At 72.8% G+C, this 56,146-nt stretch carries 53 protein-coding genes (1 of these 53 cut by a window edge); 16 read left to right on the top strand and 37 right to left on the bottom strand.

Features of this window, described 5'->3' with window-relative positions; all coding sequences use genetic code 11:
* Nucleotides 1-949 carry the final stretch of a transglutaminase TgpA family protein gene (locus QQX09_RS09960; protein ID WP_301134115.1) on the top strand. Its footprint begins 1,205 nt before the window's first position, so the window shows 949 of its 2,154 coding nt (coding positions 1,206-2,154); its start codon lies beyond the left edge, outside the window; its stop codon occupies nucleotides 947-949.
* A 112-nt stretch (nucleotides 950-1,061) separates the two neighbouring features.
* Here QQX09_RS09960 and QQX09_RS09955 read toward each other — a convergent pair whose 3' ends face one another.
* Nucleotides 1,062-1,427, bottom strand: a complete 366-nt coding sequence (locus QQX09_RS09955) for an SCO2097 family morphological protein (protein ID WP_301134113.1) — start codon at nucleotides 1,425-1,427, stop codon at nucleotides 1,062-1,064.
* An 81-nt stretch (nucleotides 1,428-1,508) separates the two neighbouring features.
* Between QQX09_RS09955 and QQX09_RS09950 the strand changes: the two genes are divergently transcribed.
* A complete protein-coding gene (locus tag QQX09_RS09950) occupies nucleotides 1,509-2,288 on the top strand; it encodes a spermidine synthase (RefSeq protein WP_301134111.1) in 780 nt (259 codons plus the stop codon).
* 86 nt (nucleotides 2,289-2,374) lie between these two features.
* On the opposite strand, the gene QQX09_RS09945 is transcribed toward QQX09_RS09950, so the two are convergent.
* A complete protein-coding gene (locus QQX09_RS09945) occupies nucleotides 2,375-2,578 on the bottom strand; it encodes a cold-shock protein (RefSeq protein WP_062294355.1) in 204 nt (67 codons plus the stop codon).
* A 144-nt stretch (nucleotides 2,579-2,722) separates the two neighbouring features.
* On the bottom strand, nucleotides 2,723-3,646 hold the full coding sequence (locus tag QQX09_RS09940; protein ID WP_301134107.1) for a proteasome assembly chaperone family protein: 924 nt from the start codon (nucleotides 3,644-3,646) through the stop codon (nucleotides 2,723-2,725).
* Nucleotides 3,647-3,802: 156 nt separating this feature from the next.
* Between QQX09_RS09940 and QQX09_RS09935 the strand changes: the two genes are divergently transcribed.
* Complete coding sequence (locus QQX09_RS09935) at nucleotides 3,803-5,986, top strand: HelD family protein (RefSeq protein ID WP_301134105.1); 2,184 nt, start codon at nucleotides 3,803-3,805, stop codon at nucleotides 5,984-5,986.
* Between the two features lie 15 nt (nucleotides 5,987-6,001).
* Here QQX09_RS09935 and QQX09_RS09930 read toward each other — a convergent pair whose 3' ends face one another.
* The gene (locus QQX09_RS09930; protein WP_301134389.1) at nucleotides 6,002-6,811 is read right to left on the bottom strand and encodes a zinc metalloprotease; all 810 of its coding nucleotides are present in this window, start codon (nucleotides 6,809-6,811) and stop codon (nucleotides 6,002-6,004) included.
* A gap of 96 nt (nucleotides 6,812-6,907) precedes the next feature.
* On the opposite strand from QQX09_RS09930, the gene serA reads away from it, so the two are divergent.
* The gene (gene serA / locus QQX09_RS09925) at nucleotides 6,908-8,113 is read left to right on the top strand and encodes a phosphoglycerate dehydrogenase (protein ID WP_301134377.1); all 1,206 of its coding nucleotides are present in this window, start codon (nucleotides 6,908-6,910) and stop codon (nucleotides 8,111-8,113) included.
* Entirely contained in the window at nucleotides 8,110-9,822 is a 1,713-nt protein-coding gene (locus tag QQX09_RS09920; protein WP_301134375.1) for a DEAD/DEAH box helicase, read from the top strand. Before serA ends, QQX09_RS09920 begins: the two co-directional genes overlap by 4 nt.
* Here QQX09_RS09920 and nrdR read toward each other — a convergent pair.
* Together nrdR and QQX09_RS09910 are read right to left on the bottom strand one after the other, a co-directional pair.
* Nucleotides 9,785-10,270 carry a transcriptional regulator NrdR gene (gene nrdR / locus QQX09_RS09915; RefSeq protein ID WP_301134103.1) on the bottom strand — a complete coding sequence of 162 codons (486 nt, stop codon included), beginning with the start codon at nucleotides 10,268-10,270 and terminating at the stop codon, nucleotides 9,785-9,787. The genes QQX09_RS09920 and nrdR overlap by 38 nt on opposite strands.
* Before the next feature lie 78 nt (nucleotides 10,271-10,348).
* On the bottom strand, nucleotides 10,349-10,663 hold the full coding sequence (locus QQX09_RS09910; RefSeq protein ID WP_301134101.1) for a LysM peptidoglycan-binding domain-containing protein: 315 nt from the start codon (nucleotides 10,661-10,663) through the stop codon (nucleotides 10,349-10,351).
* Between the two features lie 177 nt (nucleotides 10,664-10,840).
* Between QQX09_RS09910 and lexA the strand changes: the two genes are divergently transcribed.
* Nucleotides 10,841-11,584, top strand: a complete 744-nt coding sequence (lexA, locus tag QQX09_RS09905; protein WP_301134099.1) for a transcriptional repressor LexA — start codon at nucleotides 10,841-10,843, stop codon at nucleotides 11,582-11,584.
* Nucleotides 11,585-11,638: 54 nt separating this feature from the next.
* On the opposite strand, the gene QQX09_RS09900 is transcribed toward lexA, so the two are convergent.
* A complete protein-coding gene (locus QQX09_RS09900) occupies nucleotides 11,639-13,555 on the bottom strand; it encodes an ATP-dependent DNA helicase (RefSeq protein ID WP_301134097.1) in 1,917 nt (638 codons plus the stop codon).
* Complete coding sequence (gene hflX, locus QQX09_RS09895) at nucleotides 13,552-15,054, bottom strand: GTPase HflX (protein WP_301134095.1); 1,503 nt, start codon at nucleotides 15,052-15,054, stop codon at nucleotides 13,552-13,554. The genes QQX09_RS09900 and hflX overlap by 4 nt, the downstream gene beginning before the upstream one ends.
* 142 nt (nucleotides 15,055-15,196) lie before the next feature.
* Here hflX and QQX09_RS09890 point away from each other — a divergent pair, with 142 nt between their 5' ends.
* Nucleotides 15,197-15,784, top strand: coding sequence for a class I SAM-dependent methyltransferase (locus tag QQX09_RS09890; protein WP_301134092.1), 588 nt, complete (start codon nucleotides 15,197-15,199; stop codon nucleotides 15,782-15,784).
* Between the two features lie 66 nt (nucleotides 15,785-15,850).
* Here QQX09_RS09890 and QQX09_RS09885 read toward each other — a convergent pair whose 3' ends face one another.
* The 12 genes from QQX09_RS09885 to pgsA all read right to left on the bottom strand — a co-directional run bounded on the left by QQX09_RS09885 (nucleotide 15,851) and on the right by pgsA (nucleotide 26,318).
* Nucleotides 15,851-17,206, bottom strand: a complete 1,356-nt coding sequence (locus tag QQX09_RS09885; protein WP_301134090.1) for a hypothetical protein — start codon at nucleotides 17,204-17,206, stop codon at nucleotides 15,851-15,853.
* A 167-nt stretch (nucleotides 17,207-17,373) separates the two neighbouring features.
* Complete coding sequence (locus QQX09_RS09880; protein WP_301134088.1) at nucleotides 17,374-17,958, bottom strand: YdeI/OmpD-associated family protein; 585 nt, start codon at nucleotides 17,956-17,958, stop codon at nucleotides 17,374-17,376.
* A gap of 1 nt (nucleotide 17,959) precedes the next feature.
* The gene (gene dapF, locus QQX09_RS09875) at nucleotides 17,960-18,829 is read right to left on the bottom strand and encodes a diaminopimelate epimerase (RefSeq protein WP_301134086.1); all 870 of its coding nucleotides are present in this window, start codon (nucleotides 18,827-18,829) and stop codon (nucleotides 17,960-17,962) included.
* A 14-nt stretch (nucleotides 18,830-18,843) separates the two neighbouring features.
* Nucleotides 18,844-19,815 (bottom strand): tRNA (adenosine(37)-N6)-dimethylallyltransferase MiaA, encoded by a 972-nt coding sequence (miaA, locus tag QQX09_RS09870; RefSeq protein WP_301134084.1) that lies wholly within the window; start codon nucleotides 19,813-19,815, stop codon nucleotides 18,844-18,846.
* A complete protein-coding gene (gene miaB, locus QQX09_RS09865) occupies nucleotides 19,812-21,317 on the bottom strand; it encodes a tRNA (N6-isopentenyl adenosine(37)-C2)-methylthiotransferase MiaB (RefSeq protein WP_301134082.1) in 1,506 nt (501 codons plus the stop codon). Before miaB ends, miaA begins: the two co-directional genes overlap by 4 nt.
* A gap of 3 nt (nucleotides 21,318-21,320) precedes the next feature.
* Complete coding sequence (gene rny / locus QQX09_RS09860; protein ID WP_301134080.1) at nucleotides 21,321-22,781, bottom strand: ribonuclease Y; 1,461 nt, start codon at nucleotides 22,779-22,781, stop codon at nucleotides 21,321-21,323.
* A 27-nt stretch (nucleotides 22,782-22,808) separates the two neighbouring features.
* On the bottom strand, nucleotides 22,809-23,363 hold the full coding sequence (locus tag QQX09_RS09855) for a regulatory protein RecX (protein ID WP_301134078.1): 555 nt from the start codon (nucleotides 23,361-23,363) through the stop codon (nucleotides 22,809-22,811).
* Nucleotides 23,364-23,366: 3 nt separating this feature from the next.
* Complete coding sequence (recA, locus tag QQX09_RS09850) at nucleotides 23,367-24,452, bottom strand: recombinase RecA (protein WP_301134076.1); 1,086 nt, start codon at nucleotides 24,450-24,452, stop codon at nucleotides 23,367-23,369.
* 186 nt (nucleotides 24,453-24,638) lie between these two features.
* The gene (locus tag QQX09_RS09845) at nucleotides 24,639-24,872 is read right to left on the bottom strand and encodes a DUF3046 domain-containing protein (RefSeq protein WP_301134075.1); all 234 of its coding nucleotides are present in this window, start codon (nucleotides 24,870-24,872) and stop codon (nucleotides 24,639-24,641) included.
* A gap of 4 nt (nucleotides 24,873-24,876) precedes the next feature.
* The gene (locus QQX09_RS09840; protein ID WP_301134074.1) at nucleotides 24,877-25,188 is read right to left on the bottom strand and encodes a helix-turn-helix domain-containing protein; all 312 of its coding nucleotides are present in this window, start codon (nucleotides 25,186-25,188) and stop codon (nucleotides 24,877-24,879) included.
* Between the two features lie 91 nt (nucleotides 25,189-25,279).
* Nucleotides 25,280-25,762 carry a CinA family protein gene (locus tag QQX09_RS09835; protein WP_301134072.1) on the bottom strand — a complete coding sequence of 161 codons (483 nt, stop codon included), beginning with the start codon at nucleotides 25,760-25,762 and terminating at the stop codon, nucleotides 25,280-25,282.
* Nucleotides 25,749-26,318 (bottom strand): CDP-diacylglycerol--glycerol-3-phosphate 3-phosphatidyltransferase, encoded by a 570-nt coding sequence (gene pgsA / locus QQX09_RS09830; RefSeq protein WP_301134070.1) that lies wholly within the window; start codon nucleotides 26,316-26,318, stop codon nucleotides 25,749-25,751. The genes QQX09_RS09835 and pgsA overlap by 14 nt, the downstream gene beginning before the upstream one ends.
* Before the next feature lie 83 nt (nucleotides 26,319-26,401).
* Between pgsA and QQX09_RS09825 the strand changes: the two genes are divergently transcribed.
* Nucleotides 26,402-27,751, top strand: a complete 1,350-nt coding sequence (locus QQX09_RS09825) for a CapA family protein (protein WP_301134068.1) — start codon at nucleotides 26,402-26,404, stop codon at nucleotides 27,749-27,751.
* 60 nt (nucleotides 27,752-27,811) lie between these two features.
* Here QQX09_RS09825 and QQX09_RS09820 read toward each other — a convergent pair whose 3' ends face one another.
* The 4 genes from QQX09_RS09820 to dapA all read right to left on the bottom strand — a co-directional run bounded on the left by QQX09_RS09820 (nucleotide 27,812) and on the right by dapA (nucleotide 35,429).
* A complete protein-coding gene (locus QQX09_RS09820; protein WP_301134065.1) occupies nucleotides 27,812-30,070 on the bottom strand; it encodes a putative bifunctional diguanylate cyclase/phosphodiesterase in 2,259 nt (752 codons plus the stop codon).
* Nucleotides 30,055-32,748: an FtsK/SpoIIIE family DNA translocase gene (locus QQX09_RS09815; RefSeq protein ID WP_301134063.1), complete on the bottom strand. Its 2,694-nt coding sequence runs from the start codon at nucleotides 32,746-32,748 to the stop codon at nucleotides 30,055-30,057. The genes QQX09_RS09820 and QQX09_RS09815 overlap by 16 nt, the downstream gene beginning before the upstream one ends.
* 94 nt (nucleotides 32,749-32,842) lie before the next feature.
* Nucleotides 32,843-34,525 (bottom strand): ribonuclease J, encoded by a 1,683-nt coding sequence (locus tag QQX09_RS09810; RefSeq protein ID WP_301134060.1) that lies wholly within the window; start codon nucleotides 34,523-34,525, stop codon nucleotides 32,843-32,845.
* A 10-nt stretch (nucleotides 34,526-34,535) separates the two neighbouring features.
* Entirely contained in the window at nucleotides 34,536-35,429 is an 894-nt protein-coding gene (gene dapA, locus QQX09_RS09805; RefSeq protein ID WP_301134058.1) for a 4-hydroxy-tetrahydrodipicolinate synthase, read from the bottom strand.
* A gap of 144 nt (nucleotides 35,430-35,573) precedes the next feature.
* Here dapA and QQX09_RS09800 point away from each other — a divergent pair, with 144 nt between their 5' ends.
* Genes QQX09_RS09800 through QQX09_RS09775 form a run of 6 tightly spaced genes read left to right on the top strand, consistent with a single transcriptional unit; the run spans nucleotide 35,574 to nucleotide 39,648 of the window.
* The gene (locus QQX09_RS09800; protein WP_301134056.1) at nucleotides 35,574-36,374 is read left to right on the top strand and encodes a thymidylate synthase; all 801 of its coding nucleotides are present in this window, start codon (nucleotides 35,574-35,576) and stop codon (nucleotides 36,372-36,374) included.
* Nucleotides 36,375-36,381: 7 nt separating this feature from the next.
* Nucleotides 36,382-36,906 (top strand): dihydrofolate reductase, encoded by a 525-nt coding sequence (locus QQX09_RS09795; protein WP_301134053.1) that lies wholly within the window; start codon nucleotides 36,382-36,384, stop codon nucleotides 36,904-36,906.
* Nucleotides 36,907-36,927: 21 nt separating this feature from the next.
* Complete coding sequence (locus tag QQX09_RS09790; protein ID WP_301134051.1) at nucleotides 36,928-38,145, top strand: GNAT family N-acetyltransferase; 1,218 nt, start codon at nucleotides 36,928-36,930, stop codon at nucleotides 38,143-38,145.
* The gene (locus QQX09_RS09785) at nucleotides 38,133-38,825 is read left to right on the top strand and encodes an AzlC family ABC transporter permease (RefSeq protein WP_301134049.1); all 693 of its coding nucleotides are present in this window, start codon (nucleotides 38,133-38,135) and stop codon (nucleotides 38,823-38,825) included. The genes QQX09_RS09790 and QQX09_RS09785 overlap by 13 nt, the downstream gene beginning before the upstream one ends.
* The gene (locus QQX09_RS09780) at nucleotides 38,822-39,145 is read left to right on the top strand and encodes an AzlD domain-containing protein (protein ID WP_301134047.1); all 324 of its coding nucleotides are present in this window, start codon (nucleotides 38,822-38,824) and stop codon (nucleotides 39,143-39,145) included. The genes QQX09_RS09785 and QQX09_RS09780 overlap by 4 nt, the downstream gene beginning before the upstream one ends.
* A gap of 20 nt (nucleotides 39,146-39,165) precedes the next feature.
* Nucleotides 39,166-39,648, top strand: coding sequence for a GNAT family N-acetyltransferase (locus QQX09_RS09775; RefSeq protein WP_301134045.1), 483 nt, complete (start codon nucleotides 39,166-39,168; stop codon nucleotides 39,646-39,648).
* Nucleotides 39,649-39,706: 58 nt separating this feature from the next.
* On the opposite strand, the gene QQX09_RS09770 is transcribed toward QQX09_RS09775, so the two are convergent.
* Nucleotides 39,707-40,336: a hypothetical protein gene (locus QQX09_RS09770; RefSeq protein ID WP_301134042.1), complete on the bottom strand. Its 630-nt coding sequence runs from the start codon at nucleotides 40,334-40,336 to the stop codon at nucleotides 39,707-39,709.
* A 181-nt stretch (nucleotides 40,337-40,517) separates the two neighbouring features.
* On the opposite strand from QQX09_RS09770, the gene QQX09_RS09765 reads away from it, so the two are divergent.
* Entirely contained in the window at nucleotides 40,518-41,648 is a 1,131-nt protein-coding gene (locus tag QQX09_RS09765) for a sensor histidine kinase (protein WP_301134040.1), read from the top strand.
* Complete coding sequence (locus QQX09_RS09760) at nucleotides 41,645-42,307, top strand: response regulator (RefSeq protein ID WP_301134037.1); 663 nt, start codon at nucleotides 41,645-41,647, stop codon at nucleotides 42,305-42,307. The genes QQX09_RS09765 and QQX09_RS09760 overlap by 4 nt, the downstream gene beginning before the upstream one ends.
* A 3-nt stretch (nucleotides 42,308-42,310) precedes the next feature.
* Here the strand turns inward: QQX09_RS09760 and QQX09_RS09755 are convergent, their stop codons facing one another.
* The 12 genes from QQX09_RS09755 to QQX09_RS09700 form a co-directional block, all read right to left on the bottom strand.
* Entirely contained in the window at nucleotides 42,311-42,769 is a 459-nt protein-coding gene (locus tag QQX09_RS09755) for a hypothetical protein (protein ID WP_301134034.1), read from the bottom strand.
* A complete protein-coding gene (gene dapB / locus QQX09_RS09750; protein WP_301134031.1) occupies nucleotides 42,766-43,509 on the bottom strand; it encodes a 4-hydroxy-tetrahydrodipicolinate reductase in 744 nt (247 codons plus the stop codon). Before dapB ends, QQX09_RS09755 begins: the two co-directional genes overlap by 4 nt.
* Before the next feature lie 41 nt (nucleotides 43,510-43,550).
* Nucleotides 43,551-45,539: a permuted SH3 domain-containing protein gene (locus tag QQX09_RS09745; protein WP_301134028.1), complete on the bottom strand. Its 1,989-nt coding sequence runs from the start codon at nucleotides 45,537-45,539 to the stop codon at nucleotides 43,551-43,553.
* Entirely contained in the window at nucleotides 45,539-46,468 is a 930-nt protein-coding gene (locus QQX09_RS09740; protein WP_301134026.1) for a hypothetical protein, read from the bottom strand. The genes QQX09_RS09745 and QQX09_RS09740 overlap by 1 nt, the downstream gene beginning before the upstream one ends.
* Before the next feature lie 29 nt (nucleotides 46,469-46,497).
* A complete protein-coding gene (locus tag QQX09_RS09735; RefSeq protein WP_301134023.1) occupies nucleotides 46,498-47,730 on the bottom strand; it encodes an ABC transporter permease in 1,233 nt (410 codons plus the stop codon).
* Nucleotides 47,727-48,422 carry an ABC transporter ATP-binding protein gene (locus QQX09_RS09730; protein ID WP_301134020.1) on the bottom strand — a complete coding sequence of 232 codons (696 nt, stop codon included), beginning with the start codon at nucleotides 48,420-48,422 and terminating at the stop codon, nucleotides 47,727-47,729. The genes QQX09_RS09735 and QQX09_RS09730 overlap by 4 nt, the downstream gene beginning before the upstream one ends.
* A complete protein-coding gene (locus QQX09_RS09725) occupies nucleotides 48,422-49,621 on the bottom strand; it encodes an efflux RND transporter periplasmic adaptor subunit (protein WP_301134017.1) in 1,200 nt (399 codons plus the stop codon). Before QQX09_RS09725 ends, QQX09_RS09730 begins: the two co-directional genes overlap by 1 nt.
* Before the next feature lie 189 nt (nucleotides 49,622-49,810).
* Nucleotides 49,811-51,130, bottom strand: a complete 1,320-nt coding sequence (locus tag QQX09_RS09720) for a M16 family metallopeptidase (RefSeq protein ID WP_301134016.1) — start codon at nucleotides 51,128-51,130, stop codon at nucleotides 49,811-49,813.
* Nucleotides 51,131-51,379: 249 nt separating this feature from the next.
* Nucleotides 51,380-53,605 (bottom strand): polyribonucleotide nucleotidyltransferase, encoded by a 2,226-nt coding sequence (locus tag QQX09_RS09715; RefSeq protein WP_301134014.1) that lies wholly within the window; start codon nucleotides 53,603-53,605, stop codon nucleotides 51,380-51,382.
* Between the two features lie 342 nt (nucleotides 53,606-53,947).
* The gene (rpsO, locus tag QQX09_RS09710; protein ID WP_301134012.1) at nucleotides 53,948-54,217 is read right to left on the bottom strand and encodes a 30S ribosomal protein S15; all 270 of its coding nucleotides are present in this window, start codon (nucleotides 54,215-54,217) and stop codon (nucleotides 53,948-53,950) included.
* 123 nt (nucleotides 54,218-54,340) lie between these two features.
* Nucleotides 54,341-55,408 (bottom strand): amino acid ABC transporter permease, encoded by a 1,068-nt coding sequence (locus tag QQX09_RS09705; RefSeq protein ID WP_301134010.1) that lies wholly within the window; start codon nucleotides 55,406-55,408, stop codon nucleotides 54,341-54,343.
* Nucleotides 55,405-56,058 (bottom strand): amino acid ABC transporter permease, encoded by a 654-nt coding sequence (locus tag QQX09_RS09700; RefSeq protein WP_301133998.1) that lies wholly within the window; start codon nucleotides 56,056-56,058, stop codon nucleotides 55,405-55,407. Before QQX09_RS09700 ends, QQX09_RS09705 begins: the two co-directional genes overlap by 4 nt.
* Between the last annotated feature and the right edge of the window lie 88 nt (nucleotides 56,059-56,146).

Genomic DNA, 56,146 nt, shown 5'->3' with positions numbered 1-56,146 from the left:
CGACTCCGCGGTGCCGGCCCGCTACCTCGACCTCAACGAGCGCATCGACATCGACAAGGTGCGCCAGGTCGCCCAGGCGGTGACCGGCTCGGCCACCGGCCGGTACGAGCAGGCGGTCGCCCTCCAGGACTACTTCCGCGGCCCCAACTTCACCTACAGCACCGACGTCGCGCAGACCACCGGCGACGCGGTGTCGACGTTCCTCGCGGACGGCAACGGCTACTGCGTCCAGTTCGCGACCGCGATGGTGGTGATGGCACGCACCCTCGACATCCCCGCACGCATGGCGATCGGCTACCTCGGCGGCACCGCCGACGGGGACGAGTACGTCGTGCGCGGCCGCGACGCCCACGCGTGGCCCGAGCTCTACTTCCCCGGCCACGGCTGGGTCCGTTTCGAGCCCACGCCCGCGGTCCAGACCGGCGACCGGCCCGCGTACACGCCGCAGGACACCCCGGAGAACGAGCCCGAGCAGCCGTTCGCCACCGAGCGGCCGACGGCGGTGCCGTCGCGCGCCCCCGTCCCGGAGCCGACGGTCGGCGCGGAGGCTCCCACCGAGGACGGCTCCGCCGGCTTCCCCTGGATCACCGTGGTGGTGCTCGCGCTGGCGGCCGCGGGAGGCGGCGCCGCGCTGTGGGCGCGCGGGCGCGCGAGGGCGTCGGCGGTGACGGATGCCGAGTCGGCATGGGCGACGATGCGCCGGCGCCTGGGCGTGCGCGCGGGCGACGAGACGCTCACCCCCGCCGAGACCGAGCGATGGATCGTGAGCGAGGGGCCCGACCTGGGCGACGCGGCGCGCGCGTCGCTCGCGAGCCTGCGGGCCGCGGTGGAGGACGCGCGCTACGCGCCCACGAGCCGCGCCGTCGACGCCGAGGCGCTGTCGCGCTGGGTCGACGACGTCACGCACGCGGCGAAGGAGGCCGAACGGGGCGAGAAGGCCCGCGGCTGAACCGGGACGTCACCGGGAACGGATCACGGCCCCGACCTGACATGCGACTGCAGCACGGCCTCGGCCGTGCTGCAGTCTGCGCTACGCAGTTCCGGCAACGGAACTGCGGAGGCTAGATGTCGCCTTGCTCGCGGCGGCGCTCGAAGCGCTCCTCCATCCGCGTCATGAAGCTCTTGTCGGCCTTGCGGCGACGCGCGGGAGCCGCGCCCGCCGTGCGTCCGGCCGAGGGCCGGGGCGTCAGCAGAGCCCACACCGCGGCGGCGAGCATGACGGCGAAGCCCGCGACGCCCACGACGATGAGCTGGCTCACCGCACCGGTGACCACGATGGCAAGGCCGGCGACCACGCCGACGCCGGCCCAGATGTAGCGACCGCGGGGCCTCGACGCCCTCGCCATCGCCGAGCCGAGCTTCGCGTCCGAGCCGAGATCCCTCTCGAGCTGCTCGAGCACGCGCTGCTCGTATTCCGACAGCGGCATCTCGCCCTCCTTCCCTGCACGGTGTTCTCAAGTCTATCCGTCGCGCGTCCCGCAGACCAGACGAGCGTCTAGGGTGAGGCAATGCCTCGCCACCGGACCGCCCGCGTCGCCCCGGACGTGCCCCGCGGCGTCGAGTTCGCCATCGCGACGGGCGTCGCGGAGCTGCGCGACGAACCCGATGGGACAACGTTCCTGTGGGTCAACGGAGTTCCCAGCTCCCCGCTCGACCTCGACCCCGAGTCGCTGGCCTTCGAGTACATGCGTCACCTGTCCGCCGCGGTCGACGCGTGGGGGCCGCCGCCGCGCATGCTCGCGCTGCACGTCGGCGCGGCCGCGTGCGCCTTCCCGCGCCACCTCGCGCATCGCTTCCCGGACTCGGGCCACATCGCCGTGGACGTCGACGCGACGCTCCCCGAGCTGGTCCGGACCTGGTGGGACCTCCCCCGCGCACCGCGCCTGCGCATCCGCGCCCAGGACGGATTCGAGGCCGTGGCGACGCGGCGGGACGAGAGCCTCGACCTCGTGGTCCGCGACGCGTTCGCGGGCGACTCGACGCCGCCGGCGCTCGCCTCCTCCGAGTGGTGGACGCAGGCGGCGCGGGCGCTCCGGCCGGGCGGCCTCGCGCTCGCCAACGTCGGCACTCGCCCGGGCGACCGTACGGCGGCGGCGGACGTCGCCGCGGCACGTGCGGCGCTCGGCGACGTCGTCGCGATCGGCGAGCATGCGGTCCTCAAGGGCCGGCGTCGCGGCAACGTCGTCATCGCGGCGGTCCGCGGTGGAACGCTCGACGCGGATCCGCTGCGCCGTTACGCCGCATCCGCGCCCCTGCCCACCGGCGTCTCCGCGGACTGGGCGGGCTGACGCGCGGCCTCCCGCGCATCGTCCCCGGGAACGCCGACGGCCGCCGCCCCCCGGAGGGGACGACGGCCGTCCGACGTGTCGACGCCTTAGAGCGGGCGAACCTTCTCCGCCTGCGGGCCCTTGGGGCCGTTGGTGACCTCGAACTCGACGCGCTGCGCCTCCTCGAGGCTGCGGTAGCCGTCGGTCTCGATCGCCGAGTAGTGGACGAAGACGTCGGCGCCGCCGCCGTCCTGCGCGATGAAGCCGTAACCCTTCTCGGCGTTGAACCACTTCACAGAGCCCTGTGCCATGCCTGTCATTCCTTACCTTCTTGCCCGGAGGACGGGAAGGCGGGACCCCGTGCCCCACCTTGTCGCCGCAATGCCACTCCCCGACCCAGGTGAGACAGGTTCCTGCACACTACGTTCTTGCAACCGCGCCAAGTGTGGCAGAAATCAGGGCTGAGTGGGGGGATCCCTGCGCTCTTGCGCGAGGAACTTCTCGAACTCCGCGGCGATCTCGTCCGCGGAGGGCAGCCCGCCCTCGACCTCGAGGCCGCGACCGCGTGCCTCGTGGAACGCGTCGTACTGGTTCTCGAGCGCCTCGACCAGCGCCTGGACCTCCTCGCTCTCGGCGAGCTGGCGGTCGATCTCCTCGGACGCGATCGCGGCCGCGTCGTCGAGGGACGCCGGGTCCAGGTCGAGCCCCGACAGGTCCTCCAGGCCCTCGAGCGCGCGCTGCGCGGCCTGCGGGTACGAGGACTGCGCGAGGTAGTGCGGCACATGCACCGCGACGTTGACGGCAGGCAGCCCCCACTGTCCGAAGCGGTACTCGAGCAGGTTCTGCGCCGAGGCAGGCACCGTGACGGTGCCGAACATCGAGGCAGAGTCCGGCAGCAGGTCGGGGTCCGTGCCGTGGATGGTCACGGTGAGCGGGCGCGTGTGCGGCACCGCCATGGGGATCCCGTGGGAGCCGAGGGTGAGGCCCACGCCGAGCCGGTCCACGGCCTCCCGCACGGTCGAGATGTACCTCTCCCACTGGATGTCGGGCTCGAAGCCGTGCAGCAGCAGGAAGTGCGACCCCTCCTGGTCGTGGACGAGGTCGAGCGCGAGGTGCGGCTCGTCGTACGCCGTCCACTGGTTCACCGAGAACGTCATCTCGGGACGCCGGGAGCGGTAGTCGAGCAGCTGGTCGATGTCGAAGGTCGCGATGCGCTGCGGGTCGCCGATCTCGAGGATGTGGTCCGCGACGAGCGCGCCCGCACGCCCCGCGTCGATGAAGCCCCTCAGGGAGTGGACCAGCACGGAGCCGTGCTCCGGTGCGACGTCGGCCCACGCCTGGACGCCGTCCGGGTCCCAGCTCAGCAGCGGTCGTTCCATGATCATCCATCCTTCCACCGACGCCCGCCCGCGTCTGCCGTTCTCGCCCTCCGCGAAACCCTCATGCGGCGAGGGTGCTTCCAGCAGGCGCCGGGACGCGCGATAATGAGGGACTGCCCTGTTGAAGTCGACCCAGGGTGTGCGGAGGGAATGCCGATGGCGAACGAGCGCGGACTGACGGCCGAGCGGAGCGGCCTCGCGGCCGAGCAGGAGGTCGTGGACGGCCTCTATACACGCCTCGACGAGCTGCGCGGCGAGGCGGACGACCGTCTCGGCGCGATCCGCAAGGAGGGCCCCTCGGGCTCGCCGCAGAACCGCTCGGAGCGCGACGCGTTCGCGACGCTGTACGAGGACCGCATCGCGCAGCTCGACGCGGTCGAGGACCGCCTGTGCTTCGGCCGCCTCGACCTGCGCGACGGCGACCGCTTCTACGTGGGACGCATCGGCCTGTCCGACGCCGAGCACGTGCCGCTGCTCACCGACTGGCGCGCGCCCGCCGCGCGCGCCTTCTACTCGGCCACCGCCGCGAACCCCGGTCCCGTCGTCAACCGCCGCCACCTCACCACTCAGGGCCGCCGCGTCACGGCGGTCGAGGACGACGTGCTCGACGTCGACGCGCTGCGCGAGATGGGCGCCGACGAGGCGCTCGCCGGCGAGGGCGCGCTGCTCGCCGCGCTCGGCGCCCGCCGCACGGGACGCATGGGCGACATCGTCGCGACCATCCAGGCCGAGCAGGACGCCGTCATCCGCGCGCCCATGACCGGCGCGCTCGTCGTGCAGGGCGGACCCGGATCCGGCAAGACCGCGGTCGCGCTCCACCGCGCCGCCTACCTGCTCTACCACCACCGCGAGCAGCTCGAGTCGCGCGGCGTGCTCCTCATCGGCCCGTCCAGGACGTTCCTGCGGTACATCGACCACGTGCTGCCCTCGCTGGGCGAGACCGGCGCCGTGTCGACCACCCTCGCGGGGCTCGTCCCCGGTGTCGACGTCACCGCGGTGGAGCCCGACGGCTCCGCCGAGATCAAGGGCCGCACCCTCATGTCGGACGTGATCAAGGCCGCGGTGCGCGAGCGCCAGCGCGTCCCGCGCGCCGACAAGGAGATCCGCATCGACGGCCGCACGGTCGTGATCAAGCGCTCCGACGTCAAGGACGCCCAGGGCAGGGCGCGCCGCGAGGGCCGCCCCCACAACGAGGCGCGCGCCTCGTTCGCCAAGGACATGATCGGGCGCCTCACCAAGCAGCTCGTCGAGCAGCTCGAGGTGTACTCGGACGAGGACCGCATCGAGCTCGAGCGGGACGTGCGCGACGACCGCAACGTGCGCATCGCCATCAACCTGTGCTGGCTGCCGATCACGCCGCAGCAGCTGCTGCGCGACCTGTTCTCCAAGCCGCACCTGCTCGACCACGCGGCGCGCATGCTCCCCGAGCACGAGCGCGACCTCCTGCTGCGGCCCTCCGCGGCCCCGTTCACCGAGGCGGACGTGCCGCTGCTCGACGAGGCCGCCGAGCTGCTCGGCGAGATGCCCGGCGGGCGCGGGCGTCGGCCCGACGAGCCGTCGGACGAGGAGATCCAGTACGCGAAGGACGTGCTCGACACCTTCGGCGACGGCGGCATGGTCACCGCGGAGGCGCTCGCCGCCCGGATGAAGGGCGGCACGGCCCGCCTGTCCGTGGCGGAGCGGGCGCGCAGCGACCGCACGTGGACGTACGGCCATGTGGTCGTCGACGAGGCCCAGGAGCTCAGCCCCATGGCCTGGCGCATGCTGATGCGCCGCTGCCCCACGCGCTCGTTCACGATCGTGGGCGACGTCGCCCAGACCACCTCCGTCGCGGGCACGCGCTGGTGGCCGGAGACCATGGACCCGCTGTTCCAGACCGGCTGGGAGCTGCGCGAGCTCACCATCTCGTACCGCATCCCCGCCGCGGTGGCCGATGCGGCGCAGACGTACGCGCGCGCGGCGCGCCTGCCGGTGAGCGAGCTGCGCGCGGCGCGCGAGCTCGACGACGCGACGGCGTCGACGCGGCACCGCGACCCGATCGCGACCGCCGCGGGCATCGCGCACCGCCACGCCGACGCTTTCGCCGGCGGCGACGGGGGCCTCGTGGCCGTCATCGCGCCGCCGCGCCTCCACGGTGCCCTGCGGAAGGCGCTCGGCACCCCGGCGATCGACGTCTACACGGCGCGCGAGTCCAAGGGCCTCGAGTTCGACGTGGCCGTCGTGGTCGAGCCCGCGGAGATCGCGGAGCGGCCCGGCGACCTGTACGTCGCGCTCACGCGTCCCACGCGCCGGCTCGAGGTCGTGCACGCGGAGCCGCTGCCGCAGGGGCTCGCCCTGTAGGGCGGCGCATCGTCCCTACCGGGCCTCGCACTCCCCCGCGCCCGCGAGCGCGAGCCCGGCGAGGTCGCCCGGGCCCCAGTCGATGAGGCTGAGGTTCGATTCGTGCATGAGCTCGTCCTTGTCGCCGACGTGCGCGAGCCCGACCACGTGGCCCAGCTCGTGCTCGACGACGGCACGGGAGAGATCGTCGCCCGCGCCGTCCACACGGATCCGTGCGACGTCCTCCCAGTCGATGATGACCACTCCGGAGCGGAGGTAGCGCTCGGGCCCGTACGCACCCGGCACCGCGCTCGAGCCGCCGAGGCCCGTGACGGTGCCCTCGAGGTCGGCGTTGTCCGCCTCGCTCTGGAAGCCGATGACGATGGGCGCGAAGCGATCGCCGTAGCGCTCCTGCACGAGGTCGCGCTCGAAGGACGCCTGCTCGTCCGTGAAGCCCTCGTAGGAGAAGGCGAGACCCGTGGCCTCCGAGACGTCGGCGACGGCCTCGTGGACCACCGTGTCGAAGCCGTCGGGCATGTCGGCCGGCGAGATCACGTACGACAGCACGGTGCAGGGGTCGTAGCGGACGGGGCCGCCGCCCGCGCCGCCGTCGGGGAACAGGAAGTCGTACGAGCCGGTGGTGTCGACGGTGACCTCGGGCAGGACCCGCTGCTCGGTGCCCTGCGTCACGGGGATGCGGACCGTCTCGCCCTCGGCCTCGATGACGTTGCGCGGCGTGCCCCAGTGGCGCACGTCCGACCACGTCACGCCCTGCCACGACGCGCCCGCCACGAACAGCGCGGCGCACGCGAGGGTGACCACCACCGTCCTGCCCGCCGAGCCCATGCAGACACTCTGCCACGGCCAAGCACCCGCGCCGGCACGCCCGCGGGGCCGTGCAGGCCCGTCCCGAGTTGGAGAAGGGGCAGGAAATGCGAGACGATAGCGCCCGTGCGCGCACTCCTTCTAGAGAACCTCTCCGTCAAGGCCACCGAGATCCTCGAGGCCGCCGGCATCGCCGTCGACAACCACGGCGGAGCCATGGACGAGGACGAGCTCATCGACGCCCTCCAGGGCGTCGAGCTCCTCGGCATCCGCTCCAAGACGATGCTCACGGAGCGCGTCATCGACGCGTGTCCGGACCTCATCGCGGTCGGCGCCTTCTCGATCGGCACCAACCAGATCGACCTCGCGCACGCGGCGCGCAAGGGCATCGCGGCCTTCAACGCGCCCTTCTCGAACACCCGCTCGGTGGTCGAGATGGCGGTGTCCGAGATGATCTCGCTCACCCGCCGCCTCCCCGACCACAACCGCAGCCTCCACGCGGGTGTGTGGTCGAAGTCGGCCTCCGGCGCGCACGAGATCCGCGGGCGCACGCTCGGCATCGTCGGCTACGGCAACATCGGCTCGCAGCTGTCCGTCATCGCCGAGGCCCTCGGCATGAACGTCATCTTCTACGACAGCGCGGAGAAGCTCGCGCTCGGCAACGCGACCCGCATGCCCACGCTCGAGGCGCTGCTCAACGAGGCCGACGTCGTCACGCTGCATGTCGACGGCCGCAGCGGCAACCGCGGCTTCTTCGGCCCCGAGCAGTTCGCCGCCATGAAGGACGGCGCGATCTTCCTCAACCTCTCCCGCGGCTTCATCGTGGACCTCGAGTCGCTCAAGGCCGGCCTCGAATCCGGCACGATCGGCGGCGCCGCCGTCGACGTGTTCCCCGACGAGCCCAAGAAGACGGGCGACCCGTTCGAGTCGCCCCTCCAGAACATGCCCAACGTCATCCTCACCCCGCACATCGGCGGGTCGACCGAGGAGGCGCAGCGGGACATCGGCATCTTCGTCGCCACGCGCCTGCGCGACTACGTCAACCACGCGTCCACGTCGCTGAGCGTGAACCTCCCCAACCTCTCGCTCGACCAGGTCCAGGGATCGCACCGCGTGGCCCACCTGCACGAGAACATCCCCGGCGTGCTCGCCGCGGTCAACCAGGTCTTCGCCGCCCACAACGTCAACATCGACGCCCAGCTCCTCGGCACCCGGGGCGAGCTCGGCTACGTGGTGACGGATGTGGCGTCGGGCCTCGACAAGGAAGCGGTGCAGGCGCTGTCGAGCATGCCGGGCACCGTGCGTCTGCGAGTGCTCTCATAAACGCCACCGACCCCACCGCCGCCGCCGTCTCCTTCGCCGAGCTCGGGCTCCCCGAGGCGCTCGTCGAGGCGCTGAACCGGCACGGCATCGAGACCGCGTTCCCGATCCAGGCCGCGACGATCTCCGACGCCCTCGCCGGCATGGACGTGCTGGGCAAGGCCCGCACCGGCTCGGGCAAGACGCTCGGCTTCGGCCTGCCCGCGATCGTGCGCCTGTCCGAGGGTCCGCGCCCCGAGAAGCGGCGCCCGCGGGCGATCGTGCTCGTGCCCACCCGCGAGCTCGGCATGCAGGTGTCCGACGCGCTCGAGCCCTACGCGCACGCCATGCACGTGTCGCTCAAGCTGGTCGCCGGCGGCCTGTCGATGTCGAAGCAGATCCAGGCGCTCGAGCGCGGCGTCCACCTCGTCGTCGCAACGCCGGGCCGCATGGCGGACCTCGTCCGCAACGGCCACGCGGACCTCTCCGAGCTCGAGCTCATCGTCATGGACGAGGCCGACCACATGGCCGACATGGGCTTCATGGACGAGATCACCGAGATCCTCGCCGGCGTCCCCGAGGGGGGCCAGCGCCTGCTGTTCTCGGCGACCCTCGACGGCGACGTCGACCGCCTCGTCACGCAGTACATGCACGATCCCGTGACGCACGACGTCACCGACGGCGACGACCAGCCGGCGACGATGCGCCACGTGGTGCTCAACGTGCCGCCGCACGCGAAGTACCAGATCGCCACCCGCATCGCGGCGCGCGAGGGCCGCACGATCGTGTTCGTGCGCACGAAGCTCGCGACCGAGCGCATCGCGGAGGAGATGCGGGAGGCCGGCGTGCTCGCCCTCGCGATCCACGGCGACCGCTCGCAGGCCGAGCGCAACTTCGCGATCAGCGCGTTCCGCGCCGGCGACGTGCCGGTGCTCGTCGCGACCGACGTCGCGGCGCGCGGCATCCACGTCGACCACGTCGACCTGGTCATGCAGATCGACCCGCCGGCCGACCACAAGGACTACACCCACCGCTCGGGCCGCACCGCGCGCGCGGGCGAGGAGGGCCTCGTCGTCACGCTGGTGCTCCCCCACCAGCGCCGCTCGACCGACCGCATGCTCGAGCGTGCCGGCGTCGATGCGACGTTCCGCAAGGTGCGCGGCGAGGACGCCGAGTCCCTCGCGATGGTCGACGACCTCACCGGCGGTCGGGAGCCGTCGTGGGAGCCCGTGCGCGAGCCGCGTCCGCAGCGTCCCGAGCGTCGTGGTCGCTACGAGCGTCCCGGCCGGGGCGACCGTCCCGCGCGCGGGGGCGACCGTGGTGGTCGTTCCGAGCGGCGGTGGGAGGACCGCCCGCCGCGCAAGTGGGATCGCGACGACCGACCGCGCCGCGACGACCGACCGCGCCGCGACGACTCGCGGGCCGACGACATGATGGCCACGCAGCAGCGCATGGAGGAGCGTCTCGCCCGCATCGAGCGCGACCTCTCCGACCGGGAGGCGGCGCTGTCCGCACGCGAGGGCCGCCTGGCCGAGCGCGAGGCGCAGCTCGACGACCGCGGCCCGCGTCGCTACGACGACCGCCCCGCCAAGGGCGGCTACGACAAGGGCGCGCGCGGCAAGGGCGGCGACAAGTCCTACAAGAAGGGCGACAAGCCGTACGGCAAGAAGCCCGCCAAGGGCGGCTACGACAGCTCTAGTCGGAAGCCCCGGAAGCCTCGGAACGGGCGCTAGCGGCGTCCTCCTCGCGGAGGCGCGCGATGGCGGCCTCGAAGTCGTCGAGCGTGTCGAAGGCCTGGTAGACGCTGGCGAAACGCAGGTAGGCGATCTCGTCGAGGTCCCTCAGGTGCGGCAGGATCGCGAGACCGACGTCGAGCGCGTTGATCTCCGCCTGGCCGCTCGCGCGGACGGTCTCCTCGACCTTCTGCGCGAGCAGGGCGAGGTCGTCGTCGCTGACGGGCCGGCCCTGGCATGCCTTCTTGACGCCCGACACGATCTTGTCGCGGCTGAACGGCTCGGTCACGCCGTTGCGCTTCGCCACCGACAGGCTGGCGGTCTCGACCGTGGTGAAGCGCTTGCCGCACGCGGGGCATTCGCGGCGGCGGCGGATCGACGAGCCGTCGTCCGCGGTGCGCGAGTCCACCACACGGGAGTCCGGGTTCCTGCAGAACGGGCAGTGCATGCGATCACTTTGCCACGAAGCACCGCGCCCGCCCAACACGCGCGCCACGTGCGCCGCCGTGCGGCGACGCCCCGGGCCTCAGGCGACCGGGAGGTAGATCTGCTCGCCTGCCATCAGCGCCGTGTCGGTCATCGCGTTGAGGTGCTGGATGTCGACCATCGTGTCGCGCACGTCGTCGCCCGCGGGCGTCATCGACGAGGCGATGTCCCACAGCGTCTCCCCCGTGCCGACCGTGTACACGTCGACCGCGACCGGCTCGCCCGCGCCGTCGGACGCGAAGGCCTGTGGCCCGATCACCGCGGCCCCGACGAGCAGCAGCAGCACGGCCAGGATGCGGCCGGTGCGCGTGCGCCGGGCCCGTGCCTCGGGGGTCTGCGGTGCGTAGATGCTCATCTCTGCCTCCTCGATTCGAACAGGTGTTCTATCGAACGTGTGTTCTAGTTGTAGCACCGTGCTCCGACACTGACAAGACACGCTCGAACATATGTTTGATTTCCACCAGGGATTGCCCTAGCGTCGTGAGACAAGAGGACCACCGGGGTCTGACATCCACCTGACGGGAGGCCAGGGATGACGCAGGAAGGCGCGGGACGCGGCGAGGGTCGAGGGGCGCAGCCCGCCGATGCGACCGTGCACGAGCTGCGCGACCCCGCGACCGGCCTCACGGCCCGTCAGCGGGCGGTCGTCGACTTCATCCGTGCCACCGTCCTCGAGCGCGGCTACCCGCCGTCGATGCGCGAGATCGGCGACGCCGTCGGCCTCACCTCGCCCTCGTCGGTCAAGCACCAGCTCACCGCGCTCGAGGCGAAGGGCGTGCTGCGGCGCGACCCGCACCGCCCCCGCGCGATCGAGGTCGTCCTCCCCGGCGAGCAGCCCGCCGAGCCCGCGGCCGTCGAGGCCCCGGCGCCGGCGGTACCCGCATCACCCGGGGACGAGGGCGTCGTGCAGATGGTGCCGCTCGTCGGCCGCATCGCGGCCGGTGGCCCGATCCTCGCGGAGCAGGAGGTCGAGGACACCTTCGCCCTCCCCCGCCAGCTCACCGGCGACGGCGAGCTCTTCATGCTCCAGGTCTCGGGCGACTCCATGATCGACGCCGCGATCTGCGACGGCGACTGGGTGGTGGTGCGCCGCCAGAACAGCGCCGACAACGGCGACATCGTCGCCGCGCTCCTCGACGACGAGGCCACCGTCAAGACCTTCCGCCGCAAGGACGGCCAGGTGTGGCTCATGCCGCACAACCCCGCGTACACGCCTATCGACGGCACGCACGCACGCGTGATGGGCAAGGTCGTCTCGGTCCTGCGCCGCGTCTGACGGGACGATGCGCGGGCGGCTGCGCCCGCATCGTCCCGCCCGGCGGCACCGGCGCTACGACGCCGCGAGCCTCCGGAGCGCGCCGAGGGCGACCTCGCGGTCGGTCGTGGGCCACAGGTCCGGCATCGACCGCGTGAGGAAGCCGCCGTACCGCGCGGTCGCGAGCCGGGGGTCCAGCACCGCGACGACCCCGCGGTCCGAGCTCGCGCGGATGAGCCGGCCGGCCCCCTGCGCGAGCAGCAGCGCCGCATGCGTCGCCGACACGGCCATGAAGCCGTTGCCGCCTCCGGCCGCGACCGCCTCGGTGCGCGCCTGGGCGACGGGCTCGTCGGGGCGCGGGAACGGGATGCGGTCGATCACCACGAGGCTCGCGGTGCGCCCGGGCACGTCGATGCCCTGCCACAGCGACGTCGAGCCGAACAGGCAGGCCGACTCGTCCTCCTTGAACCGGGACACGAGAGTGGGCAGCTGGTCGTCGAGCTGGTACAGCACCGGCACGTCGAGCCGCTCCCGCATCGCCTCCGTGGCCATCTGGGCGGCCTTGTGCGAGGAGAACAGGCCGAGCGTGCGGCCGCCCGCGGCCTGGATGAGCGCGGCGAGCTCGTCGAGCGCCTCGTCGGAGATGCCGCCCATGCCGGGCTTCGGGAGGTGCTTGGCGACGTAGAGGATGCCTTGGCGCGGGTAGTCGAACGGGCTGCCGGCGTCGAGCGTGGTGGCGTGATCGACGCCGAGGTGGCGCGAGATCGCGCCGAAGTCGCCGCCGAGCGCGAGCGTCGCGGAGGTCATGACGGAGGCCTTCTCGTCGAGGAGCTTCTCGCGGATGAGGCCCGCGACGTCGAGGGGCGCGGCGACGATGCGCTCCGGTACCGGGGCGTCGTAGTCGCCGTCGCGCGGGGCGAGCCAGATGACGTAGCGGCCGTGCTCCCCCTGGAGCTCCTCGCACACGTCGACGATCGTGCCGAGCGAGGCGGCGGCGACCTTGCCGCCCGCGCCGAGCTCCTCGGAGCGCTTGGTGATCTCGGAGACGAGCGCGCGGGAGGCGGCGCGCACCTCCTCGACGGCCATGGCTAGCGCGTCGGGGAGGCCGAGCCGGAGGCGACCGGGCGAGCAGTCGCCGAGGGCTCCATCGAGGTGGCGGGCGGCGCGGTCGAGGTCCTCAGAGACGACTCCGCAGCGGCGGGCGTCGCGCGCGGCGCGGTCGACCGCGACCACGGTGAGCTCGTGGGTGGCGGAGGACGTGATCCGGGAGACCAGCTCGTGCGCCTCGTCGACGATGAGCACGGAGTGGTCGCCGAGCATGTCGTGCCCGGTGGCCTGGACGCCGAGCACCGCGTGGTTGGTCACGACGACGTGGGCCTTGGCGGCCGTCTCGCGGGCCCGCTGCGAGAAGCACTCCGCGAGCAGCGGGCACTTCTGGTCGAGGCACTCGCGGCCGCTCACGGACACCTGTGCCCACGCGCGCCCGCTCACGCCCGGCACCAGGTCGTCCCGGTCTCCCGTGCCGGTCTCGTCGGCCCATTCGTTGAGGCGGACCACCTCGCGGCCCAGCTCGCTCGTCGGCCCGATCGGCAGCATGTCGTCGTCGCCCTCGTCGGGGTAGCCGCCGCCCATCTTGTGCAGGCACAGGTAGTTGCCGCGACCCTTGAGCAGGGCGATGCGGGCGCGCTGCCCGAGCGCGGGCTCGAGCGCCTCGGCGACGAGGGGCAGGTCCTTGGTGAAGATCTGGCGCTGGAGCGCGAGGGTGGCCGTCGAGACCACCACGCGGCTGCCCGTGCGGACCGCGTGCGCGACCGCGGGGACGAGGTAGCCGAGCGACTTGCCCGTGCCCGTGCCCGCCTGGACGAGCGCGTGCTCGTCGCCGTCGAGCGCATCGGCCACCGCCCGCGCCATCTCGCGCTGGCCGTCGCGCGGCTCGCCGCCGAGCGCGCCGACGGCGCTCTCGAGCAGCGCGTCGGCGTCGTGCCCGCTCACACGGAGGCCGAGGGGACGCCGGCCTCCTCGAGACGCGCGGCCAGGCCCGCGTCGACGAGCGCGCTGAGGTGCGTGCCCTCGGGCACATGGGACTGCGCGAGCACCTCGCCGTGGCGGTGCACCTCGCTCACGAGGTCGCCGCGGGTGTAGGGCACGACCACGTCCACCGGGATCTCGGGGCGCGGCAGCTCCCGGCCGATGAGCTCCATGAGCTCCTCGATGCCCTCGCCGGTGAGCGCGGAGACCTCGATGGTGATCTCGCGACGACCGCGCAGGCGCAGCAGGGTCTCGGGGTCGGCGATGTCGGCCTTGTTGAGGACGAGCACCTCCTTGACCTGGTCCGCGCCCGGCACGTCGGCGAGCACCTCGCGCACCGCGCGGATCTGGCTCTCGGGGTCCGGGTGCGAGGCGTCGACCACATGGAGCATGAGGTCCGCGTGAGCCACCTCCTCGAGCGTCGAGGCGAAGGCGGCGACCAGCTGGTGCGGCAGGTCGCGCACGAAGCCGACCGTGTCCGACACCGTGAACTCGCGCCCGTCCGGGGTCTGCGAGCGGCGCACCGTCGGGTCGAGGGTCGCGAACAGGGCGTTCTCGACGAGCACGCCGGCGCCCGTCACGCGGTTGAGGATCGACGACTTGCCGGCGTTGGTGTAGCCGACGATCGCGACGTTCGGCAGGCCGAGCCGCCGCTCGCGCCGCACCGCGCGCGCGGGCTCCATCGCCTTGATGTCGCGGCGCAGCTGCGCCATGCGGGTGTGGATGCGCCGGCGGTCGAGCTCGATCTTGGTCTCACCGGGACCGCGGGAACCCATGCCGGCGCCCGCGCCGCCCACCTGGCCGCCGGCCTGGCGGGACATCGACTCGCCCCAGCCGCGCAGGCGCGGGAGAAGGTACTCGAGCTGCGCGAGCTCGACCTGCGCCTTGCCCTCCTTGGACTTCGCGTGCTGCGCGAAGATGTCGAGGATGAGCGCGGTGCGGTCGATGACCTTCACCTTCACCACGTCCTCGAGCGCGCGGCGCTGGCTGGGCGCGAGGTCGTCGTTGACGATGACGGTGTCCGCGCCCACGGCCGCGACGATGTCGCGCACCTCGTGCGCCTTGCCCTTGCCGATGTAGGTGGCCGGGTCCGGGTGCGGGCGTCGCTGCAGGACGCCGTCGAGGACCTCGGAGCCCGCGGTCTCGGCGAGGGCCGCGAGCTCGCGCAGCGAGATCTCGGCGTCCTCCGACGTGCCGTGCGACCACTGCCCCACCAGCACCACCTTCTCGAGGCGCAGCTGGCGGTACTCGACCTCGGTGATGTCCTCGAGCTCGGTCGACAGGTTCGCGACGCGACGCAGCGCGGCGCGCTCCTCGCGGTCGTACTGGTCGCCGTCGTAGTCGGTCGCGGCGGTGCCGCCCTCCGCGACGGCCGTGCCCGCGCGCGACAGCACCCGGTCGATCACCGCATCGGCGCGGCTGGTCTCGGGCGTGTCCTGGTCGTCTGCTGCTGTCTCGCTCATACCCGTCCATTGTCTCACCCCCGTCCGACGTCCTCGGCCGTGCCTGGGGACGAACGGTGGACGATGCGCGGCGGGCGATGCGCCGGGGCCACCGATGCGCTGGAGGCCGCGGGCGTCCGTCGCGCGGCGATACGCTCGGGGCGTGAGCGAGGACCACTACTTCACCGCGCGCCCGGCGTCGGCCGACGAGCGCCGCACCATCCGCGTGACCCTCGCGGGCCGCGACGTCGAGGTCGAGACCGCGCCCGGGATCTTCTCCCCCGGCCACGTCGACCTCGGCACCCAGGTGCTGCTGCGCCAGGTGCCCGAGCCCCGCGGGCGCGTCCTCGACATCGGTTGCGGCTGGGGTCCGATCGCGCTCGAGGCGGCCCTGCGCGGCGCATCCGCCGTCACCGCGGTGGACGTCAACGAGAGGGCCCTCGACCTGCTCCGCCGCAACGCCGCGCGTCTGGGCGTCGCGGTCGACGCGGCGCTGCCGGAGGAGGTTCCGGCGGACGCCGTCTTCGACACCATCTGGTCGAACCCGCCGATCCGGATCGGCAAGGAGGCGCTGCACGCGCTGCTCACCACGTGGCTGCCGCGCCTCGCACCCGGCGGCGAGGGCTACCTCGTCGTCCAGAAGAACCTGGGCGCGGACTCGCTCGCGAAGTGGATCGCGGCTCAGGGCTGGGGCGCGTTCGAGAAGGTCGGCAGCTCGAAGGGCTTCCGGGTGCTGCGCATCTCCGCCTGACGCGCCCACACGCGAGGAGGGGCCTCCCGGCGATGCCGGGAGGCCCCTCCTGCGTTCCGGGTGCCGTCAGGCGCGGCGACGGGCCCGCGCGACGGAGACGGCGCCGAGAGCGATCAGCGTCCCGGCGAGCGCGACCAGCGGCGCGCCGTCGAAGCCGGTGTCGGCCAGGACGGCCTCCTCCGTCGTGTCCTCGGCGGTCGTGGTCTCCTCGGCGACCTCCTCGAGGTCCGTCTCGTCGGCCTCCGGGGCCGCGGCGACGGCCTCCGTGGCCGTGAGCGCGAACGACACGAAGTAGGGGTACCCGGACTCGTAGCCGTCGCTCAGGTACACGGCGACGAGCACGTCGTACGTGCCGGGCGCCGCGACGACGCCGGCGACTGCGAGATACAGGTCGCCCGTGCCCTCGTCCTCGACCAGCGCGACGTCGACGCCCTCCGGCGCCTCGACGACCGAGGCATCGACGAAGACGGTCTCGGGCGCCTCGAGGAAGTCCCAGCCCTCGACGGCGACATCCTCGAGGGTGAGCGCGAGGTACTGCTCGAAGTCGACCGTCGCCTCGACCGGCGCGGGCGCCTCGACCGAGGCGCAGTCCTCCTGGACGGGCGGGTAGATGTCCTCGCCGAACGAGGCGTCCAGCGTCGGCGCGAGCGCGATGTGCGCGGCGATTGCCTCGTCCCGCGCGCAGGGCGCGTAGTCGCGAAGCGCGACGATGAGGCTGGCGTCGCCCGCGGACGTGAGTCCGAGGTTCACCCACGGCTCGTCGTCGCCGTCGACCACGTCGAAGACGACGGAGTCGGCGACAGCGTGATACGCCACGATCGGGTCGTACCCGCCCTCGTCGTGCGAGATCATCGAGCTCGCGTCGACGGGCTCGTAGACGGTGCCGCGGTCGGAGCCGAGGTTGCCCAGGAGCCCGACGGTCATCGCGTCGATCACGCGTGCGGTGTCGGCGGAGGGCGCATCGGCGGCGACGGCCACGTCCCACTGCGCATAGCTGCCCTCGATGGTGAGCGTCACCGTCGCCGTGTAGTCGAAGGTCGCGCCTGCGACGTCGTCGTACAGCCTGAAGCCCGCCGCGGAGACGAAGGTGCTGACCCCGCCGTCGACGCGCGTGCTCGACACCGCGTCGAAGTCCGAGGCGTCGAGGTAGTCGTCGTCGTCATCGGTCACGAACTCGTACTCGAAGACGAACTCGTCGAAGGCGTCCGAGGTCCAACCCCAGATGGCACCGCCACCGGGGCCCAGGCCCGGGTAGCGGGCCTCGGCATCGTCGATCCGCCCGCCCTCGTCGTAGACCCACTCCCACGTCGTGGAGGCGTTGACGATGTCTCCGGCGTCCGCGGACGCCGGCGCGGCGATGCATGCGGCTCCGACGACGAGCCCGAGAACGGCCGCGGCGCGGCCGAGATGACGATTCTGCACAGTCCCTCTCCCTGTTGCTGAGCGCGCCGGCGTGCCTGGGGACCCGGGCACCGCTCGGAGCGCGCTGCGGGAAAGTTACCAGCGAATTCACCGTCCGTGGATCATCCGGCTCCAGATCCGGACAATGCTGTCCGCTATGCCCGGGATGTCGCCTCCCCGGGTCCGTCTCAGAGCCGCTCGCCGCGGGCTGCGGCCTCCGCGACGGCCACGATCCGGGCCGCGCGGGTCGCCGGCCGCTTGGCCAGCGCGACGTGCGCGAGCATCTGCTTGCGCGCCGACGGAGGGAAGCCGTCCCACGCGTCGCGCGCACCGGGCCGGTCGTCGAAGGCCTCTGCGAGGTCCGCGGGCACGACGAGGTCCTCGACGTCGTCGAGCAGCGTCCACGAGCCGTCGGCCTTCGCCGCCGCGATCACCGCGACCCCGGCGGGGGCGATGAGCCCGGCCTCCTCGAGCTCGCGGATGCGGGTCTTGTTGGTGCGCGCCCACCCGGAGCCGCGTTTGCGCGGCGCGCAGTACTGCAGGGTGCGCTCGTCGTCGAGCTTCCGCGTGACCGCGTCGATCCACCCGAAGCACAGCGCCTGGCGCACCAGCGCGTCGTACGTGAGCCCCACGTTCCCCGATGCCTTGCGCCACGTCGCGACCCACACCCCCGTGGTCTCGGTGTGGTGGGCCGCGAGCCAGGCACGCCATTCGTCCGCGTCCTCGGGGTGGATCCTCCGGGCGCCGTCCTCGCCGTGCTCGATCGGGTGCATGTCAGGCGGGGGCGTCGACCTCGCCAGTCGCGACGAGCACCGCCGGCCCCTCGAGCACGGTGGTCCCGCCCTCGATCCGCACGGTCACCTCGCCCCCGGGCACCTCGATGTCCCACACGTCGGGCGCGCCCGGGCCCGCCCACGTGCGCATGGCGAGGGCGACCGCGCACGCGCCGGTGCCGCACGACCGGGTCTCGCCCGAGCCGCGCTCGTGCACCCGCATCCGCACGCGTCCGTGCGCCTCGCCGCCGACCTCCGCATGGCCGAGCGCCACCGCGAACTCGACGTTGGTGCCGTGCGGCGGGACGGGGTGCACCTGCGGCGCCTCGGTGAGGTCGAGGCCGCGCAGCTCGTCGACGTCGGGCAGGGCGACCACATGGTGCGGGTTGCCCATGTCGACGGACAGCGCGGGGCGCACGGGGTCGAGGCCGCGAGCCGCGACCTCGGAGTCGAAGCCCTCGGTCGCGTCGCCCACGACGTAGCGGCCCATGCCGATCGCGTACCGGCCGCCGCCGAGCGCCGTCACCGTCCGCGGCCCGCCGCGCGTGCCGAACTCGAGGCCGCGCGCAAGGTCCTCCCCCGCCTCGGCCTCGAGGAACGCGCCGAACACCCGCGCGCCGTTGCCGCACATCTCCGAGGTGGTCCCGTCGGAGTTCCAGTAGTCCATGAACCACGTCGCGGGATCGAGCCCGGCGCCGGCGTCGAGCGCCCCGGCCCGGATCGCGCGGATCACGCCGTCACCGCCGATCCCGGCCCGCCGGTCGCACAGGAAGCGCACGAGCGCAGGCGTGAGGTCCAGGTCCCCGTGGGGGTCGAACAGCAGCACGAAGTCGTTCTCCGTGCCGTGTCCCTTGGTGAAGGTGAGCGTCATGCCCACCAGCGTAGTCAGCGCGCGGCGCGCTCCCGATCCGCCGCCGCGACCAGGGACGATGCGTCGGCGGCCGCGCGTGCCACGTCACCGTGGTCGCGCGGCGCGTCGATCCAGCGCACCCGCGGGTCGGGCCGGAACCACTGCGCCTGCTTCCGGGCGAGGCGTCGCGTGTGCTGCGCGATGAGCGCACGGGTCTCGGCGGCGTCGAGCTCGCCGTCGAGGTGGCGCAGCGTCTCGGCGTAACCGACGGCGCGGCGCGCGGTGACGCCCTCGCGCAGGCCGCGGGTCTCGAGCGCGCGCACCTCGTCGACCAGCCCGTGCTCCCACATCGCGTCGACGCGGGCGTCGATGCGCGGGTCGAGCAGCTCGTACGGCAGGTCGAGCGCGATCGTCAGGGCGGGCGCCTGGTACTCGTGGCGCGGCAGCGAGCTCTGGGTCGAGCCGGTCAGCGCGATGATCTCGAGCGCGCGCACGAGCCGCTTGACGTTCTGGGAGGGGATCTTCGCGGCGGCCTCGGGGTCGAGCGCGGCGAGCTCGCGGTGGAGGACGCCTGGGCCCTCCTCCTCCGCCCTGGCCTCGAGCGCGGCGCGCAGCTCCGGGTCGGTGCCGGGGAACTCGAAGCGGTCCAGCAGCGCGCGCAGGTACAGGCCGGAGCCGCCGACCACGATCGCGCGGCGGCCCCGCGCATGGATCGCGGCGATGTCGGCGCGGGCCTCCTCCTGGAAGCGTGCGACCGACGCGTCCTCGTGCACGTCGAGCATGTCGAGCTGGCGGTGCGGGATCCCCCGGCGCTCGGCCACCGGCAGCTTCGCGGTGCCGATGTCCATGCCGCGGTAGAACTGCATGGAGTCCGCGTTGACGACCTCGCCGCCGAGCGACTCGGCGAGGTCGAGGCTGATCGCCGACTTGCCGGTCGCGGTGGCGCCGACGACGGCGACGATCACCGGCGCATCGTCCCGCGCGGCGCCGGGCCCCGCGGTGGTCACGCGCCGCGCAGCGTCGGGATGCCGAGGCCGACGGGGCCCGCCGGGGCACCGCCGCCGGTGCCGCACGAACCGCCGTGGTCGTGGTCGCCGCCCTGGGCCGCGTCCCACGCGTCGCCGGCACGGGTGCGCCGGACCGCGTAGGGGCCGCCCTCGAGACCCGAGTCCGCGAGGAGGTGGTGCGGGGCGCCGTGGGTGACACGCACGCCCACCATGTCGCCCGGACGCGGCACCTCGGCGCCCTCGGGCACCGCGAAGTGCACGAGGCGGTTGCCGGGCTCGCGACCCGACAGGCGCGCGGACTCGCCGTCCTTGCGACCGCCGGAGTCGAGCACGAGCAGCTCGAGGTCGCGGCCGACGAGCGCCTGCGAGTCCTCGAGGGTGAGGCGCTCCTGGAGCGCGACGAGCCGCTCGAAGCGCTCCTGCACGACGGCCTTGGGCAGCGGCTCGAGGTCGTAGGCGGGGGTGCCGGGACGCGGCGAGTACTGGAACGTGAACGCCGAGGTGAAGCGCGAGGCCTCGACGACCCGCAGCGTCTCCTGGAAGTCCTCCTCGGTCTCGCCGGGGAAGCCCACGATGATGTCGGTGGTGATCGCGGCGTGCGGCATCGCGGCACGGACCCGGTCAATGATGCCGAGGAAGCGCTCCGACCGGTAGGAGCGGCGCATCGCGCGCAGCACCTTGTCCGAGCCCGACTGCAGCGGCATGTGGAGGCTGGGCATGACGGTGGGGGTCTCGGCCATGGCGTGGATGACGTCGTCCGTGAACGCGGCGGGGTGAGGCGACGTGAACCGCACGCGCTCGAGCCCGTCGATCTCCCCGCAGGCCCGCAGCAGCTTGGCGAAGGCGCCGCGGTCGCCGAACTCGACGCCGTACGAGTTGACGTTCTGCCCCAGCAGGGTGACCTCGACGGCGCCCTGCGACACGAGCGCCTCGACCTCGGCGAGGATCTCGCCGGGGCGACGGTCGCGCTCCTTGCCGCGCAGCGACGGCACGATGCAGAACGTGCACGTGTTGTTGCAGCCGACCGAGATGGACACCCAGCCGGAAGCGATCGCGTCGCGGCGCGAGGGCAGCGTCGACGGGAAGACCTTGAGCGACTCCTCGATCTCGACCTGCGCCTCGGCGTTGTGGCGCGCGCGCTCGAGGAGCGCGGGCAGCACGTCGATGTTGTGGGTGCCGAACACGACGTCGACCCACGGGGCGCGGTTGACGATCTCGCCGCGGTCCTTCTGGGCGAGGCAGCCGCCGACGGCGATCTGCATGCCAGGGCGCTGCGCCTTGACCGCCGCGAGCTGGCCGAGGTTGCCGTACAGGCGGGTCGCGGCGTTCTCGCGCACCGCGCACGTGTTGATGACGACGACGTCGGCGACGTCGGCGCCCGCGGGTGCGGCAGAGTACCCGGCGCCCTCGAGGAGGCCGGCCATGTGCTCCGAGTCGTGCACGTTCATCTGGCACCCGAGCGTCCTGACGAGGTACGTGGGTGCGAGGGAAGTCTGGGTCATGCTCTAACCTGCGACGGCATCCGCCCGTAGTTCGCGGATCACCGTCACCTTGATCTCTCCGGGGAAGGTGAAGTCCTTGCTGATGTGCTCAGCAATTGTACGCGCCAGCGCCTGGGTCCCCTCGTCGTCGATCTCCTCGGGCTCGACGATGACGCGCACCTCGCGCCCCGCCGCCATCGCGAGCACGCGCGTGACGCCGTGGTGCTCGAGCACCAGCTTCTCGAGGTTCTCCATACGGTTGATGTAGGAGTCGAGGTCCTCGCGCCGCGCGCCCGGCCGGGCAGCGGACAGGGCGTCCGCGACCTGCACGATGACGGCCTCGAGCGACTCCTGCGGGACCTCGTCGTGGTGCGCGGACACCGCGTTGACGACGAGCGCGTCCTCGCCGTGCTCGGCCAGGAACCGCGCGCCCAGGGCCGCGTGGGTGCCGGGCTGCTCGTGGGTGAACGCCTTGCCGAGGTCGTGGAACAGCGCACCGCGGCGGGCGAGGTCGACGTCCGCGCCGAGCGCGGCGGCGATGTCGGCGGCCATCTGCGAGGTCTCCACGAGGTGCGCGAGCACGTTCTGCCCGTAGGAGGTGCGCAGGCGGAGCTTGCCGAGCACGTCGACGATCTCCGACGGGACCCCCGAGACGCCGGCCTCCGTGAGCGCGTCGAGACCGGCGGCGCGGTGGCGCTGGAAGGCCCCGGCCACGGCGCGGGCGTACGCTGCCTCGACCCGCTGGGGCTGGATGCGGCCGTCCTCGACGAGCGCGTTGAGGGTGACCTCGGCGATCTCGCGACGCTCGGGGTCGAAGCTCGACAACTGGACGGCGTCGACGCCCTCCTCCACGAGCACGGTGACGCCGGTGAGCGCCTCGAAGGCGCGGATGTTGCGCCCCTCGCGGCCGATGATGCGGCCCTTCATCTCGTCGCTCGGCAGGTCGATCCACGTGGTGGCGTGCTCGGCGGACGATGCGGCGGCTTGGCGCTGCATCGCCTCGACGAGGATCTCCCGGGCCCGCTTGTCCGCGGCGGCCTGGGTACGGCGCTCGAGACGGCGGAGCTTGACCTCGGCGTCGTGGCGGGCGGCGTCGACGATCTCCGCGACGAGCTCGGCCCGCGCCTCCTCGGGCGTGGTCTGCGCGACCTCGGCGAGCGCCTTGGCACGGTCCTGGGCGATGCGGGCGCGGTCCGCCGCGAGCCGCTTCTCGTCGCGCACGACGACCGCGGCACGCTCCTCGAGCAGGCGCGCGTACTGCTGCGCGTGACGGTGGTCGCTCGCGACCTCCTTCTCGCGCTCATGGGCGAGATCCTCGCGCCGCTTCGCGTCCGCGAGGCGCGCCTGCGCGTCCTGGCGCAGCTGCTCGACCTCGCGGCGGCCCGCCTCACGCTCGGCGGTCGCCTCGCGCCGGGCGAACACGACCAGCAGCAGCGCGACGAGGCTGGCGCCGAGGAGCACCAGGATCGTCAGGGTCTGCCCCACCGGCCGCTCCTTCCGTGTCGCGCGAGACTAGTCATCCTCGCTATCGGCATCCCGCAAGTGTTTCACGAGGGCGAAAGCGAGAGAACTCGAGTATCCCTTGCGGCCGAGCATCGCCACGACGCGGCGCTCCCGCACGTCGACGGGGTGCGCGGCGAGCTGGTCCCAGCGGCGCCGGGCGAGCGCGGCGGCGCGCTCGCGCTCGTCGTCGTCGTCGATCTGGTCGAGCGCGGACCCGATGGCGTCCTCGTCGAAGCCCTTGCGCGCGAGCTCGACGCGGATGGCGCGCCGGGACTGGCCGCGCTCCGCGTGGCGGGTGCGGACGATGGTGGCGGCGAGGCCCGCATCGTCCACGAGCCCCACCTCGACGTAGCGTTCGACGATCGCGTCCGCGAGGTCGGGGACCACGTGCTTGGCGACGAGCCCGTCCCGCAGCTGGGCGGTGGACCGGGACGCGCGGGTGAGGATCCCGAGCGCGATCTCCCGCGCCTTCTCCGGGTCGGTGATGGGCTCGGGGGCCTGGTCCCGCGCGTGCGCGCGTCGGTTGCGACGCCGCCCGCGCGGGGTCTCGGACAGCTCCGTCATGGCCTAGAAGTCGGCGCCACGGTCCTTCTTGCCGCGGGCGGGCGCGGCGGCCGCCTCGGGCTCGGGGACCTCCTGGCTCTCCTCGCCGGCCGGGACGCCGACACCGAGCTTGGTCTTGACCTTGCGCTCGATCTCGTCCGCGAGCTGCGGGTTGTCCTTGAGGAACTTGCGGGCGTTCTCCTTGCCCTGGCCCAGCTGGTCGCCCTCGTACGTGTACCAGGCGCCCGACTTCTTGACGAAGCCGTGCTCGACGCCGAGGTCGATGATGCCGCCCTCGCGCGAGATGCCCTGGCCGTAGAGGATGTCGAACTCGGCCTGCTTGAACGGCGGGGCCATCTTGTTCTTGACCACCTTGACGCGGGTGCGGTTGCCGACGGGCTCGGTGCCCTCCTTGAGCGTCTCGATGCGACGCACGTCGAGGCGGACCGAGGCGTAGAACTTCAGCGCCTTTCCACCCGTGGTGGTCTCGGGGCTGCCGAAGAACACGCCGATCTTCTCGCGGAGCTGGTTGATGAAGATCGCGGTGGTGCCGGTCGTGTTGAGCGCACCCGTGATCTTGCGCAGCGCCTGCGACATGAGGCGGGCCTGGAGGCCGACGTGGCTGTCGCCCATCTCGCCCTCGATCTCGGCCTTGGGCACGAGCGCCGCGACGGAGTCGATGACGAGGATGTCGATGCCGCCCGAGCGGACCAGGATGTCCGCGATCTCGAGGGCCTGCTCGCCCGTGTCCGGCTGCGACACGATGAGGTTGTCGGTGTCGACGCCGAGCTTCTTGGCGTACTCCGGGTCGAGCGCGTGCTCGGCGTCGATGAACGCCGCGGTGCCGCCGGCCTTCTGCATGTTCGCGACGGCGTGGAGCGCGACGGTGGTCTTACCGGAGGACTCGGGGCCGTAGACCTCGACGATGCGACCCCGCGGGAGACCGCCGATGCCGAGCGCGATGTCGAGCGCGAGGGCGCTCGTGGGGATGGCCTCCACCGCGACGCGCTGCTGCTCGCCGAGGCGCATGGCCGAGCCCTTGCCAAACTGGCGGTCGATCTGTCCGAGCGCCGCCTCGAGGGCCTTGCTGCGGTCCGCTGCTGCTGCCATGTCGCTTCCTCACATCCATCCGTGGCTGGTCTGCCGTGTGTCGAGGACGACGCTACGCCGACCCTCCGACATCGCGACGGCGCCGGCCCTCCCTGGGGAGGCGCCGCCGTCGCGCGGCGTCCTGGGGATCACGGTATATCGAACAACTGTTCGAAGGGAAACGACACGCCGCCCGGGCGTGTCGGCTCAGCGGGGCGGGGGGACCATCCGCTCGCGGTCGCCCCCGTCGCGGCGGTCGACGGGCACGTCCATCTGCTCGCACCAGGCGTGCCACACGTCGCGCGGGGCGACCCCGGCCTCGATCGCCGCGACCGGCGTGAGCGAGTCGACGCCGTCGAGCGCGAGCTCGCGCGCGAGCGTGCGGGAGTACGCGGGTCCGAAGACCGCGTCGGCCAGGGACCAGAACTCGCTGAGCCGCACGTCCCTAGCGGGAGCGCATCGAGCTGAGCAGCTCGGGCACCGTGTCGGGGATCGACGGCATGACGGGCACGTCGGTGAGGGACTCGGCGTGCGCGAACCGGTCGGAGACCTCGCGCAGGATGGTCGACATGGGCAGGTCCAGCGCATCGCAGATCGAGGCGAGGAGCTCGGAGGAGGCCTCCTTCTGCCCGCGCTCGACCTCGGAGAGGTAGCCCAGGGACACGCGCGCTCCGGAGGAGACGTCGCGCAGGGTCTTGCCCTGCGTCAGGCGCGCGTCGCGCAGAACCTCGCCGATCTCGTTGCGAAGCACAGGCATGCGCCCTCCCCTCATCGTCGTCATGCGTCCCTTGTCCATGCTGACACAACGCACCATACCCCACCCTTGTTCCGCCCCGGTCGCGGAGGGGTTACAGCAATGTGACATCTGCCGCAAGGGACGAGAGGACCAGCGCGAGGGCGGCGTCCACGGTTCCGGAGCGCACCGCGGCACGGTCGCCGGGAAGGTCGAGGCGTGTGGTGGACTCCCCCGCCGGACCCGCGACGGCCACGTGCACGCGGCCCACGGGAGCGCCGTCGTGCGGCTCGGGACCCGCCACCCCGGTGGTCGCCACGCCCAGCGTCGCGCCGGTCGCCTCGCGCACGCCGCGGGCCATCGCCCCGGCGACCGCGTCGGACACGACCCCGGCCTCGCGGATGAGGTCCGGGTCGACGCCGAGCAGCCGTGCCTTCATCGCCGGGGTGTACGCGACGATGCCGCCGCGCACCACGGTCGAGGCGCCCGGCACCGCGATGAGCGCCGAGCACACCGCCCCGCCCGTGAGCGACTCGGCGGTCGCGATCGACGCGCCGCGCTCGCGCAGCCTGGCGATCACCTCGTCAGGCAGCGGCATGGCCCCCGGCGCGCTGGGCGCGCGCCGCCCGCACGATCTTCACGGTGTAGTCGACGCCGGTGACGAGCGCGAGCGCCGTCGCGACGAGCAGCACCCACCAGGCCGCGGAGTCCACCCACGAGGGCATCCCGGGGATGAGGTACAGCCAGATCGCGAGGAGCTGCGCCATCGTCTTGGCCTTGCCGCCGGGCGAGGCGGGGATGACGGTGCCGGCCGCGACGAGCAGCCTGCCGACGGTCACCCACAGCTCGCGCACCGCGATGATGGCGACCGGCCACCACGGGATCCCGTCGACCACGACGAGCACCGCCAGCACGCCGAGCACGAGCGCCTTGTCGGCGATGGGGTCGGCGAGCTTGCCGAACGGGCTCACCACGCCCCAGCGGCGCGCGAGGTAGCCGTCGAAGAAGTCCGTGGCGGCCGCGATCATGAACAGCACGAGGGCCCACCACCGGAGCGGCCCCTCCTCGCCCGCGTCGAGCGCGAGCAGGACGAGCACCACCGGCACCATGATGAGGCGCGCGACGGTCAGCACGTTGGGAACTGCGGAGGTCACGCACACACCTTAATGCGCGCGAGGTCGCGCCGATGCCGGAGCGGTGGCGTTCCGGGGGTCGGAGGTGCCGGGATACTGGACGCATGCCCCGTCGCGACCGTCCCGGCCATGCCCGCACGCCGGGCGCGACCCGCCTCGTCGCCGTGGCGGCCGTCGCGCTCGTGGCGGGCGCCGCCGCCGGGCTGATGGGTGCGCGCGACCTCCGGGAGGCCGCCGAGGCGCCGCCCGTCGCCTCCCCCGTGGCGGCGGTCGAGGCGGACGATGCGTCGCCCGTACCCGCCGCATCGTCCTCTCCCGCACCGAGCCCGTCCGCCACGGTCGAGCCCGAACCCGAGCCGCAGCCGGTGCAGTTCACGCTGGTCGCGGCCGGGGACGTGCTCCCGCACACGCCGGTCAACGACTCCGCGCGGACCGCGGACGGCTACGACTTCGCGGCGCTGATGAAGGGCGTCGAGCGCTACGTCGCGGGCGCCGACCTCGCGCTGTGCCACATGGAGGTGCCGGTCTCGCCGGCCGGGGTCGCGCCGTCGGGATACCCGCTGTTCTCCGCGCCGAAGCAGCTGGTGAGGGACCTCGGCAAGGTGGGCTGGGACGGGTGCTCGACCGCGTCGAACCACACGGTCGACCGCGGCACCGCGGGCGTCGAGGCGACCCTGGACGCCTTCGACGCGGCGGGACTCCAGCACTCCGGTTCCGCGCGCACGAAGAAGGAGGCCGCCTCCACCGCGATGTACGAGGTGACCTCCGGCGACCGCACCGTCACCGTGGCCAACATCAGCTTCTCGTACGGCACCAACGGCATGCCCGTGGCGTCCCCCTGGCAGGTCGACCTCTTCGATGCGGACGATGCGGACGCGGGGCCGATCATCGCGGCCGCCCGTCAGGCCCGCAAGCAGGGCGCCGACGTGGTCATCGCCTCCGTCCACTGCTGCGTCGAGTACCGCACGGAGCCCACCGACGCGCAACGGTCGATCGCGACGCAGATCGCGGAGTCGGGGCAGGTGGACCTCTACGTCGGCCACCATGCGCACGTGCCCCAGCCGATCGAGCTGCTCCCCGGCGGCCCGACGGGCGAGGGCATGTGGACGGCCTTCGGGCTCGGCAACTTCCTGTCCAATCAGGGGACCCAGTGCTGCGTGGCCGCCACGACGAACGGCGTGCTGCTGTCGGCGACGTTCACGGTGGACCCGGACGGCGCCGTCGAGGTCGACGCCGCCTGGTACGGCACGACGGTCGACCGCCTCGCCCGGCATGCCGTGCACGTGCTCACGGACATCCGTGACGGAGTCGGGACGCTGTCCGCCGGGGAGGTGGGCAGCCGTCTCGCGGCGGTGCGCGACGCGGTGGGCGACGAGGCGCCGATGCGCAAGCGTCCGGTGGAGCCGCTCGCCGACGAGGTGGTCGTCGTGCCGCGGACGCCGTCCGCGACGTAGCGCCGAGGACTCGCCCCCGCATCGGTCCCATGGCCGGAGCGGTCGCTCCGGCGCCGCCCGCTACCGGTCGCCCAGGACCGGGTCGGGCTCCGCGGGCCGCGGGTCGATGAGGCTCGTGCCCGTGTGCGGATGCTGGGACAGCGCCGTGGCGGCAGGCTGGGCGACCCCGAAGAGCCAGCCCTGGCCGTAGCGCCAGCCGCAGTCCGCGAGGAACTGGGCCTGCGCCTCGGTCTCGATGCCCTCCGCGATGGTCGCGAGGCCGAGCTCGCGCGCGAGGGCGCCGAGCGCACGGGACACGCGCGCGCCGGCGGGGTCCTCGGGGATGCCCGCGACGAACGACATGTCGAGCTTGACGCCCGACACGGGCAGGTCGCGCAGGTACGACAGCGGCGACACGCCGGTGCCGAAGTCGTCGAGGAGGATCGGGACGCCCGCGTTGCGCAGCTCGGTGAGCTCGTGACGGATCCGGGTGTTGGGGTTGACCAGCGAGGCCTCGGTGAGCTCGACCACCACCCGCTGCGGGCTGAGGTGGTGGCGGCCGATCGCGGCGAGCACGCCGTCGGCGAAGGCCGAGTCGCCCAGCTGGTCCGCGGACACGTTGAGCGACACCCACACCGTGTCGGAGGGCGAGCGCTCGAGGAACTGGGCGGCCTGCTCGACGAGCGCGGCGCCGGCCGTCGACGCGAGCCCGCGGTCGGAGATGAGCGGCAGGAACGCGCCCGGCAGGAGGAGGCCCCGGGTGGGGTGCTGCCAGCGCACGAGCGCCTCGTAACCGACGACGGTGCGCGTCGCGAGCTCGAGGATCGGCTGGTAGTGGAGCACCAGGTCGCCGTTCTCGATCGCGCGCGCGAGCTCGGCGGCGAGGGCGGTCTGGTTGTCGTCGGCGATCCGCATGGAGGGCTCGTAGACCTCGGTGCGGCTCTTGCCGGCGGCCTTGGCCCGGTACATCGCGGCGTCGGCGGCGCTCAGCAGCGCCGCGGAGCCGCCCGCGATCGTGTCCTCGTCCGCCATGGCGATGCCGAGCGACGCGGCCAGCTGGATCTGGTGGCGCTTGACGCCGAGCGGCGCGCGCAACCCGTCGTGGATGGCCGCGGCGATCTCGAAGAGCGCCTTGGAGCAGTCGGTGTCCTGGACGGCGATGACGAACTCGTCGCCGCCGAGGCGTGCGACGGTGCCGCGGCCGCCGGTCGCGGAGCGCAGCACGCCGGCGACGTGCACGAGCGCGTTGTCGCCGATCGCGTGGCCGAAGCGGTCGTTGAGCCCCTTGAACCCGTCGAGGTCGACCGCGATGACGCCCACCCGGGAGTCCGCGTCGGGCTGCGCGAGCAGGTCGCTCAGCACCTCGTTGAAGAGGTTGCGGTTCGCGAGGCCCGTGAGGGGGTCGTGCATCGCGCGGTGCTGCATGAGCTCCGAGCGCATGCGCACCTCGGTGGTGTCGCGCACCTGCACCACGTAGTGGTCGGGGGCGCCGCCCGCGTAGCGGACGAGGCCCACGTCGAGCACCGCCCACACGACGTTGCCGTCGGCCTTGACGTACCGCTTCTCGACCGAGAAGTGGTTCTGGTGGCCGTCGTAGAGGCGCTGGAGCTGGTCGCGCTCGGCGTGCAGGTCCTGGGGGTGCGACAGCGCGCTGAACGGGGTGCCGCGCAGCGCGGCGACGGTCGAGCCCATCATCTCGGCGAAGGCCCGGTTGACCTCCATGAGGCGCCACTCGAGATCGATGAGCGCCATGCCGGTGGGCGCGTTCTCCATCGCACGACGGAACTGTGCGTCGGAGCGGCTGAGCGCCTCGGCGGCCTCGCGCAGGCCGGTGGTGTCCATCACGGTGACGATCGTGAGCGGACGCCCGTCCGCCGCATCGTCCACCGGGCGCGAGCGCACGTGGAGCCAGCGGATGTCGTCGGCGCCGCGCCGTCCCGGGACGCCGATGACGCGCGGGCGGCCGTCCTCGGTGCGGGCAAAGGCCGCGCCGGGGACCATGGGACGCATGTGCGCGTCGACGGCGCGGATGGGCAGCCGCGCGAGGGGCGTGCCCACCGAGTCCGACTGGCGCAGCCCGAGGATCGCGCACGCGGTGTCCGACACCAGCGCGACCTCGCCCGACTGCGTCACGATCACGACGCCGTCGCGCGACGAGGTCATCACGGCCTCGAACTGGCGCCGCAGCGCGCGCTCCTGCGCGAGCGCCCGGTCCCGGGCCTCGCGCTCGCGTCCGGACCGCCAGAAGAAGTAGAACGCGTTGAGCGCGAGCAGGATGAGGAGCGCGCCGACGCCGGCGACGAAGGCCGGCTGCGCGAAGAGCTCTAGGACTCCACCCATTCCCCGTCCTCTGGCTCGCGGTGTGCCGTGGTCGTGCCCACCGTAGCGCCAGAGTCGCCCCTCAGGACAGCAAGCGTGGAGGCGAGTTCGTCAGGTGTGACCAATACGTCACGAGCCTTCGAACCCTGCGACGGTCCGACGATCTCCCTGGTCTCGAGCAGGTCCATGAGCCGGCCCGCCTTGGCGAAGCCCATCTTGAGCTTGCGCTGGAGCATCGACGTGGAGCCGAGCTGGGTGGTGATGACGAGCTCCGCGGCGGCGAGCAGGTCCTCGAGGTCGTCGCCGATGTCGGCGTCGATGACGGCGCTCTGCTGGGCCACCACGACATCGTCGCGGTAGTCCGGGTCGGCCTGACGCTTGGCGTGCTCGACGGCGGCGTGGATCTCCGACTCGGACACCCACGAGCCCTGCGCGCGCATCGGCTTGCTCTCCCCCATCGGCAGGAAAAGCGCGTCGCCCTGGCCGATGAGCTTCTCCGCGCCCGGCATGTCGAGCACGACGCGCGAGTCCGCGAGCGACGAGGTCGCGAAGGCCAGGCGCGAGGGCACGTTGGCCTTGATAGTGCCGGTGATGATGTCGACGGACGGGCGCTGCGTCGCGAGCACGAGGTGGATGCCCGCCGCACGCGCGAGCTGAGTGATGCGCTGGATCGACTCGTCGACGTCGCGCGGCGCCACCATCATGAGGTCGGCCAGCTCGTCGACGATCACCAGCAGGTACGGGTACGTCTTTATCTTCCGCTCGGAGCCCGGCAGCGGCTTCACCTTGCCCGCACGGACGGCCTTGTTGAAGTCGTCGATGTGCTTGAAGCCGAACAGCGCCAGGTCGTCGTAGCGCATGTCCATCTCCTTCACCACCCACTCGAGGGCCTGCGCGGCCTTCTTCGGGTCGGTGATGATGGGCGTGATGAGGTGCGGGATGCCCTCGTAGATCGTGAGCTCGACGCGCTTGGGGTCGACGAGCACCATGCGCACCTCGTTGGGGGTCGCGCGCATGAGGATCGACGTGATCATCGAGTTGACGAAGGACGACTTTCCGGCGCCTGTCGCACCCGCGACGAGCAGGTGCGGCATCTTCGCGAGGTTGGCCATGACGTAGCCGCCCTCGACGTCCTTGCCGATGCCGATCGCCATCGGGTGGTCGTTGCGGGCCGCGACCGGGGAGCGCAGCACGTCGCCCAGCGCGACCGTCTCGCGGTCGACGTTGGGGATCTCGATGCCGATCGCGGACTTGCCCGGGATGGGCGACAGGATGCGCACGTCCGCGCTGGCGACCGCGTACGCGATGTTCTTGCTCAGCTGCGTGATCTTCTCGACCTTCACGCCGGCGCCCAGCTCGACCTCGTAGCGGGTGACGGTCGGGCCGCGCGTGAAGCCGGTGACCTCAGCGTCGACGCCGAACTGCTCGAGCACGTCCCGCAGCGACGCGACCACGCGGTCGTTCGCGGCGGAGCGCTCCTTGTGCGGGGCACCCTTGGCGAGGATGTCGAGCGCGGGCAGCACGTACGGGTTCGAGTTCTCGAGCTCGCCCTGCTCCCCCGCCGGGACGATGTGCGTGGCCGGGGGCAGGTGCGGGTCCTCGCCTTCGGCGCCGGGCACCTCGATGAGCTGGGTGGCGGCGTCGTCGGGAGCGGGCGCGGCGGCCGGCGCGGGAGCGGGGTCCCACGGCGGCACGTCCTCGGCCACCTCGTAGGGGGAGATCTGCTCGGTGACGGCGCGGCGGGAGGCCTCGGGGTCGATGATCGCGTCGAACTCGCTGTGGTCGACGGTGGCGGCCTGCGCGAACGCCTCGTCCGCCTCGTACGAGTCGAGGGCGTCCTCGGGCGGCGGGTCGCCGTGCAGCGCGCGCTCGATGAGGCGCTTGGCGCGACCGCGACGCTTGTGCTTCGGCTCCTTGGGCTCCTTGACCTTCGGGTCGCCGGGACGCTCGAGCGTGCGGTGCTCGGGCAGGTCGAGCGCGTCGTCGTCCTCGCGCGCGTCGTCGTGGCGGACCTTGTGGGAGACCTCCGCGATCCACGCGGCGGCCTCGCGCATCGAGATGCCCGCGATGATGAGGATGGACAGCAGCGCGAGCAGCACCAGCACGACGATCGCGAGCGGCGCCGTGACGAGCGCCGCGAGCGGGGTGCCGATCCCGAAGCCGAGGATGCCGCCGGCGTCCTGGATCCCCTCGAGGCCGTCGGACGGGCTGGGGCGGCCGTGGCCGATGTGGATGATGCCGTCGACGGTGATGGCGAGCATGAGCGCGCCGAGCGTGATGCGGTGGTTGGTGTTCTCCTCCTGCGGCGCGCGCATGAGGCGGACCGCGATGACGAGCAGCACGATGGGCAGCCCGTACGCGAGGATCCCGAACAGGCCGGCCCCGACGAAGTGGATCGCGGTGCCGGCCCAGCTGGGCAGCTGGAACCACTCGCGGGCGGCGATGAGGATCGCCATGATGAGGAGCGTGATCGCCATGCCGTCGCGGCGGACGGCGGGCGGCACGTCGCGCGCGCCGTGGCCGATGCCGCGCACGCCGGAGCCGACCGCGTTCGCGGTGCCGCGGCCGACGGCGGCGACGCCGCGCAGCAGGGCGGGGGGACGTCGCTTGGCCTGGGAGGCGCGCGAGCTCGACGAGGAGCCGCGCCGCGCGGACGGCGGCGCCTTCGTCGAGGGTCGGGACTGTCGCGTCTGTGCCATGGCACAGCACGGTAGCGCTCCGCACCGACAGGGCGGGGTTGCCACCCCGCCGAACCCCCGCATCGTCCCCCGAAAGGGACGATGCGGGCGGGGGCTACGCCTCGATGACGATGGGGACGATCATGGGCCGGCGGCGCAGCTTGGTGCCGACGTAGCGGCCCAGGACGCGGCGCGCGACCTGCTGGAGCTGGTGGGTGTCGGTGGAGCCGCCGCGGGCGGCCTCCTCGATCGCCTTCTTGATGTCGGGCAGGATCGCGTCGAACACCGAGTCGCCCTCGGCGAGGCCGCGGGCGTGCACCTCGGGTCCGTTGACCACGCGGCCGTTGCTCGAGTCGACCACGGCGAAGACGGACACGAAGCCCTCCTCCGACAGGATGCGGCGGTCCTTGAGCTCGGTCTCGGTGATCTCGCCCACCGACGAGCCGTCGACGTAGACGTGGTGCACCTCGACCGCGCCGACGACGCGTGCGACGCCGTCCTTGAGGTCCACGACCGTGCCGTTCTCCGCGAACATGACGTTCTCCTGCGGGATGCCGGTGCGGATCGCCAGGTGCCCGTTGGCGAGCAGGTGGCGCACCTCGCCGTGAATGGGCATGACGTTCTTGGGACGCAGGATGTTGTAGCAGTAGAGGAGCTCGCCCGCGCTGGCGTGGCCCGACACGTGCACGCGCGCGCTGCCCTGGTGCACCACGGTCGCGCCGAGGCGCATGAGGCCGTTGATGACGCGGAAGACGGCGTTCTCGTTGCCCGGGATGAGGGACGAGGCGAGGATCACCAGGTCCCCCTCCCCCACCGTGACCTTGTGGTCGCCGGAGGCCATGCGGCTGAGCGCGGCCATCGGCTCGCCCTGCGAGCCGGTCGACATGTAGACGACCTGCTCGCCTGGCATGGTGTCGGCCTTCTTCGGGTCGACGAGGATGCCGTCGGGCACGCGCAGGAAGCCCATGTCCGCGGCGATGCCCATGTTGCGGACCATCGAGCGGCCCACGAAGGCGACCTTGCGGCCGTGCGACTCGGCGGCGTCGATGACCTGCTGGACGCGGTGCACGTGGCTCGCGAAGGACGCGACCACGATGCGCCCGGTGGCCTGCGCGAAGAGGCGGTCGAGCACGGGACCGATCTCGACCTCGGCGGTGGTGAAGCCGGGCACCTCGGCGTTGGTGGAGTCGACCTGGAACAGGTCGACGCCCTCCGCGCCCAGCCGGGCGAAGGCGCGCAGGTCGGTGATGCGGCCGTCGAGCGGCAGCTGGTCCATCTTGAAGTCGCCGGTGTTGAGCACGGTGCCGGCGGACGTGCGCACGAAGACCGCGAGCGCGTCGGGGATCGAGTGGTTGACCGCGACGAACTCGAGGTCGAAGAGGCCGACCTTCTCGCGCTGGCCCTCCTTCACCGCGTGGGTGAGGGGCGAGATGCGGTGCTCGCGCAGCTTCGCCTCGACGAAGGCGAGCGTGAGCTGCGAGCCGAGGATCGGGATGTCGGGGCGCATGCGGAGCAGGTAGGGCACCGCACCGATGTGGTCCTCGTGGCCGTGGGTGAGGACGATCGCCTCGATGTCGTCGAGGCGGTCCTCGATGTAGCCGAAGTCCGGGAGGATCAGGTCGACGCCGGGCTGGTGGTCCTCGGGGAAGAGCACGCCGCAGTCGATGACGAGCAGGCGGCCGTCCAGCTCGAGGACGTGCATGTTGCGTCCCACCTCGCCGAGGCCGCCGAGAGGGACCACGCGGAGCGTGCCGGGTTCGAGGGCGGGCGGCGGGAGGAGGTCGGGGTTGAAGCTCATTCTTCTCTTCTCAGGGATGGAGGCCGGCGGCTTCGAGGCGCGCGATCAGCGCGTCGTGCTCGGCCGGCGTGTTGGGAAGCAGCGGCAGCCGCATCGCGCGGCTCGGGATGACGCCGAGCCAGTGCATCGCGGACTTCGCGTTGGTGGCGCCCGGGCCGCTGAAGACGGCCTGGTGCACCGGGAGGAGGGACTCGTGGAGGCGCTCGGCCTCGGCGACGTCGCCCGCGTCGTGCGCCGCGATCATCGCGGCGATCTCGCGGCCGACCACGTGGGAGGACACGGACACGACGCCCACGGCGCCGGCCCGGAGGAAGTCGAGGGTGAGCGGGTCGTCGCCGGAGTACCAGGCGAGGCCGGTGCGCTCGATACGGGCCTTGGCGGCCTCGACACCGCCGGTCGCGTCCTTCACTGCGACGACGCGCGGGTGCGCGGCGAGCTCGACGTAGGACTCGTCGGAGATCGCGAGCGCCGTGCGGCCCGGGATGTCGTAGAGCATCGCGGGCAGGCCTGTGGCGCCGAGGATGGCGCGGAAGTGCGCAACCACGCCCGCCTGCGACGGCTTGGAGTAGTACGGCGTGAGCGCGAGGATGCCGTCCGCGCCGGCCTCCTCGCCCTGCTCCGCCATGCGCACCGCGTGGGCGGTGTCGTTCGAGCCGGCGCCCGTGAGGATGGTGACGTCCGGGCCGACGGCCTCGCGGACCGCCGCGAGCAGGTCGACCTTCTCGGGCGCGTGGGTCGTGGGCGCCTCGCCGGTGGTGCCCGACAGCACCAGGCCGTCCGAGCCGTGGGCGACCAGGTAGCGGGCCAGCTCCTGGGCCGACGTGAGGTCGAGGGCGCCTCCCTCGTGCATCGGCGTGACCATCGCGGTCAGGACCGTTCCGAACGGTCGCGAGGAGGAAGTCATGGCACTCAACCTACCGCGCGGCGGCGTCCCGCCGGGCGACGCGCCACCGCCCGAGCACGCCGGGGCGGCGGCTCCCCGCGCCACCCCGGCCGCAAACGGAGCGGCACCCCCGCATCGTCCCCGCCCGGGCGTACCCTGAACCGCGTGACCATCCCCACCCCGTACGAGGACCTGCTGCGCGACGTGCTGGCCACCGGGACGCCCAAGGGCGACCGCACCGGCACCGGCACCGTCTCGGCCTTCGGCCGTCAGATCCGCTACGACCTGTCGCAGGGCTTCCCGCTCATCACCACCAAGCGGGTGCACGTGCGCTCGGTCGTGGGCGAGCTGCTGTGGTTCCTGCGCGGCGACACGAACGTGCGGTGGCTGCAGGAGCGCGGGATCACCATCTGGGACGAGTGGGCGGACGCGGACGGCGAGCTCGGACCCGTCTACGGCTACCAGTGGCGGTCCTGGCCCGCGCCGGACGGCCGCCACATCGATCAGATCGCCGAGGTCGTCGAGCAGATCCGCACCAACCCGGACTCGCGCCGCCTCATGGTGTCGGCGTGGAACCCCGCGGACGTGCCGAGCATGGCGCTCGCCCCGTGCCACGCGATGTTCCAGTTCTACGTGGCCGACGGGAGGCTGAGCTGCCAGCTGTACCAGCGCAGCGCGGACCTGTTCCTCGGGGTGCCGTTCAACATCGCGTCGTACGCGCTGCTCACCCACATGATCGCGGCGCAGACGGGCCTCGAGGCGGGCGACTTCGTGTGGACCGGGGGCGACTGCCACATCTACTCCAACCACATGGAGCAGGTCGAGCTGCAGCTGTCGCGCGAGCCGTACCCGTACCCGACGCTGCGGCTCGCGAAGAAGGACTCGCTGCTCGACTACGACATCGACGACGTGGTCATCGAGGACTACCAGCACCACCCGGGCATCAAGGCGCCCGTGGCCGTCTGACCCGCCCGTGACGGTCAAGGCGATCTGGGCGCAGGCGCGGGACGATGCCGGCCGCCCGGTGATCGGTCTCGACGGCACGATGCCGTGGCACCTCCCCGAGGACCTCGCGCACTTCCAGGCGCTCACCCGCGGGCACGCCGTCATCATGGGCCGGCGCACGTGGGAATCCCTGCCGCCGCGGTTCCGGCCGCTACCCGGGCGCGTCAACGTCGTCGTCACGTCGGGTCCCGTGCCCGCCGGCGCCCTCCGCGCATCGTCCCTCGACGATGCGCTGGCCGTGGCCGCCGAACATGCGGGCGACGCCGAGCGCTGGGTGATCGGCGGGGCGGGCCTGTTCGCGGAGGCGCTCGCGCATGCGGACGCGCTCGAGGTGACGGAGATCGACGCGGTGGTCGCGGGCGACACCTTCGCGCCGGACCTGGTCGCCGACGACTGGGCGGTGGCGGGGTCGACCGAGCCCGCAGTATCCGCGTCGGGGCTCTCCTACAGGTTCGTCACCTACGTGCCAGCGGAGCGCCATCACCAGGCCTGAAGCGGTGCCAGGATGAACGCCATGACCTGGACCGTCCCCGCCCGCATCGAGACCGAGCGGCTCGTGCTGCGCCGCCTGGGACCCGAGGACGTCACCGCGATGCACGAGGCGATCCTGGAGAACGTCGGGCACCTGCTGCCGTTCATCCCGTGGGCGCCGGCCGAGCCGCAGACCCGCGAGCAGCGCGAGGCGAAGGTCGCGGAGATGTCGGCGGCCTTCGACGCGGGCGAGGACTTCGCGCTCGGGATGTTCGACCGCGCCACGGGCGAGTACGTCGGCGGCACCGGGCTGCACACGCGGGTCGGTCCCGAGGCGCTCGAGATCGGCTACTGGATCCGCGCCGACCGCCAGGGCGAGGGCCTCGTGAGCGAGGCGGTGCTCGCCCTCACCGCGGTCGCGCTGATGTACTCGGGGGCCGCGCACGTGGAGCTGTGGTGCGACCCCGCGAACGTGCGCTCGAACGCCGTCGCCGCGCGGTGCGGCTTCGACCACCGCGGTCGAGAGGACAGGGGCGAGGAGGGCTTCGAGGTGTGGGTCGCGGATCTCGGGACGTTGTCGCGCGAGCCGGCCTCCACGACCAGGCTCCCGCGGCTCGCCGACGAGGCCGGCACCACGCTGCCGTGGCCCGTCTGGCAGGTGCCCGCCCGGATCGAGACCGAGCGGCTGGTGATCCGCCGCTTCCGGCACGAGGACGCACCCGAGGTGTCGCGGGTCATCGCGGCGAACCGGGACCACCTCGTCCGCCACCTGTCGTGGGCGCGGGACGAGCCCCGGACCCCCGAGGCGCGCGCGGAGAAGATCGCGCTCAACATCGTCAACCACGAGGCGGGAGTCGAGTTCCTCATGGGAATGTTCGACCGCACGGGCGCGTACATCGGAAGCATCGGCCTGCACCCGCTCGACGATCGGCCGGGCCTCGAGATCGGCTACTGGATCGCCGAGGTGCACGAGGGCCGCGGGCTCGTGACCGAGGCGGTCACGGCCCTCACGCAGGTGGGCCTCGCCTTTGCCGGCGCGGAGACGGTCGAGATCTTCCACAGGCCGGGCAACACCCGCTCGGGCGCGGTGCCGCGACGCCTCGGCTTCGTCGACCACGGGATCACCCGGGACACCGACGACGGCGAGGAGGCGGTGCGGTGGGTCGCGGACGCCTCCGTGCTGGACCACGAGCCGCTGGCCTCGGCGCCGGTCCCCCGCCTGGCCGACGAGGACGGGACCGAGGTGCCGTGGCCCGCCTGAGCCTCGACGCGACCCGTCAGCAGGCGCTGTCCGTCTCGCTCGCGACGGGCGCGTACGGACTGAGCTTCGGCGCGCTGTCGGTCGCGGCCGGCCTCGACGTGTGGCAGACCGCCGCGCTGTCGCTGCTGGTGTTCTCGGGCGGCTCGCAGTTCGCCTTCGTGGGCGTGATCGGCGCGGGAGGCGGCGCGGCCGCCGCGGTCGCCACCTCCACCTTCCTGGGCCTGCGCAACGGCTTCTACGGCGTGGGCCTCGCCCCGGTGCTGCGGCCGCTGCGCGGCGCGCGCAAGGCGTGGGGCGCGCAGGTGACGATCGACGAGTCGACCGCGGTCGCGCTGGCGCAGCCCGCCGAGGACCTGCCGGCCCGCCGCGCGGGCTTCTGGTGGACCGGCGTGGGCGTGTTCGTCGCGTGGAACGCCATCACCGTGCTGGGCGCGGTGCTGGGCTCCCGCATCGGCGACCCCGCCGACTGGGGCCTCGACGCGGCGGCCGCGGCGGCCTTCCTCGCGCTGGTGTGGCCGCGCCTCGCGCACCGCCGCGCGCAGGCGGTGGCCGCCGCATCGTGCGTGCTCGCGCTCGCGCTCACCCCGATCGCGCCGCCCGGCGTGCCGATCCTCGCGGCCGCAGCGGTGGCGATCGTCGCCGGCTGGGGCCACCCCCGGCCCGAGGAGGTGCCCGAATGAGCGCGTACTGGTGGATGTGGGTCGGCATCGTGGTGGCCGGGCTGCTGTCGTGGGCGACGAAGCTCGCGGGACACTCGGTCCCCGAGTCGTGGCTCGAGAACCCGCGCGTGCACCGCATCGCGGCCTTCGTCACGGTCGCGCTGCTGTCGGCGCTGGTCGCGGTGCAGACGTTCGCGAGCGGCCGGTCGCTCACGGCGGATGCCCGGCTCGCGGCCGTCGTGGTGGCCGCCGTGCTGCTGTGGCGGCGGGCGCCGTTCATCGTGGTGGTGGCGGTCGCGGCGGGCGTCGCGGCGGGGCAGCGCGCGCTCGGGTGGGGCTGAGCCGCCCTAGGCTGGTCGGCATGATCCACGCCGACGTCTCCGCCCGCCCTGCCGTCCCCGGGGACGAGGACGCGATCGCCGCGATCCAGCTGGCGGCCTGGCGCGCGTGGATGGGCGAGGCTGCGGATGCGCTGCCCGCGGACCAGGTGCGCGCGCAGTGGGCCGCGGCGATCGTCGCGCCGCCGAGCCGCGACCACCGGGTCTTCGTCGCCTGCGACGGGCCGCGCGTGGTGGGCTTCGCCGCGATCACGCCGGGCGAGATCATGGCGCTCGAGGTCGCCCCGGAGCACCGCCGGGCGGGCCACGGCTCGCGCCTGCTGTCCGCGTGCATCGACACGCTGCGCCTCCAGGGCCGCGAGGACGTGCGCGCGTGGTCCCTCGAGGGGGACGATGCGCGCCGCGCCTTCCTCACCTCCGCGGGCCTCGCGGAGGGCGGGCTGCGACGCACGCTCGAGGGTCCCGACGGGGACCTGGTCGAGCTGATGTACCGCGCGGCGCTGTAGCGCGACGGCTCCTGGCCCGGATGCTCACCCGGGCCAGGAGCCGTAAACGCGAACCGGGTCACGCCGTGATCGGCGCGGTTCGCCTCGGGCCCGCGGGCACCGCCGCTGCGCGGGTCGCCATCCATGTGCCCATGACGACCGCCCACAGCAGATACACAAACGCGGTCAGGAACAGCGGCGCCGTGATCCCGCACAGCCCGCCGACGACGGCGGCGACCCTGACCCACCGCGGCAGGTCCCGTCGAGCCGCGACGAGCAGCGCGACGGCACCCATGAGCAGGGCCGGCCCGCACAGCGACACGAGGACCCCGATCTCGCCGATCGCCTGGACGACCGGGAGCGGGATCGCGGACGTGACGTGATCGCCGGCCTCGAGAAACGTCACGGGCAGGCCCGCCGCGATGAACCAGCCCGCGACTCCGACCGCGACAGCGGCGATCCCGAGCCCCCACACCGGGTCGTGCGCGTCGCGGCCGACGCTCAGACCCCTGACCGCATGAAGCAGCGCCAGCGCCCCGGCGATCCCCACCGCCGCCCATGCGAGCGACGCGGCATGACCGGATCCGACGAACCCGCGCAAGGCGGTCTCGTCGTAGTCGCCGCCGGGGGTGCCCGCCAGCGCGGCGGCCGCGAGCGTGGCGATCCCGTAGAAGATGAGCGCCAGGCCGGCGCTGCGGTGGATGGACATGTTCCCTCCCTCGTCGAGGACGGCGCCGGGCGGTGCCGTCGCCTCGACGCTAGGTGGCCGACACGTCGGCGGTCGTCGGGCCGCAGGCGGATCCCGTCGTCCCCCGACGGCATGACGTGCCTGGTCCGTGTCCTCCCGCGGGATGACGACCGCGCGGCGCATCGCGGCGTAGGTTCGGACCATGACGCGCCGTTCGTGGGCCTTCGACGGGTCCATCGTGGTGCTCGTGTTCGTCCTTGGACAGCTCGAGGTGTGGCTCGGCATCGGCGCGACGCAGCGCCAGGGCCCCGCGTGGGCGCAGGCCACCGGCTATGCGCTCGCAGCGCTCGCGCTCAGCTGGCGCAGGGTCCACCCGTTCGCGACGCTCGTCGCGATCGCCGGTGTGCTCGCGCTCGAGTTCGCAGCGTTCGGATCGCCCGAAGGATTCGGTGTCCAGCTGCCGGTCCTGATCGCCGCGTACTCCCAGGCACGCTGGGACCGCCGCCATCCGATGTGGTGGGGCCTCCCGGTGGTGCTGCTCGCGGGCGTCGCGTGGATCGCATTCGACCCGCTGACCCGGACCTGGCCGGAGCGCCTCGCGGCCTCCGTCTGGGTCTCCGTCCTGGTGATCGCGTGGCTCGTCGGCGCGCTGGTGCGCAGCGCCTCCAGCGCCGCCGAGAACCGCCGTCTCGCACGCTCGGCCGAGGCGAGCCGCGCGCTCGCCGAGGAGCGCAACCTCATCGCGCGCGAGCTGCACGATGCGGTGGGCCACAGCGTGAGCGTCATGACGATGCAGGCGGCGGCCGTGCGCCGGCGGCTTACCGCGGACCAGGCGGCCGAGCGCGAGGCGCTCGAGAGCGTCGAGCGGGTCGGCCGCGAGGCGATGGCCGAGATGCGTCGCCTCGTCAGCGTGCTCCGGCACGGCGGCGGCGCAGCGGATCGGGAGCCGCCCGCGTCCGCGGCCGACGTCCCCAGGCTCGTCGACGGCTTCCGCGCAGCGGGCCTCGCCGTGGACCTCGCGTTGGACGGCGACGTGGCGGACCTGCCCCCGGGCGTCGGCCTGGCGGTGTTCCGGGTGGTCCAGGAAGGGCTGACCAACGTCGTCCGGCACGCGCCGGAGGCCACGCACGTCTCCGTCGTGGTCGACCGCGGCCCCGACCACGTGACCGTCGCGGTCCGCGACGACGGCGACGCCCTCGCCGAGACGCCGGCGCCTGGTCACGGGATCACGGGGATGCGGGAGCGCGTCGCCCTCTACGGCGGCTCCGTCGACGCCACGGCCACCCCGCAAGGCTTCGCGTTGACGGCCGTCGTCCCGCTGGAGGCGCCATGAGCATCCGCGTCGCGATCGCCGACGATCAGGCGCTCGTGCGCCGCGGTCTTCGCATGATGCTCGAGATCGAGCCGGATCTCGAGGTCGTGGGCGAGGCGTCGGACGGTGCCGAGGCCGTCGTGCTCGCGCGCGCCGTGATGCCCGACGTCATCCTGATGGACGTCAGGATGCCCGGCGTGGACGGCATCGTCGCGACCGCGCGCGTCGTGGCGGATCGGCCCGACCTCCGCGTGATCATGCTGACGACCTTCGACCTCGACGAATACGTCTTCGAGGCCCTCGAGGCCGGCGCGAGCGGCTTCCTGCTCAAGGATGTCGAGCCGGAGCTCCTCATCGCGGGCGTGCGCGCGGTGCACGCCGGCGACGCGCTGCTCGCCCCGTCGATCACACGTCGGCTCATCGACACGGTCGCCGCGTCCCGCACCGCGCCGCGATCCGCGTCCGTCGCGCAGCTCGGCGCGCTGACCCCGCGCGAGCTGGAGGTGCTCACCCTCATGGCGACGGGGCTCACCAACGGCGAGATCGCTGCCCGGTTCGTCGTGTCGGAGACCACGGTCAAGACGCATGTGGGGCGTGTGCTGGCGAAGCTCGGCGCGCGCGACCGGGTCCAGGCGGTGATCGCGGCTTACGAGCACGGCCTGGTCGAGCCGGGGCGGTGACCCTCAGCGCTGCGCGCGGAACAGCGCCGCCGCCTGGCGCAGCGCCTTGCGCGCCTCGGCCTTCTCCTCGACGGCCTCGTGCGCGAAGGCGAGGTGGAACCACGCGGCCCAGCTCTCGGGGTCGAGGTCGACGCCGGTGTGGGCGACCTCGTAGATGTCCTGCTTCGCCTCGTCGGTGAGGCGGCCGTGCGCGTCGCGCGCGCCGTCGTGGAGCGGCAGCCGTCCCTCCGCCTCGAGGCGCGACGCCATGCGCTGCACCGTGATGCCGGTCCGCCACTCGTTCACGAGGAACCATGCGGCGATGAGCGGCAGCACGAGCACGAGCACGCCCAACAGCTTGGCGACCGCGCCCGGGGACCTCAGCAGCATGAGCGCGATGTTCGCGACGAAGCCCATGAGCAGCGCGAGCAGCGCCGTGGTCGCGACCGCGGCGAGGAACGCCGGGCGACGCATCACGCTCACAGCGCCATGTACCGGTCGAGGCCGACGGCGAGGCCCGGACGGCCGACCACCTCGCGCACGCCCAGCAGCACGCCCGGCATGAAGCTCACGCGGTCGAAGCTGTCGGTGCGGATGGTGAGCTGCTCGCCGGGGTTGCCCAGCAGCACCTCCTCGTGCGCGACCAGCCCGCGCAGGCGCACGGCGTGCACGTGGACCCCGTCGATGACCGCGCCGCGCGCACCGTCGGGGTCGTGGGTGGTCGCGTCGGGTGACGGGCCGATGCCGGCGGCGGCCCGCGCGGCGGCGATCCCCTGCGCCGTGTGGGTCGCGGTGCCCGAGGGCGCGTCGACCTTGTCGGGGTGGTGCAGCTCGACGATCTCGACCGACTCGAAGTACCGCGCCGCGGCGGCGGAGAAACGCATCGCGAGCACCGCGCCGAGCGCGAAGTTCGGGGCGATGAGCGCCCCCAGCTCGGGCCGCTCGCGGAGGTGCTCCTCGACGCGCAGGAGGGACTCCTCGGTCCAGCCGGTGGTGCCGACCACGGCGTGGATCCCCAGGTCGATGAGGGCGTGGACGTTCGCCTCGGTCGCGCTCGGCACCGTGAAGTCGACGGCCACCTGGGCCCCCGCGCGGGCGGCCTCGGCGATGTCGTCGCCGTGGTCGAGAGCCGCGACCAGCTCGAGGTCGGGGGCGCCGTTGACGGCGTCCACGACGTGGGAACCCATGCGCCCGGAGGCGCCCAGCACGGCGACGGAGATCATGCGTCGAGCGTACCGGGCGCCCCGCGGGCGGCGGTCCGGTCCTAGCCGGAGAAGCCGGGCGGCGCCATGCCGCCGCCCTGCTGCATCCCGCCGCCGGGCATCTGCCCCATCTGGGGCGCGTCGGAGGACTCGTCCTCGCTGCTGAGCCCGGAGAGGAGCCCGCCGGAGCCGTCACCGTCGTCCCCGTCGTCGGACGTGAGGTCCGCGGTGAGGTCGGCGAGGATCACCGCGTCCCCGTCCTCGAGGCCCGAGGCGATCTCGGTGTGGACGGCACCGATCGCGCCGGTCTCGACGGAGACCTGCGTCGCGAGACCGTCGTCGCCGATCACCTGCACCGTGGCGTCCCCTGCCGCATCGGCGACCGCGGAGGTGGGCACGACCAGCACGCCCGTCGCCCCCGCGACCGTGATCCTCATCCGCGTCGCCGCGCCGATCCTGATGGAGAAGCCGGGGTCTGGCACCGCGATCGTGACCGCGTAGGCCTGCGCGAAGTCGTTGCCGGAGTTGACGTTGCTCACGCTCGACACCACGCCGTCGACCACGTCTCCGCTGCTGCTCAGCGTGAGCTCGGCCTCCTGGCCCACGGCGAGCAGCTGGGCCTCGGTGAGGCTCACGGACAGCTCGACCAGGTAGGAGTTGTCGGCGACGAGGGTGATCGCGGTGGCGGTGTCGCCCGCGGTCACCACGTCGTCCTCGTCCATGCCGACCGCCACGACGGTGCCGGCGACCGGCGCCCGCAGGACGGCATGCTCGACCTGCTGCTGCGCGACCTTGAGCGCGGCGCGGGCCGCCGTGATCTCGGCCTTGTCGGCGAGGATGTCGGCCGCGCTCGGCACGGCGTCCTCCTGGTCGGAGCCGCCGGACATCGAGCCCTGCGACTGATCGGAGGCCGAGTCGTCGCTCGACGATCCGCCGAGCGTGCCCGTCGCGTCGTCGAGGCCGGAGGACTGGTCCAGCCCGCCGCTCGCGTCGCCCTGCGCCTGCCCGGAGGCGTCGCCGCCCTGGGCACCGGTGGAGCCGTCGGGAGCGCCGGTCGCACCGGCGGACGCGTCGCCGCCGCCGTCCGACGAGCCGCCCGAGCCTCCGGTGCCACCCGTGGATCCTTCCGAGCCGCCCGTGCCGGCGCCCGCGTCCGCGAGCGCCTCCTGGAGCGCCGCGACCGCCGCGTCGACGTCGGCCGCGAGGTCCATGAGCGTCCCCTGCGCCTCGATCGAGTCCTGCGAGGCCTCGAGCGCCGCGGCGGTCGCCTCCTGGCAGGCCGCGAGCGCATCGGTGGCGTCGGTCGACCCGTCCGCGGCATCGTCGGACGCATCGTCCCCGCCGTCGCCGGCCGAGCCGTCGACCGCATCGTCCCCGCCGTCGCCCACGGTCGTGAAGGCCGCGCACGTCTCCTGGGCGTCCGTGGCGGCCTGCTGGGCGGCCTCGAGCAGCGCCTGCGCGACGTCGTACTGGTCGAGCAGCGCCTGCTGCGCCGCGAGCAGGGCCGCGCGGGCCTCCTCGACGGCCGGATCGGTCGCGTCGTCGGCGGCCTGGACGATGCGCGTGTCCGCCGGCGTGTAGACGGCGGTGACGACCGTCGCGGTGGTCGCGACGGCGCCCGAGGAGTACGAGGCCGAGGCGGCGGTCGTGCTGCTGGTCGAGCCGGTGCTCTGCGCCTCGAGATCGTCCGCGAGCGCCTCCTTGGCGTCCGCGAGCGCCTCCTCGGCCTCCGTCACGGCGTCCTCGAGGTCGTCGGCGTCGAGCCGCGCGACGACGTCGCCTGCCTCCACCACGTCCCCCTCGGCGACCCTCACCTTGGCCACCGTGCCGTCCACCTGGAACGCCAGGTCCTCCTGGCTGGCGGAGGCGATCGCCCCGGTCGCGGTCAGCGTCTGGGTGACGTCCCCCGACTCCACGGTGGCCGTCCGGTAGGTCGCGGACGCGGACGAGGCGCCGGTGAGCACCGCGCCCGCCGCGACCGCGCCGACCGCGACCGGCGCGGCGACGAGGATCCAGCGGCGGCGCCCCGCGAGGGAGAGTCCGCGCGCCATCACTCGCCGCTCTCGAGGGCCGGCTCCGAGGTGCCGGTCTCCGTGTCGCCGGGCGCACCGCCGGGCCCGCCCTGCATCCCGCCCCGGCCGCCGCCGAACGCGCTAGCCGACACGCAGCCGTCGTCGCCGGCGTCGAACACGGCGACCGTGGTCGCGGCATAGCCGCCCGCGTCGTCGGCCTCGCCGGCCGCGGTGAGGCACATGCCCACGGCGACCGCGTCGGCATCCGCGGCCTCGGTGCCGGTGATGGTCACATCGTCCGCGACGGCCACGTCCGTCTCCTCGCCGTCGGTGCCCTCGACGGTGAGACCGTCGCCGGTCACCGCGGCGACCGCGCCGGCCACTCGCGACGAGCCATCGAAGCCGCCGGCGGGCATCTCGCCGTCGCCGGGGGCGCCGGACGGCATGTCGGAGGGCACCTCGCCCAGCTCGGTCCCGCCGCTCGGCAGGTCCGTCGGCATCTCGGCGCCGTCCGGCATCTCGCCGTCCGGCATCCCGCCACCCATGCGGCCGCCCATCCCGCCGAACCCGAGCGAGCACTCGCCGTCGTCGTCGGCCTCGGTCACGCTGATCGCGCTCGCGGCGCCGTCGTCGTCGAGCGTCGCGACCACGCACGCGCCCTCGGCGATGTCCGCGAGCGCGATCTCCACCTGCTGCGTGAACTCCGTGTCGTCTGTCCAGCTCACGGCGGTCTGCGTCGAGCCGTCCTGCACCTGCGCGAGGCCGTCCGACGCGTACGCCACCTCGCCGGTGATCCCCGACGGCTCGCGCTCCATGCCGTCCATGCCCTCGACGGTGCCGAGCACGGCATCGGACGATGCGGCGGGCGCCGCCGCCTCGTCGGACGTCGCCGCCTCCCCGGAGGAGCAGCCGGCCAGCAGCCCGGCGCAGAGCGTGGCCGCGACGATCGACATGCGGGTCTTGTTCATGGTGGGTTCCTGTTCTCTGAAGGTCACGGTCACTGGTCGCGAAGGGCGTCGATGGGTGCCAGCCGGGCCGCGCGGGCCGCGGGGTACACGCCGAAGATCGCGCCGATGCCGACCGCGACCACGACCGACACGACCAGCGCGAGGCCGGAGACGACGATGGTCGAGCCGAGCACCGACGGCAGCGCGAGGGCGAGGCCGACGCCGATGATCACGCCGACGGCGCCGCCGCTGAGGCCGAGGATCATCGCCTCGATGAGGAACTGGTTGCGGATGTTCGCCGGCGCCGCGCCCAGCGCCTTGCGCAGGCCGATCTCACGGGTCCGCTCGGTCACCGACACGAGCATGATGTTCATGACGCCGATGCCTCCCACGAGGAGCGCGAGCGCGGCGATGCCGGTGAGCAGCACCGTGAGCTTCTCGTACACCGACGTCGCCGCGTCGAGCAGCGAGTCCTGCACCTCGACGGTGAAGTCGGCGTCGTCGGCCGTCGCGATGCCGTGGAGGTTGAGCAGCAGCGCGGTGGTCTCCTGCGAGGCGGCGCTGAGCGAGTCGGACGAGGCCGCCTTGACATAGATGGTGTCGACGGACTCGCTGCTGCCCGAGGCGTCCAGCCGCTCGACCATCGTCGTCATCGGCACCACGGCCATGTCGTCGAGCGACGTCTCCCCCGACGAGCCCGCCTCCGCCAGCACGCCGACGATCTCGAGGGCCTCGCCGTCGATGGTGACCTCCTGGCCCACGACGCTCGTGGTGCCGAAGAGCTCCTCGGCCGTCTCGGCGCCCAGGACGATGACGCTCGCCCCGTCCGCCGCATCGTCCTCGGTGAAGAAGCTGCCGTAGAGGAGGTCGCGGGAGCGCACCTCGGGCCAGCTCGTGGTGGTGCCGGTGACGTCGGTGGTCCAGTTGCTCTCGCCGTACTCGAGCGACAGGCTCGCCGCCTTCTCCGGGGCGACGTCCGCCGCGTCGGGCACGGCGACCTCGGAGGCGAGCGCGTCGGCGTCGGTGAGGGTGAGCGTGTCGCCGCTGCCGAAGCCGCCGCGCATGCCGCTCTCGTCGGTGGACGATCCCGGGGACACGATGAGCAGGTCGGAGCCGAGCGCCGCGATCTGCTCGCTCACGTCCTTCTGCGTGCCGAGCCCGAGTCCGACGGTGAGCACCACGGACGCGATGCCGACGATGATGCCGAGCATGGTGAGCGCCGAGCGCATCTTGTGCGAGCGGATCGCGCGCCACGAGCTGGCGAGCAGGTCGGCGAGCCTCACTTGGCGATCTCCGTTCCCGCGCCGACGAACTGGCCGTCGGTCACGTTGTAGACGGTGCCGGCACGCGCGGCGACGTCGGACTCGTGGGTGATGAGGACGATGGTGCTGCCCTCGGCGTGGAGCTCGTCGAGCATGCCCAGGACGTCGCGGGTCGAGTGCGAGTCCAGGTTGCCGGTCGGCTCGTCGGCGAGCACGATCGCGGGCTCGGTCACGAGCGCCCGGGCGATCGCGACCCGCTGCTGCTGGCCTCCCGAGAGCTGGCCCGGGTGGTTGCGGCTCTTGTCGCCCAGGCCCACGCGCTCGAGCGCGACCATGGCCCGCTCGCGCCGCTCCGCCGGCGCGATCCCCGCGTACACGAGCGGCAGCTCGACGTTGCCGAGCGCGGTGAGGCTCGACAGCAGGTGGAACTGCTGGAAGACGAAGCCGATGCGGCGGTTGCGGGCCGACGCGAGGGCGACCTCGTCCATCTGGGACACGTCCTCGCCGGCCAGCACGTAGCGGCCGCTCGTGAGCACGTCGAGGCAGCCGAGGATGTTCATGAGCGTGGACTTGCCGGAGCCCGAAGGGCCGACGATCGCCACGTACTCCCCCGGGAAGATCCGGCAGTCGATGCCCCGCAGAGCCTCGAACTCGATGTCCCCCGTGTGATAGGTCTTGCGGGCGCCGCTCAGCTCGATGACCGGAGCGCGCATCAGCCCTGCCCGCCCGGGAACTGGCCGCCGCCGGGCATCTCGCCGCCGGTGGGCATCTCGCCGCCCGGGAACTGGCCCGTCGTCATCCGGCCGGTCTGCTGGTCGCCGCCGTCGGTGGCGGCGCCGCCGGACACCGCCGTCGCGACCGCGAGGAGCTCGCCCTCGGCGAGCCCGTCGACCACCTCGGTGTAGCTGCCGACCGTGTCGCCGAGCGTGACCTCGCGCTGCTCCTCCGCGCCCGCATCGTCCACCACGGTGACGGTCGAGACGCCGTCGGTGGTCGTGACCGCGTTCGTGGGGATCGCGAGCACGTCGACCTGGCGCAGGTAGACGATGTCCGCGGTGACGGACGTGCCCTCGTAGAGGCCTTCGACCGCGCCCGTGACCTGGAGGTCGACCGCGTAGGTCGCGCTGCCCCCGGTGGTGGTGGGCAGGTTCGCGATGTCGGTGACGAGGCCGAAGAACTCCCCGTCGACGTCGTCGGCGGTGAAGGTCACCTGGTTGCCCTCCGCGATCTGCGCGACCTCGTCCTCGGACAGGCTCACGGAGACGGTCCACTCGTCCTGGCCCACGATCGTCACGCCGCCGTCGCTCGAGGTGGACGATGCGGTGGTGGTCATGCCGCCGGCCTGGGCGGACGCCGTGGTCCCGCCCGTCGACCCGCTCGAGCCGGACGACACGACGTCGCCCACCTCGTAGGGCTGCACGGTGACGAGGCCGGCCATGTCGGCGACCAGCTCCGCGTCGCCCATCGCATCCCGCGCCGCCGCGACGCTCTTCCTCAGCACCTTGACCTGGGCCTCGGCGGCCGCGATCTGGGCGGCGCTCGCGTCGGAGCCGTCGTCGGCGTCCTCGAGGTTGGCGAGGCTGGCCTTGGCCTGCGCGAGCTCCGCCTGCGCCGACCGCAGGGAGGCCGTGAGCTGGAGCGTGTCGATCTCGGCGATCACGTCGCCCGCCTCGACGACGTCGCCCGCCTCGACGTGGACCGCGGTGACCTCGCCGGAGGCCTCGAAGGCGAGCGCGTCGGTCGACACGGCCGCCAGCGTGCCCGTCGCGGACACGGACTCCTCGAGGGTCTGGAGGCCCACGGTCACCGTCTGCGTGCCGGCGACCTCCGCGTCGAGACCGCGCTGCTGGGTCTCACCTCCGCCGCCCCACAGCGCCATCGCGCCGGCGCCGAGGCCGGCACCGGCCAGCACGGCTCCTGCGGGGACTCCCCACGTGCGTACGCGGGTCCACCGGGAAGGGTTCTTGGGCATCGTCCGTCCGTTCGATCATCGCCGACTGTCGATGCGAAGGTATGGACGGTTCCTGGGAGATGGCTGGCAATCGGATAAGGGCACCATAAGCACCCGCGCGGGGCCGGGAAGCCCCTGGTGTTGGGCGGGTCAGGCGGGTCCGACGCGCACCGACACGCGATCGCGGCCGGCGATGTCCGCCGCCAGCGCGCGCACCTGGTCGGCGGTGACCGCGTGGACGTCGTCGAGCATCTCCGCGATGGACCACAGGTCGCCGAACACGAGCTCGGCCTTGCCCAGGCGGGACATGCGCGAGTACGAGTCCTCGAGGCGCAGCACCATCGAGCCGGCGATCTGCCCCTTGGCGCGCTCGAGCTCGCCCGCGGTCACGCCCTCGGCCATGCGCTCGAGCTCGACGGCCATGAGCCGCTCGACCTCGTCGACCTTGGCGGGCGTGCACGCGCCGTAGACGCCGAATACGCCGGTCTCGGTGCTGGGCGCGCCGAACGAGTACACCGCGTACGTGAGGCCGCGCTTCTCGCGGATCTCCTGGAACAGGCGCGAGGACATGCCGCCGCCGAGGATCGCGTTGTAGACCGCGAGCACCGAGCGGCGCTCGTCGGTGGCGCTGAAGCCGCGGGTGCCCAGCAGCACGTGCGCCTGCTCGAGCTCGTGGCGGCGGATGCGCACCTCGGGGGTGAGGGTCGCCTCGACGGGCGCGAAGCGGTCGCGCCTGCCCGCCGGCACCACGCCGTCGGCGAGGTCCCAGCCGCCCCGGAGCAGCGCATCGGCGACCATCGCGCACACGGCGTCGTGGTCGACTCCCCCGGCGGCCGTCACGATGAGGCCGGCGGGCGTGTAGTGCTGCTGGTAGTGCTCCCAGACGGCGTCCCGGGTGACGGCCTCGATGAGCTCCGGGGTACCGCCGATGGGCCGCCCCAGTACGTGGCCGCCGAGCACGGCCTCGGTGAAGCGCTCGTGGATGACGTCGCCCGGGTCGTCCTCGTTCATCGCGAGCTCCTCGAGGATGACCCCGCGCTCCATGTCGAAGTCGGACTGGTCGAGGCGCGCGCTGGTGACCATGTCGAGGATGACGTCGATCGCCATCGGCAGGTCGGTGTCGATCACCCGCGCGTAGTAGCAGGTGTACTCCTTGCCGGTGAGGGCGTTGGACTCGCCGCCCACGCGGTCGAACTCCTCGGCGATGTCGAGAGCGCTGCGCCGCCCGGTTCCCTTGAACAGGAGGTGCTCGAGGAAGTGGGTCGAGCCGGCGTGCTCGGGCGCCTCGTCGCGCGAGCCGACGCCCACCCAGGCGCCGAGGGTCGCCGAGCGCATGCCCGGGATCTGCTCCGTGAGCACGCGCACCCCGCCCGGCAGCACGGACCGGCGGATCACCGCGCCGTGGTCCTGCTCGATGGTGAGGTCGGAGCCGATGGCTCCCGCGTGCACGAGGGGAAGCATGTGGGGCATGAGGGCGAGCCTATCCGCGATTCCCAATGACACATGTGACGCATGTGGTCGCCCGCGGCCGATGCGCGCGTGGCCGCCACCCGCTACCCGCCACCCGCATGCCACGCGCTTGTCACACCAGTCACATGCTTCATTGGGAATCGATGGCCACACACGTCACATGCTTCATTGGGAATCGATGGCCACGTACGCCGAAGGGCGGCCCGGCGAACCGGACCGCCCTTCGAACGGAACTGCGTCAGACCAGGCTTACGCCTCGACGGTCTCCTCGGCCTCGTCGGAGGAACCCTCCGCACCGGCCTCCTCGACCACGCCGAGCGAGAGCTTGCCGCGCGGGTCGACCTCGGTGATCTCCACCTGGATCTTCTGACCCACGCCGAGCACGTCCTCGACGTTCTCGACGCGCTTGCCGCCCACGAGCTTGCGGATCTGCGAGATGTGCAGCAGACCGTCCTTGCCCGGGGTGAGCGAGATGAAGGCGCCGAAGGCGACGGTCTTCACCACGGTGCCGACGAAGCGCTCGCCGACCTCGGGGACGTGCGGGTTCGCGATCGCGTTGATCGCGGCGCGCGCGGCCTCCGCCGACGGACCGTCGGTGGCGCCGATGTACACGGTGCCGTCGTCCTCGATCGAGATGTCGGCGCCCGTGTCGTCCTGGATCTGGTTGATCATCTTGCCCTTGGGGCCGATGACCTCGCCGATCTTGTCGACGGGGATGCGCACCGCGATGACGCGCGGGGCGTGCGGGCTCATCTCGTCGGGCTCGGAGATGGCCTGCTCCATCACGCCGAGGATGTGGACGCGGGCCTCGTACGCCTGCGACAGCGCGCCGGCCAGGACCGAGGCGGGGATGCCGTCGAGCTTGGTGTCGAGCTGGATCGCGGTGACGAACTCGCGGGTACCGGCGACCTTAAAGTCCATGTCGCCGAAGGCGTCCTCGGCACCGAGGATGTCGGTGAGGGCCGCGTAGCGGGTCTCGCCGTCGACGGTGTCGGACACGAGGCCCATCGCGATGCCCGCGACGGGGGCCTTGAGCGGCACGCCCGCGTTGAGCATGGCCAGCGTCGAGGCGCAGACCGAGCCCATCGAGGTCGAGCCGTTCGAGCCGAGCGCCTCGGACACCTCGCGGATCGCGTAGGGGAAGTCCTCGCGCGACGGGAGCACCGGCACGAGCGCACGCTCGGCGAGCGCGCCGTGGCCGATCTCGCGGCGCTTCGGGCTGCCCACACGACCGGTCTCACCCGTCGAGAACGGCGGGAAGTTGTAGTGGTGCATGTAGCGCTTGTGCGTCTCGGGCGAGAACGAGTCGATCTGCTGCTCCATCTTGAGCATGTTGAGCGTCGTGATGCCCATGATCTGGGTCTCGCCACGCTCGAAGATCGCGGAGCCGTGCACGCGGGGCACCACGGCGACCTCGGCCGACAGGGGACGGATGTCCTTGAGGCCACGGCCGTCGATGCGGACGCCGTCCTTGAGGATGCGCTGGCGGATGGTCTGCTTGGTGACCGAGCGGACGACCGCCGAGATCTCCTTCTCGCGGCCCTCGAACTGGCCCGAGAACTGGTCGAGCGCGCCCGCCTTGATCTCGTCGAGGCGGTTCTCGCGGGTCTGCTTGTCGGCGATCTGGAGCGCCTCGGCGAGGTCGCCCTCGATCGCGGGCGCCACGGCGCCGAACACGTCGTCCTGGTAGTCGAGGAAGCGCGGGAACTCCGCGGTCTCCTTGGCGGCCTTGGCGGCGACGTCGGCCTGCGCCTCGCACAGCGCGCGGATGAACGGCTTCGCGGCCTCGAGGCCCTCGGCCACGACGGTCTCGGTGGGCGCCTGCGCACCCTCGGAGACGAGCTCGAAGGCGTTCTCGGTCGCCTCGGCCTCGACCATCATGATGGCGACGTCGTCGCCCACCACGCGGCCGGCCACGACCATGTTGAAGACCGCGTTCTCCATCTCCGACCAGCGCGGGAAGCACACCCACTGGCCCTCGACGAGCGCGATGCGCACGCCGCCGATGGGGCCCGAGAAGGGCAGGCCGGCGAGCTGCGTCGACATCGAGGCCGCGTTGATCGCGACGACGTCGTACTGGTCGTCCGGGTGGATCGCGAGGACGTCGACGACGACCTGGATCTCGTTGCGCAGGCCCGACACGAACGACGGGCGCAGCGGGCGGTCGATGAGGCGGCACGTGAGGATGGCGTCCGTGGTGGGACGGCCCTCGCGGCGGAAGAACGAGCCGGGGATCTTGCCGGCGGCGTACTGGCGCTCCTCGACGTCCACGGTCAGGGGGAAGAAGTCGAAGCCGTCGCGCGGCGCCTTCGAGGCGGTCGTCGCGGACAGCAGCATGGTCTCACCGTCGAGGTACGCGACGGCGGAGCCGGCGGCCTGCTTGGCGAGGCGGCCCGTCTCGAAGCGGACGGTGCGGGTGCCGAAGCGACCGTTGTCGATCGTGGCCTCGGCGAACTGGATCTCAGGACCCTCCATCAGGAGTTGCTCCTTGCCTATTCGTGGCAGGCAGGCGGATGCGGCTCACGCCGCGTCACTGATCGTCAGTCGAAACACCCAGAACGGTCCCCATGCGGAGGAGGGGGTTCTGGAGGTCACCACCGAGGATCAGCATCCGGCTGGCCTGCCAGGTTGTGTTGGTCGGCCCGACGAACCGGGCCGCGACAATCCTAACAGCAGGGAGGGACGATGCGCGGGTCGCCCAGGCGTGGCGCCCGCCGGCGCATCGTGCCCGCCGGCGCATCGTGCCCGGATACGCGAAAGCCCGGCCGCTTCGACCCCTGAGGGGAGCGGCCGGGCAGACGCCTGGTGGGCTTGCGCTTAGCGGCGCAGGCCGAGACGCTCGATGAGCGCGCGGTAACGGTTGATGTCCGTCTTCGCGAGGTAGTTCAGGAGGTTGCGGCGACGGCCGACCATGAGGAGCAGGCCACGACGCGAGTGGTGGTCGTGCTTGTGCTCCTTGAGGTGCTCCGTCAGGTCCTTGATGCGCTGGCTGAGGACCGCGACCTGGACCTCGGGAGAGCCGGTGTCGCCCTCGTGGGTCGCGTACTCGGTCATGATGGACTGCTTCACTGCTGCGTCGAGCGCCACTGTGTACTCTCTCTCGTTCGTTGCGCGGCGCACCCGGGCATGTTCTCCGGGGCACTGGGATCCGCGGCCGTTCTACGGCGACTGTCCATGGTACAGGACGGGGGACGATGCGCGCGACCGGGCCTACAGCTCGCTGTCGCCCGTCCTCGTGTTGGCACGGAGCGCCTGCGCAGCGGGATCGCCATGGTACGCCTGGCGGCGCCTCTCCCCGTCGGTCTCCCCCGGCCGTCGCTGCGGGACCGGATGGGACTCGGGACGCCGCCCGGCCGCGAAGACCGGGTCGCCCGCGTGGGCGCCCTCCTCGCGCGCGGGTCCGCCGATCCCCGACTGCGGGATGGGCCCGGTGGGGCCGATCTCCGGCGGCTTGAGCCCGCGGCCGCCGCCCCCCTCGCGCAGGCGGCGCTCGATGAACGTCGCGAGGCGGGACACGCCCATGTTGATGAGGATGTAGATGGTGGCGCCCACGAGGAACAGCGGGATGACGTACTGGTCGCCGAAGTAGTCGCGGTTGTTCTTGATGGTCCGCAGCAGCTCGGGGTACGCGACGATGTAGCCGAGCGAGGTGTCCTTGAGCAGGACGACGATCTGGCTCACGAGCGCGGGCAGCATGATCCGCACCGCCTGCGGCAGCTCGATGAGCAGCGTGGTGCGCATGGTCGACAGCCCGATGCTGAGCCCCGCCTCGCGCTGGCCCTTGGGCAGCGCCGCGAGGCCCGCCCGCAGGATCTCCGCGACGACGGCCGCGTTGTAGACGACCAGACCGAAGACGACCGACCACAGCGGCGACCAGCCGAACACGAGCTTCGCGAGGAACATCAGCATGAGCACGGGCAGGCCGCGCGCCAGCTCGGTGGTGACGGCGGCCGGCCCGGACAGCCAGCGGGTGCGCGCGCCGCGGCGGACGATCGCGATGGCGCCGCCGATGAGCAGCGCGATGGGCGCCGCGATCGCGGCGGCCTTGAGCGTGTTGCCCAGTCCCCTCGCGAGCGACATCCACACGTCCGCGGCGGTCTGGTTCTTGGGCGGGTCCCACAGGATCGCCCAGCGGTCGTCGAAGATCCCGCGCTGGTACCACGCGTACGCGATCCATGCCGCGATCGCGACGAACGCCAGGGAGAACGTCCAGTTGAGGATCCGGTCGAGCCGCTTCGCGCGGGGGCCGGGGGCGTCGTAGAGGACCGATCCGCTCATCGTGCGAACGCCACCTTCCGCTCGACCTGCCCGGCGAGGAGGCCGAGCGGGATGGTGATGACGAGGTACATGAGCGCGAGCCCGAAGAAGATGAAGAAGCCGTCCGACGGGTGCGCGTTGGTGAGACGCTGCTGGATCGCGACGATCTCGGTGTACGCGAACCCGGCCGCGACCGAGGTGTTCTTGGTGAGCGCGATGAGCACCGAGATGAGCGGCGGGATCGAGGTGCGCCACGCCTGCGGCAGCACCACCTGCGACAACGTCTGGCCGAACGTGAGGCCGATGCTGCGCGCGGCCTCCGCCTGGCCGATGCCCACCGAGTTGACGCCCGAGCGCAGCGCCTCGCACACGAACGAGCTCGTGTAGAGGGTGAGGGCGACGACGGCGGGCCAGAAGCCGAGCTCGGGGAACAGCAGCCCGAAGCTCGGGGCGACGAAGACCCAGAAGAAGAACATGAGCGTGAGCGGGGTGTTCCTCACGAGCTCGACGTAAGCCGTGCCGAAGCTGCGCAGCGGCCCTACGGGCGACACGCGCATCGTCGCCAGGGCCGTGCCCCACACGAGCGCGAGCGCCCCCGACACCGCGGTGAGCGTCAGCGTCGCGAGGAACGCGCCCCAGATGAGGCCGAACTCCTCGATGAACGTCGTCATGCGATCCTCCGGACGGGGGGGGGGGGGGGGGGGGGGGGGGGGGGGGGCCCGGGGGGGGGGGGGGGGGGGGGGGGGGGGGGGGGGGGGG

The sequence above is a fragment of the Demequina litoralis genome, assembly GCF_030418455.1.
Lineage (GTDB): Bacteria > Actinomycetota > Actinomycetes > Actinomycetales > Demequinaceae > Demequina > Demequina litoralis.
The sequence above is the reverse complement of the archived record's forward strand: the minus strand, read 5'-3'. Positions and strand labels throughout refer to the sequence as shown.

Excerpts from the sequence above, each read along its gene's own strand:
- QQX09_RS09740 (WP_301134026.1), bottom strand. The coding sequence starts at position 46,468 with ATGAACAAGACCCGCATGTCGATCGTCGCGGCCACGCTCTGCGCCGGG.
- QQX09_RS09955 (WP_301134113.1), bottom strand. The coding sequence starts at position 1,427 with ATGCCGCTGTCGGAATACGAGCAGCGCGTGCTCGAGCAGCTCGAGAGG.
- QQX09_RS09810 (WP_301134060.1), bottom strand. The coding sequence starts at position 34,525 with ATGAGCTTCAACCCCGACCTCCTCCCGCCGCCCGCCCTCGAACCCGGC.
- QQX09_RS09765 (WP_301134040.1), top strand. The coding sequence starts at position 40,518 with ATGACGCGCCGTTCGTGGGCCTTCGACGGGTCCATCGTGGTGCTCGTG.
- QQX09_RS09720 (WP_301134016.1), bottom strand. The coding sequence starts at position 51,130 with ATGCCCCACATGCTTCCCCTCGTGCACGCGGGAGCCATCGGCTCCGAC.
- QQX09_RS09840 (WP_301134074.1), bottom strand. The coding sequence starts at position 25,188 with ATGCCTGTGCTTCGCAACGAGATCGGCGAGGTTCTGCGCGACGCGCGC.
- QQX09_RS09930 (WP_301134389.1), bottom strand. The coding sequence starts at position 6,811 with ATGGGCTCGGCGGGCAGGACGGTGGTGGTCACCCTCGCGTGCGCCGCG.
- recA (WP_301134076.1), bottom strand. The coding sequence starts at position 24,452 with ATGGCAGCAGCAGCGGACCGCAGCAAGGCCCTCGAGGCGGCGCTCGGA.
- QQX09_RS09705 (WP_301134010.1), bottom strand. The coding sequence starts at position 55,408 with ATGAGCGGATCGGTCCTCTACGACGCCCCCGGCCCCCGCGCGAAGCGG.
- QQX09_RS09745 (WP_301134028.1), bottom strand. The coding sequence starts at position 45,539 with ATGGCGCGCGGACTCTCCCTCGCGGGGCGCCGCCGCTGGATCCTCGTC.
- QQX09_RS09835 (WP_301134072.1), bottom strand. The coding sequence starts at position 25,762 with ATGCCGCTGCCTGACGAGGTGATCGCCAGGCTGCGCGAGCGCGGCGCG.
- QQX09_RS09700 (WP_301133998.1), bottom strand. The coding sequence starts at position 56,058 with ATGACGACGTTCATCGAGGAGTTCGGCCTCATCTGGGGCGCGTTCCTC.
- QQX09_RS09950 (WP_301134111.1), top strand. The coding sequence starts at position 1,509 with ATGCCTCGCCACCGGACCGCCCGCGTCGCCCCGGACGTGCCCCGCGGC.
- QQX09_RS09775 (WP_301134045.1), top strand. The coding sequence starts at position 39,166 with ATGATCCACGCCGACGTCTCCGCCCGCCCTGCCGTCCCCGGGGACGAG.
- QQX09_RS09820 (WP_301134065.1), bottom strand. The coding sequence starts at position 30,070 with ATGGGTGGAGTCCTAGAGCTCTTCGCGCAGCCGGCCTTCGTCGCCGGC.
- QQX09_RS09910 (WP_301134101.1), bottom strand. The coding sequence starts at position 10,663 with ATGAGCATCTACGCACCGCAGACCCCCGAGGCACGGGCCCGGCGCACG.
- nrdR (WP_301134103.1), bottom strand. The coding sequence starts at position 10,270 with ATGCACTGCCCGTTCTGCAGGAACCCGGACTCCCGTGTGGTGGACTCG.
- QQX09_RS09935 (WP_301134105.1), top strand. The coding sequence starts at position 3,803 with ATGGCGAACGAGCGCGGACTGACGGCCGAGCGGAGCGGCCTCGCGGCC.
- QQX09_RS09770 (WP_301134042.1), bottom strand. The coding sequence starts at position 40,336 with ATGTCCATCCACCGCAGCGCCGGCCTGGCGCTCATCTTCTACGGGATC.
- lexA (WP_301134099.1), top strand. The coding sequence starts at position 10,841 with ATGACGCAGGAAGGCGCGGGACGCGGCGAGGGTCGAGGGGCGCAGCCC.
- dapA (WP_301134058.1), bottom strand. The coding sequence starts at position 35,429 with ATGACTTCCTCCTCGCGACCGTTCGGAACGGTCCTGACCGCGATGGTC.
- dapF (WP_301134086.1), bottom strand. The coding sequence starts at position 18,829 with ATGACGCTCACCTTCACCAAGGGACACGGCACGGAGAACGACTTCGTG.
- hflX (WP_301134095.1), bottom strand. The coding sequence starts at position 15,054 with ATGAGCGAGACAGCAGCAGACGACCAGGACACGCCCGAGACCAGCCGC.
- QQX09_RS09780 (WP_301134047.1), top strand. The coding sequence starts at position 38,822 with ATGAGCGCGTACTGGTGGATGTGGGTCGGCATCGTGGTGGCCGGGCTG.
- QQX09_RS09825 (WP_301134068.1), top strand. The coding sequence starts at position 26,402 with ATGCCCCGTCGCGACCGTCCCGGCCATGCCCGCACGCCGGGCGCGACC.
- QQX09_RS09790 (WP_301134051.1), top strand. The coding sequence starts at position 36,928 with ATGACCTGGACCGTCCCCGCCCGCATCGAGACCGAGCGGCTCGTGCTG.
- QQX09_RS09730 (WP_301134020.1), bottom strand. The coding sequence starts at position 48,422 with ATGCGCGCTCCGGTCATCGAGCTGAGCGGCGCCCGCAAGACCTATCAC.
- QQX09_RS09715 (WP_301134014.1), bottom strand. The coding sequence starts at position 53,605 with ATGGAGGGTCCTGAGATCCAGTTCGCCGAGGCCACGATCGACAACGGT.
- QQX09_RS09855 (WP_301134078.1), bottom strand. The coding sequence starts at position 23,363 with ATGACGGAGCTGTCCGAGACCCCGCGCGGGCGGCGTCGCAACCGACGC.
- QQX09_RS09760 (WP_301134037.1), top strand. The coding sequence starts at position 41,645 with ATGAGCATCCGCGTCGCGATCGCCGACGATCAGGCGCTCGTGCGCCGC.
- QQX09_RS09940 (WP_301134107.1), bottom strand. The coding sequence starts at position 3,646 with ATGGAACGACCGCTGCTGAGCTGGGACCCGGACGGCGTCCAGGCGTGG.
- dapB (WP_301134031.1), bottom strand. The coding sequence starts at position 43,509 with ATGATCTCCGTCGCCGTGCTGGGCGCCTCCGGGCGCATGGGTTCCCAC.
- QQX09_RS09815 (WP_301134063.1), bottom strand. The coding sequence starts at position 32,748 with ATGGCACAGACGCGACAGTCCCGACCCTCGACGAAGGCGCCGCCGTCC.
- QQX09_RS09945 (WP_062294355.1), bottom strand. The coding sequence starts at position 2,578 with ATGGCACAGGGCTCTGTGAAGTGGTTCAACGCCGAGAAGGGTTACGGC.
- miaB (WP_301134082.1), bottom strand. The coding sequence starts at position 21,317 with ATGACCCAGACTTCCCTCGCACCCACGTACCTCGTCAGGACGCTCGGG.
- QQX09_RS09880 (WP_301134088.1), bottom strand. The coding sequence starts at position 17,958 with ATGCACCCGATCGAGCACGGCGAGGACGGCGCCCGGAGGATCCACCCC.